Source organism: Corallococcus sp. RDP092CA (genome assembly GCF_041903675.1).
Lineage (GTDB): Bacteria > Myxococcota > Myxococcia > Myxococcales > Myxococcaceae > Corallococcus.
The window spans coordinates 1-56,107 of the sequence record NZ_JAYESI010000033.1; the positions used below are offsets into that span (position 1 = coordinate 1).

The 56,107-nt window shown below is 70.0% G+C and carries 51 protein-coding genes and 1 pseudogene; 12 read left to right on the top strand and 40 right to left on the bottom strand.

The window, feature by feature from the left end; genetic code table 11:
- Positions 1-190 precede the first annotated feature (190 nt).
- Entirely contained in the window at positions 191-556 is a 366-nt protein-coding gene (locus U8525_RS27835; RefSeq protein ID WP_374269696.1) for a hypothetical protein, read from the top strand.
- A gap of 68 nt (positions 557-624) precedes the next feature.
- On the opposite strand, the gene U8525_RS27840 is transcribed toward U8525_RS27835, so the two are convergent.
- Positions 625-1,839 carry a glycoside hydrolase family 19 protein gene (locus tag U8525_RS27840; protein ID WP_374269698.1) on the bottom strand — a complete coding sequence of 405 codons (1,215 nt, stop codon included), beginning with the start codon at positions 1,837-1,839 and terminating at the stop codon, positions 625-627.
- Positions 1,840-2,352: 513 nt separating this feature from the next.
- Between U8525_RS27840 and U8525_RS27845 the strand changes: the two genes are divergently transcribed.
- Positions 2,353-2,961, top strand: coding sequence for a hypothetical protein (locus tag U8525_RS27845; RefSeq protein WP_374269700.1), 609 nt, complete (start codon positions 2,353-2,355; stop codon positions 2,959-2,961).
- Between the two features lie 9 nt (positions 2,962-2,970).
- Here U8525_RS27845 and U8525_RS27850 read toward each other — a convergent pair whose 3' ends face one another.
- The 4 genes from U8525_RS27850 to U8525_RS27865 are packed head-to-tail and all read right to left on the bottom strand — an operon-like array spanning position 2,971 to position 8,448.
- Positions 2,971-3,717 carry a type 1 glutamine amidotransferase domain-containing protein gene (locus U8525_RS27850; RefSeq protein WP_374269702.1) on the bottom strand — a complete coding sequence of 249 codons (747 nt, stop codon included), beginning with the start codon at positions 3,715-3,717 and terminating at the stop codon, positions 2,971-2,973.
- Between the two features lie 42 nt (positions 3,718-3,759).
- A complete protein-coding gene (locus U8525_RS27855; protein WP_374269703.1) occupies positions 3,760-4,464 on the bottom strand; it encodes a response regulator transcription factor in 705 nt (234 codons plus the stop codon).
- On the bottom strand, positions 4,461-6,305 hold the full coding sequence (locus U8525_RS27860; RefSeq protein WP_374269705.1) for a sensor histidine kinase: 1,845 nt from the start codon (positions 6,303-6,305) through the stop codon (positions 4,461-4,463). The genes U8525_RS27855 and U8525_RS27860 overlap by 4 nt, the downstream gene beginning before the upstream one ends.
- Before the next feature lie 10 nt (positions 6,306-6,315).
- The gene (locus U8525_RS27865; protein WP_374269707.1) at positions 6,316-8,448 is read right to left on the bottom strand and encodes a von Willebrand factor type A domain-containing protein; all 2,133 of its coding nucleotides are present in this window, start codon (positions 8,446-8,448) and stop codon (positions 6,316-6,318) included.
- Between the two features lie 295 nt (positions 8,449-8,743).
- Between U8525_RS27865 and U8525_RS27870 the strand changes: the two genes are divergently transcribed.
- Positions 8,744-9,244, top strand: coding sequence for a 6-pyruvoyl tetrahydropterin synthase family protein (locus tag U8525_RS27870; RefSeq protein WP_374269709.1), 501 nt, complete (start codon positions 8,744-8,746; stop codon positions 9,242-9,244).
- Positions 9,237-9,938: an SDR family NAD(P)-dependent oxidoreductase gene (locus U8525_RS27875; protein ID WP_374269711.1), complete on the top strand. Its 702-nt coding sequence runs from the start codon at positions 9,237-9,239 to the stop codon at positions 9,936-9,938. Before U8525_RS27870 ends, U8525_RS27875 begins: the two co-directional genes overlap by 8 nt.
- Before the next feature lie 8 nt (positions 9,939-9,946).
- Here U8525_RS27875 and queD read toward each other — a convergent pair whose 3' ends face one another.
- Together queD and U8525_RS27885 are read right to left on the bottom strand one after the other, a co-directional pair.
- Positions 9,947-10,345: a 6-carboxytetrahydropterin synthase QueD gene (gene queD, locus U8525_RS27880; RefSeq protein WP_374269713.1), complete on the bottom strand. Its 399-nt coding sequence runs from the start codon at positions 10,343-10,345 to the stop codon at positions 9,947-9,949.
- A gap of 62 nt (positions 10,346-10,407) precedes the next feature.
- Positions 10,408-10,812, bottom strand: coding sequence for an SRPBCC domain-containing protein (locus tag U8525_RS27885; RefSeq protein ID WP_374269714.1), 405 nt, complete (start codon positions 10,810-10,812; stop codon positions 10,408-10,410).
- Between the two features lie 292 nt (positions 10,813-11,104).
- Between U8525_RS27885 and U8525_RS27890 the strand changes: the two genes are divergently transcribed.
- Positions 11,105-13,348, top strand: a complete 2,244-nt coding sequence (locus U8525_RS27890) for a YfhO family protein (RefSeq protein WP_374269716.1) — start codon at positions 11,105-11,107, stop codon at positions 13,346-13,348.
- A gap of 10 nt (positions 13,349-13,358) precedes the next feature.
- Here the strand turns inward: U8525_RS27890 and U8525_RS27895 are convergent, their stop codons facing one another.
- From U8525_RS27895 to U8525_RS27905, 3 genes and pseudogenes are all read right to left on the bottom strand, one after another.
- Positions 13,359-14,603, bottom strand: a complete 1,245-nt coding sequence (locus U8525_RS27895; protein WP_374269718.1) for a hypothetical protein — start codon at positions 14,601-14,603, stop codon at positions 13,359-13,361.
- A 24-nt stretch (positions 14,604-14,627) separates the two neighbouring features.
- Entirely contained in the window at positions 14,628-15,005 is a 378-nt protein-coding gene (locus tag U8525_RS27900; RefSeq protein ID WP_374269719.1) for a hypothetical protein, read from the bottom strand.
- A 120-nt stretch (positions 15,006-15,125) separates the two neighbouring features.
- Positions 15,126-15,849: pseudogene (locus tag U8525_RS27905) on the bottom strand (LysR family transcriptional regulator).
- A 94-nt stretch (positions 15,850-15,943) separates the two neighbouring features.
- Here U8525_RS27905 and U8525_RS27910 point away from each other — a divergent pair.
- Both U8525_RS27910 and U8525_RS27915 read left to right on the top strand, forming a co-directional pair.
- Positions 15,944-17,059 carry an aldo/keto reductase gene (locus U8525_RS27910; protein ID WP_374269721.1) on the top strand — a complete coding sequence of 372 codons (1,116 nt, stop codon included), beginning with the start codon at positions 15,944-15,946 and terminating at the stop codon, positions 17,057-17,059.
- A gap of 358 nt (positions 17,060-17,417) precedes the next feature.
- A complete protein-coding gene (locus tag U8525_RS27915; protein ID WP_374269723.1) occupies positions 17,418-20,021 on the top strand; it encodes a carboxypeptidase regulatory-like domain-containing protein in 2,604 nt (867 codons plus the stop codon).
- A gap of 5 nt (positions 20,022-20,026) precedes the next feature.
- Here the strand turns inward: U8525_RS27915 and U8525_RS27920 are convergent, their stop codons facing one another.
- The 10 genes from U8525_RS27920 to U8525_RS27965 all read right to left on the bottom strand — a co-directional run bounded on the left by U8525_RS27920 (position 20,027) and on the right by U8525_RS27965 (position 29,742).
- The gene (locus U8525_RS27920; RefSeq protein WP_374269725.1) at positions 20,027-20,725 is read right to left on the bottom strand and encodes a S8 family serine peptidase; all 699 of its coding nucleotides are present in this window, start codon (positions 20,723-20,725) and stop codon (positions 20,027-20,029) included.
- Positions 20,722-21,012 carry a hypothetical protein gene (locus tag U8525_RS27925; RefSeq protein WP_374269726.1) on the bottom strand — a complete coding sequence of 97 codons (291 nt, stop codon included), beginning with the start codon at positions 21,010-21,012 and terminating at the stop codon, positions 20,722-20,724. The genes U8525_RS27920 and U8525_RS27925 overlap by 4 nt, the downstream gene beginning before the upstream one ends.
- A gap of 18 nt (positions 21,013-21,030) precedes the next feature.
- Complete coding sequence (locus U8525_RS27930) at positions 21,031-22,815, bottom strand: ABC transporter ATP-binding protein (RefSeq protein ID WP_374269728.1); 1,785 nt, start codon at positions 22,813-22,815, stop codon at positions 21,031-21,033.
- A gap of 17 nt (positions 22,816-22,832) precedes the next feature.
- The gene (locus tag U8525_RS27935; RefSeq protein WP_374269729.1) at positions 22,833-25,817 is read right to left on the bottom strand and encodes a hypothetical protein; all 2,985 of its coding nucleotides are present in this window, start codon (positions 25,815-25,817) and stop codon (positions 22,833-22,835) included.
- Positions 25,818-25,868: 51 nt separating this feature from the next.
- Positions 25,869-26,087, bottom strand: coding sequence for a hypothetical protein (locus U8525_RS27940; protein ID WP_374269731.1), 219 nt, complete (start codon positions 26,085-26,087; stop codon positions 25,869-25,871).
- A 53-nt stretch (positions 26,088-26,140) separates the two neighbouring features.
- Positions 26,141-26,362, bottom strand: coding sequence for a hypothetical protein (locus U8525_RS27945; protein ID WP_374269733.1), 222 nt, complete (start codon positions 26,360-26,362; stop codon positions 26,141-26,143).
- 45 nt (positions 26,363-26,407) lie between these two features.
- Positions 26,408-26,629 (bottom strand): hypothetical protein, encoded by a 222-nt coding sequence (locus tag U8525_RS27950; protein WP_374269735.1) that lies wholly within the window; start codon positions 26,627-26,629, stop codon positions 26,408-26,410.
- Positions 26,630-26,982: 353 nt separating this feature from the next.
- A complete protein-coding gene (locus tag U8525_RS27955; RefSeq protein ID WP_374269737.1) occupies positions 26,983-27,294 on the bottom strand; it encodes a hypothetical protein in 312 nt (103 codons plus the stop codon).
- Positions 27,295-27,353: 59 nt separating this feature from the next.
- Positions 27,354-28,697, bottom strand: coding sequence for a hypothetical protein (locus tag U8525_RS27960; RefSeq protein ID WP_374269739.1), 1,344 nt, complete (start codon positions 28,695-28,697; stop codon positions 27,354-27,356).
- A gap of 274 nt (positions 28,698-28,971) precedes the next feature.
- Positions 28,972-29,742 (bottom strand): hypothetical protein, encoded by a 771-nt coding sequence (locus tag U8525_RS27965; protein ID WP_374269741.1) that lies wholly within the window; start codon positions 29,740-29,742, stop codon positions 28,972-28,974.
- A gap of 74 nt (positions 29,743-29,816) precedes the next feature.
- Here U8525_RS27965 and U8525_RS27970 point away from each other — a divergent pair, with 74 nt between their 5' ends.
- Positions 29,817-30,527 (top strand): hypothetical protein, encoded by a 711-nt coding sequence (locus U8525_RS27970; RefSeq protein ID WP_374269743.1) that lies wholly within the window; start codon positions 29,817-29,819, stop codon positions 30,525-30,527.
- 7 nt (positions 30,528-30,534) lie between these two features.
- Here the strand turns inward: U8525_RS27970 and U8525_RS27975 are convergent, their stop codons facing one another.
- The 11 genes from U8525_RS27975 to U8525_RS28025 all read right to left on the bottom strand — a co-directional run bounded on the left by U8525_RS27975 (position 30,535) and on the right by U8525_RS28025 (position 40,053).
- Positions 30,535-32,451 carry a tetratricopeptide repeat protein gene (locus U8525_RS27975; RefSeq protein WP_374269745.1) on the bottom strand — a complete coding sequence of 639 codons (1,917 nt, stop codon included), beginning with the start codon at positions 32,449-32,451 and terminating at the stop codon, positions 30,535-30,537.
- Positions 32,452-32,538: 87 nt separating this feature from the next.
- Positions 32,539-32,781, bottom strand: coding sequence for a hypothetical protein (locus U8525_RS27980; RefSeq protein ID WP_374269747.1), 243 nt, complete (start codon positions 32,779-32,781; stop codon positions 32,539-32,541).
- Between the two features lie 38 nt (positions 32,782-32,819).
- Complete coding sequence (locus tag U8525_RS27985; RefSeq protein ID WP_374269748.1) at positions 32,820-33,761, bottom strand: DUF808 domain-containing protein; 942 nt, start codon at positions 33,759-33,761, stop codon at positions 32,820-32,822.
- Between the two features lie 86 nt (positions 33,762-33,847).
- Positions 33,848-34,252 (bottom strand): DoxX family protein, encoded by a 405-nt coding sequence (locus tag U8525_RS27990; RefSeq protein ID WP_374269749.1) that lies wholly within the window; start codon positions 34,250-34,252, stop codon positions 33,848-33,850.
- A 227-nt stretch (positions 34,253-34,479) separates the two neighbouring features.
- A complete protein-coding gene (locus tag U8525_RS27995; RefSeq protein ID WP_374269750.1) occupies positions 34,480-35,379 on the bottom strand; it encodes an aspartyl/asparaginyl beta-hydroxylase domain-containing protein in 900 nt (299 codons plus the stop codon).
- Positions 35,380-35,420: 41 nt separating this feature from the next.
- Positions 35,421-35,849, bottom strand: a complete 429-nt coding sequence (locus U8525_RS28000; protein ID WP_374269751.1) for a DUF533 domain-containing protein — start codon at positions 35,847-35,849, stop codon at positions 35,421-35,423.
- A 254-nt stretch (positions 35,850-36,103) separates the two neighbouring features.
- Positions 36,104-36,691, bottom strand: coding sequence for an NIF family HAD-type phosphatase (locus tag U8525_RS28005; RefSeq protein WP_374269752.1), 588 nt, complete (start codon positions 36,689-36,691; stop codon positions 36,104-36,106).
- 58 nt (positions 36,692-36,749) lie between these two features.
- Positions 36,750-37,379, bottom strand: coding sequence for a hypothetical protein (locus U8525_RS28010; protein ID WP_374269753.1), 630 nt, complete (start codon positions 37,377-37,379; stop codon positions 36,750-36,752).
- A 68-nt stretch (positions 37,380-37,447) separates the two neighbouring features.
- Positions 37,448-38,221: a hypothetical protein gene (locus tag U8525_RS28015; RefSeq protein ID WP_374269754.1), complete on the bottom strand. Its 774-nt coding sequence runs from the start codon at positions 38,219-38,221 to the stop codon at positions 37,448-37,450.
- Positions 38,218-38,634: a hypothetical protein gene (locus tag U8525_RS28020; protein WP_374269755.1), complete on the bottom strand. Its 417-nt coding sequence runs from the start codon at positions 38,632-38,634 to the stop codon at positions 38,218-38,220. The genes U8525_RS28015 and U8525_RS28020 overlap by 4 nt, the downstream gene beginning before the upstream one ends.
- Positions 38,635-38,772: 138 nt before the next feature.
- Complete coding sequence (locus U8525_RS28025) at positions 38,773-40,053, bottom strand: styrene monooxygenase/indole monooxygenase family protein (protein WP_374269756.1); 1,281 nt, start codon at positions 40,051-40,053, stop codon at positions 38,773-38,775.
- A 187-nt stretch (positions 40,054-40,240) separates the two neighbouring features.
- Here U8525_RS28025 and U8525_RS28030 point away from each other — a divergent pair, with 187 nt between their 5' ends.
- The 3 genes from U8525_RS28030 to U8525_RS28040 all read left to right on the top strand — a co-directional run bounded on the left by U8525_RS28030 (position 40,241) and on the right by U8525_RS28040 (position 42,842).
- Complete coding sequence (locus tag U8525_RS28030) at positions 40,241-41,332, top strand: vWA domain-containing protein (protein ID WP_374269757.1); 1,092 nt, start codon at positions 40,241-40,243, stop codon at positions 41,330-41,332.
- A 40-nt stretch (positions 41,333-41,372) separates the two neighbouring features.
- Positions 41,373-41,690, top strand: a complete 318-nt coding sequence (locus U8525_RS28035) for a cysteine hydrolase (protein WP_374269798.1) — start codon at positions 41,373-41,375, stop codon at positions 41,688-41,690.
- 129 nt (positions 41,691-41,819) lie between these two features.
- Positions 41,820-42,842 (top strand): hypothetical protein, encoded by a 1,023-nt coding sequence (locus U8525_RS28040; protein ID WP_374269758.1) that lies wholly within the window; start codon positions 41,820-41,822, stop codon positions 42,840-42,842.
- An 85-nt stretch (positions 42,843-42,927) separates the two neighbouring features.
- Here U8525_RS28040 and U8525_RS28045 read toward each other — a convergent pair whose 3' ends face one another.
- Entirely contained in the window at positions 42,928-43,428 is a 501-nt protein-coding gene (locus U8525_RS28045) for a hypothetical protein (RefSeq protein ID WP_374269759.1), read from the bottom strand.
- Positions 43,429-43,681: 253 nt separating this feature from the next.
- Between U8525_RS28045 and U8525_RS28050 the strand changes: the two genes are divergently transcribed.
- Positions 43,682-44,650, top strand: coding sequence for a M91 family zinc metallopeptidase (locus U8525_RS28050; protein WP_374269760.1), 969 nt, complete (start codon positions 43,682-43,684; stop codon positions 44,648-44,650).
- 203 nt (positions 44,651-44,853) lie between these two features.
- On the opposite strand, the gene U8525_RS28055 is transcribed toward U8525_RS28050, so the two are convergent.
- From U8525_RS28055 to U8525_RS28090, 8 genes are all read right to left on the bottom strand, one after another.
- Positions 44,854-45,609, bottom strand: coding sequence for a DUF5953 family protein (locus tag U8525_RS28055; RefSeq protein ID WP_374269761.1), 756 nt, complete (start codon positions 45,607-45,609; stop codon positions 44,854-44,856).
- A complete protein-coding gene (locus U8525_RS28060) occupies positions 45,606-46,244 on the bottom strand; it encodes a DUF6310 domain-containing protein (RefSeq protein WP_374269762.1) in 639 nt (212 codons plus the stop codon). The genes U8525_RS28055 and U8525_RS28060 overlap by 4 nt, the downstream gene beginning before the upstream one ends.
- 907 nt (positions 46,245-47,151) lie before the next feature.
- Positions 47,152-50,862 (bottom strand): ATP-dependent RNA helicase HrpA, encoded by a 3,711-nt coding sequence (gene hrpA, locus U8525_RS28065; RefSeq protein ID WP_374269763.1) that lies wholly within the window; start codon positions 50,860-50,862, stop codon positions 47,152-47,154.
- Positions 50,863-51,363: 501 nt separating this feature from the next.
- A complete protein-coding gene (locus U8525_RS28070; RefSeq protein WP_374269764.1) occupies positions 51,364-51,678 on the bottom strand; it encodes a hypothetical protein in 315 nt (104 codons plus the stop codon).
- 203 nt (positions 51,679-51,881) lie between these two features.
- Positions 51,882-52,304: a hypothetical protein gene (locus U8525_RS28075; protein WP_374269765.1), complete on the bottom strand. Its 423-nt coding sequence runs from the start codon at positions 52,302-52,304 to the stop codon at positions 51,882-51,884.
- Between the two features lie 347 nt (positions 52,305-52,651).
- A complete protein-coding gene (locus U8525_RS28080; protein WP_374269766.1) occupies positions 52,652-53,122 on the bottom strand; it encodes an NUDIX hydrolase in 471 nt (156 codons plus the stop codon).
- A complete protein-coding gene (locus tag U8525_RS28085; RefSeq protein WP_374269767.1) occupies positions 53,119-54,321 on the bottom strand; it encodes a DUF2380 domain-containing protein in 1,203 nt (400 codons plus the stop codon). Before U8525_RS28085 ends, U8525_RS28080 begins: the two co-directional genes overlap by 4 nt.
- A gap of 313 nt (positions 54,322-54,634) precedes the next feature.
- The gene (locus U8525_RS28090) at positions 54,635-55,969 is read right to left on the bottom strand and encodes a hypothetical protein (RefSeq protein WP_374269768.1); all 1,335 of its coding nucleotides are present in this window, start codon (positions 55,967-55,969) and stop codon (positions 54,635-54,637) included.
- Positions 55,970-56,107 lie beyond the last annotated feature (138 nt).

Consider the following 56,107-nt stretch of genomic DNA (forward strand, 5'->3'; position numbering starts at 1 on the left):
ATGCTCGCGCATCCGCGCACCGTCCTCGTCATGGCCCCTCACTTCAACTGGCTCCTCGGCTTCTCCAACAGCAGCAGCGCTACGGATGATCAACCCTCCTCATGCTGCGATGAGGGGATCCCTCAGGCTATACGGAGCTCTACAAGGAAGGGACGCTCTTCCAGGGCACGCCCACCCAGGAGGGGGAGTCATGAAGACGAAGGTCCTGCTGGCTCCGAAGGAAGACATCCAGTTGCAGTCCCTGGTGTCCACGCGCCGGGCCGATGACACGTTCTTCGGCACCTACCTGGCGACGATGACCAGCCGGCGCATCTTCGCCGAGGACGCGGACGGCACGCTCCTCTTCAACTTCTACTTGAAAGACATTGCCCGCGCGGAGGTGCGCGAGAGCTTCTGGAAGGGAGACGGCGTCCGGCTCCTCCTCCAGGATGGCAATGACTTCGTCTTCAAGCTGATGAAGGACGCCATCTACGAGGACTCGGGCGCCGCCCGGCGGTGGGTGAGCACCATCAACCAGGTGTTGCTCATCTGGCGAAACCCGGCGGCCAGCCGTTAGGCCTTGCCGGACGGACGCAGGTGGCGCGAGGCGGAAGAAAGCGCCGCGCGCCACCCGCCTTCCAGCGTCTAGCACTCCAGGTTGGCGCCGGGGCTCACGCCGAGCAGGCCGCAGAAGTACTTGTACGCGTCCACGCGGCTCTTCACCTGCGCGGGGTTGCGGCCGTTGCACTCCAGCGAGCCGTTGATGGTGCGGATGGTCTCACCGAAGCCCGCGCCGTTCACGATGGCGTTGTGCGCCGTCATGGAGCCCGCGCCCGTCTGCGTGGTCCAGAACCAGAAGCCCGAGCGCCACGCGGCGTTCGCGTCCTGTGCCAGCAGGTCCGGGTTCGCCTGGAGCGGTAGCCCCAGCGCGTTGCCCGCAGCGCAGTAGTTGCCGTTCCACGACAGCTGCATGGGGCCGCGTCCGAAGTACCGCTTGCCGGGCGCGCAGCTGCACCCCGGAGGACCCCAGGACGTGTCGCAGTAGTCGCCCTTGTTGATCTCCTCGACGTAAACGAGCCCGCCCGTCTCGTGTGACACGTTGGCCAGGAAGGCGGCCACCTCGCGCTTGCGCGTGTCGGTGTCACCCGTGGTCGCCAGGCCCGGGAAGGTGTTCGCGGCGGCGATGAGCGCGTCGTAGGTGTAGAAGCCGTTGCGGCTGGGGAACATGGTGTTGAACGTGTCGCGGGTGAGGATGCCCGCGAAGCCCGTGCCGCCGCCTCCACCGCCGCCGGACACCAGGTCGAACGTCCAGCGCTGGTTGTCGCGGTCCGGATAGAAGGGGTACTGGACGATGAGCGTGCCGTTGTCCGGCGAGCCCCACGACAGGTCCATGGCCATGCCCGTGTGGCGCGGGTGGAAGCTGAACTGCACGCCGCCCCGGTTGATGAACTGGAACTGCTGGTTGGCGCCGTCCACGTAGGTCCACTGGTGGAGGACGGCGTTCTCCGCGGTGCTGACCTCCTTGATGTCCAGGGCCTTGCCGCTGTTGACGTTGATGATCTTGTAGAACCCGCCCGACGTGGGCGAGATGTGGAACTTCTGCGCGTTGGTGCCGTTGCAGTCCCACTGCTGCACCTTCGCGCCGTCGGCCGTGCTGGAGGACGCCACGTCGATGCACTTGTTCGTCCGCACCGAGCGGATGACGTAGTCGCCCTCCGTGATGGTGGACACGACGGCCGCGCTCTCCACCTGGCCCACGGCCCCTGGCGCGTCCTCTCCGGCCTCGGGCCCCGAACAGCCGGCCAGCGCGCCCACGACTCCCAGCAACGACAGACCGCGGATCATCCCCTTGTGGCTCATGACGTCTCCCGTAGATACCGCCAGCAGGTGAAGGAACTCCCAGGAGGTGAATCCGAACCTCCATGGTGACTTTGTTCTTTTGAAGAACAAAGTCGTGGGGCTTCATGCCATTGAGCATGGTATCCAGTCAATCCGGGGAGTGCACAGAGGCGTCAGTTGAACAGGAGGGAGAATGGCCTCGCGCGCGCGGGGGTGGCCCTGGCCAAGCTGCGGCGCCAGTTCGTCCCCCGTGTCACCCCGGAGGCCCCTCATGCCCAAGTCGATTGGCGGCTCCCCCTTCAAGGCGACGTCGCTGCCGAAGTCTCCGCCCGCCACCACCCCCCAGGCGCCGAACACCGTCTCCACGCCTTCCACGAGCACCGCGAGCACGAGCAAGAAGCGCCCGCTGGACGCCTCGGACGCGGCGGCGGCGTCGGCGCCGGACAAGCTGGCGAAGACTGACGTGAAGGACAACACGACGGAGGCCCGGCTGAAGCGGGCGAAGCTTCGCGAGGACCGTCGTCAGCGGACGCGGTGGGCTCGTCGAGCGGTCGCAGCGGCTTCGTGGGCACCGCGCAGGGCTTCCAGAGGCTGGATCCGAAGACGGCCGGCAAGCAGCGGGTGGAGACGCCCTTCGGCCCGGTGAACGCGAGCAAGTTCCCCACGTCCGACCCGGCCTTCAAGATCACCACGCAGGCGAAGAAGGACTACGGCAACAAGGCGGTGGGGCAAAAGTACTCGGACCTGGTGGGGGCGTTGAAGGCCGGGGGCAAGAGCGACAAGGACATCGCCACGGACCTGCTCGACAGCCTGGACGGCAAGGCCCCGCAGCACCTCACGGACGACAAGTCGAAGAACGCCGCCGCCAAGCTCCTGGCCATCATGAACGTGTCCGAGCCCATGCGCGTCGGGGGCTCCGGCAAGGCGGGGCGCGCGACGCTGCGCATGGTGCAGGCCGGGGAGATCAGCCTGGAGCAGGCCTTCACGGGGAAGACGCCCACGTTCCCCATGGCGGACAAGCCGGACTACATGCGCCGCGCGGTGAACTACGACGACAAGAAGATGCGCAAGCCGCCGGAGCCGCCGACGGAGTTCAGCAAGGTCGGCGGCTACATGTCCGACAGCAGCGACGACGAGTCCTGAGCCGCCGCCTCACAGGCGCTGTAGGAGGCGCTCCGTGAAGAGGTACGCGTCCCCCGGCCACCGCGCGGACACGTAGCGCCCGTCCTCCACCACGAAGGCGGGCGCGTGGTCCGTCGCGGTGCCGCGCTTGGACAGGACGCGGGGGCCGCGCTCGAAGTGGCTGGGGTCCGCGAGCGCGGCGACGACCTCCTCCTCCACGTAGGCGGGGTAGGTCCGGTAGTAGCGCCCCAGCTTCCACGCCGTCAGCAGGTACGCGGAGCGCTCCATGTACCTGGGCAGGCAGGTGGTGCGCGTGCCGTGGAGCACGCTCCTGCCGGTGGCGGGGTCCTTGGTGCGCGCCAGCACCAGCACGCCATGGCAGATGGCCGCCACGGGGCGCTGGAGCGCCCAGAACGCCGCCACCTTCGCCTGGAGCAGCCCGCTGCCCAGGTACTGCCGCATGCCCGGCGCGTGGCCTCCGGGTAGCAGGAGCGCGTCGAAGTCCGACGGCGTCACCGCGTCCCAGGTGAGGGGCTTCTGGAAGGCCTCCGTGAGCGTGAGGTCGCCATAGAAGCGCTTGGGCTCCGGATCCGCGCCCAGCTTCCCGAAGAGCACGCCGGTGAGCAGCAGCGGATCCGCCGCGGGCATGTGGCCCTTCTCCGTGGCGAACACGACGTCATGGCCCGCGTCGGTGAGCATGCGCCAGGGCACGGCCACCTCGGTGACGTCGAAGTCATGGTCGGGCAGCGGGACGAGGATGCGGCGGGCGGAGGCCATGCGGTCAGTCTTTCTTGGGGCCCTGGCGCTGACAAGCGGGCATCAGGAACCGCGCTCGACCTCCATACGGTAGCCCACTCCGCGCACGGTCTGGATGGAGAAGCGGGACGCGCTGGTCCACTTGAGCTTGCGCTTCAGGCTGGAGACGAAGTTGTCCACGGTGTGCGGGTCCACCACCACGTCCGTGCCCCAGACCGCGTCCAGGATCTCGTCGCGCTTGAGCGCCCGCTCGCGCTCCTTGAGGAAGAAGGCCAGCAGGTCGAACTCCTTGCGCGTCAGCTCCACCTCCATGCCTTCGGGCAGCTCCACCCGCCGCCGGTCCAGGTCCACGCTGTAGCCCGCGAAGCGCAGGACCTTCACGGGGGCCACGCCGCCGCGCCTCAGGTGGGCGCCCACTCGCGCGAGCAGCTCGCGCAGCCGGTAGGGCTTGCCCAGATAGTCCTGCGCGCCGGACTCGAAGCCGCGCACCACGTCCTCCTCCAGCGTGCGCGCGGTGAGCATCAGCACCGGCACGCCCACGCCTTCCTCTCGCAGCGAGCGGCAGAGCGCGTAGCCGTCTCCGTCCGGGAGCATCACGTCCAGGAGGATGAGCTGGAAGTCGCGGCGGGAGAGCTGCTCGCGCGCCTCCTTCACCGTGGCGGCCTCCTCCACGGCGTAGCCGCCCTGGTGCTCCAGGTTGTCGCGCAGCGCGAGCCGCAGGTTCGGGTCGTCCTCCACGACGAGGACGGTGGGGGCGGCGGGGGTCATGCGGTGCTCCGGGCCTCGGGCCGGTACTCGGGGAGGGTCAGCTCGAAGGTGGTGCCTTCAGGGCCGGAGGCCGCCACGCGCAGCGTGCCTCCGTGCAGCCGGGCGATCTTCCGGCACAGCGCGAGCCCCAGCCCGCTGCCGGGCACCTCGCGGCCGTCGCGGCCGGACAGCCGGTAGAACTCGCCGAAGACGCGCTCCCACTCGGCCTCCGGGATGCCGGTGCCGTTGTCCGTGAAGCGCACGCGCCCTCCGGGCAGCGTCTGGACCTGGAGCCGCACGGGGCTGCGCGTGTTGTACGCACAGGCATTGCGCGCCAGGTTCGTCAGCAGGAGCCGCAACAGCTGGGCGTCCGCGTTCAGCTCGCGCGCGTCCACGTCCGCGGTCAGCTCCACCGGCACCGGAGCGCTGGACTCCAGGTCCCGGCGCAGCTGGGAGACCAGCTCGTCCAGCCGCACCGGCGCGAGCCTCGGCACCCAGCGCCCCTTGTCGATGCGGTTGAAGGACAGCAGGTTCTCCACCAGGAAGCCCAGCCCGTCCGCCTCGCGGATGATGCGCGCGGGGTAGTCCTTCGCGTCCGCGCCCTCCGCCACCCGCCACTCCAGCGTCTCCGCGAGCAGGCGGATGGAGGCCAGCGGCGTGCGCAGCTCGTGCGACACCGTGGCCACGAAGTCGCTCTTGAGCTCCAGGAAGCGGTACTTGCGCTGCTGCGCCACGAAGGCCAGCGCCGCGATGATCAGCGCCAGCGCCGCGCACAGCGCCAGCATCAGCGTCTTGAGCCGGTAGCGGCCCTCCAGCGCCTCCTCGCCCCGCGCCCAGGCGGACGCCTCCACCGCCACGGGCAGCGACGCCAGCGACATCACGGGCGCATCCCCCGGCAGGGTCACGCGCCCGTCCGCCTCCAGCAGGCCGCGCTCGCGCATCTCGCGGGTGAGCCCCGCCAGCAGGCCGGGCAGGTCCAGCGCCAGCCCGCGCACGTCCGCGCCCTGGAGCGGCTCCAGGTACCAGCCGGGCCGGACCAGCACCGGCTCCAGCACGGCCTCCGGGAGGGGCAGCGGCGACGCGGTCAGCTCGCGAGCACGGGCCTCGAAGTCCTCCACCGGCACGCCCACGCGCAGGGAGAGCGCCGCCACCCTTCCGCGCAGGAAGTCGAAGTCCTCCGGCGTGAAGCGCGAGCGCTTGAGCAGCAGCAACCGCTGCAACCCCTCCAGCCGCCCTCCGCCCTGTCCATCCAGGAGCCCGTCGCGCACCAGGGCCCGCATCAGGTCCGGCATCACGTCGCCCCGCGCCGCCACGTCCTCCAGCACCACCAGCAGCGAGGGCAGGTCCCGCGTGGACGCGAGCACGAAGCGGGCGCGGTGCTGGAGCAGCGCCATCAACGACAGCAGCGTGGCCTTCCGGTCCTTCGCCTTCAGCGCCTGCTCCACCAGCGCCATCCGCGCCAGCCGCTCCTTCCACGGGCCCTCGTCCTCGTCCGCGACCTCCGTGCCCGCCCGCAGCCGCGCGTAGCGGTCCTTCGCGGGCGAGTCCCCGGCCGTGTCGAACAGCGCCAGCCGGGGCAGGACCTGCTCCCCCTGCTCCCGCAGGTACAGCCCCGGCGTGGCCACCAGCGGATCCTCCTTCGCCGCCGCCAGCGTGCCGCGCGCGCCCTCCAGGCCTTCGCGCAGCGCCTGCCCCAGCGAGGCGCGCGCGTACTGCTCCAGGGCCTCGCGCCGGGAGCGCAGCGAGGCCCGCGCATCCTCGCGCTCGGCGGCGAAGATGCGGTGGAGATACCCCAGGCCGACCCCGAGCCCGGCGAGGCCGAGCACGAGGGCGACGAGGGTGGGCAGCAGCCTGCGCGGCATCCGGAGGTTCCTACTTGAGGGTGGGGACGCGGTCGGCGTCCATGGTGCGCACCGGCGCGAAGGACTCGAAGCGGTCCTCGCGGCGGTCCAGCTTCTTCGCCAGCCGGATGAGCCCGCCCAGCTCCACCACGTCCGCACGGGCCTTCAGCGGCGTGCCCAGCTCCTCCCACAGCGACGCGAGCGCGTCGTAGGTGAGCGGGCGCGCCCAGTAGGAGCCGCGCAGCTTCTCCGCGAAGGCGGCGGCGACGTAGGACAGGCGGGTGGGGGACGCGGCCTGCTCATAGGCGGGACGCAGGAGCGTCACGGGCATCGCCTTCTCGATGAGGCGCGAGCTGCCGCCCTCCGGGGCCTTGTAGCGGATCCGCAGCGTGCCGAAGTTCGTCTGGGACGGGTCGCGCAGCTTCACCTCGTAGAGGGCGGTGACGGCGTGGCCCGCGCCCACTTCACCCGCGTCCACGCGGTCGTCGTTGAACTGCTGCCGCGTGAGCAGCCGGTTCTCGTAGCCGATGAGGCGGTAGCGGGACACCGTCTTGCGGTCGAACTCCACCTGGAGCTTCACGTCCTTGGCCACCACCTGGAGCGTGCCGGTGAGGTTCTGCACGAAGATGCGGCGGGCCTCCTCCAGCTTGTCCACGTAGGTGTAGTTGCCTTCGCCCACCTGGGCCAGCCGCTCCATCAGCGCGTCGTTGTAGTTGCCCATGCCGAAGCCCACGGTGGACAGGGTGATGCCCGCCGCCGCCTGCTCCTTCACGCGCTCCCAGATGCCGTCCGCCTGGGTGATGCCGTTGTTCGCCACGCCGTCCGAGCAGAGGATGACGCGGTTGATGCCGCCCTCGAGCATGTGGCTCGCGGCCAGCGAGTAGCCCAGCTCCATGCCCGCCTGCGCGTTGGTGGACCCCTCGGACTGGACGCTGTCGATGGCGCTCAGGATGGTGGCCCTCTGCGTGGCGTTGGTGGGGGCGAGCACCTGATGGGCGGTGGTGCCGTAGACGACGATGGACACCCAGTCCCGCTCATCCAGCGCGTCCACCAGCAGGCGCAGCGAGCGCTTCACCAGGCCCAGCCGGTTCTCCATGGCCATGGAGCCGGACACGTCGATGACGAAGACCAGGTGCCCTGGCTTTCGCGCCGCGCGGCGCACGTCGCGCGCCTTCACGCCGATGTGCACCACCTGGTAGCCCTTGCGGGCGGGGGAGGGGAAGCCCTCCACGTTCACGCTGAAGGGCGCGTCCGGGGCGTTGGCGTAGCCATAGTCGAAGGTGTTGACGAACTCCTCCACACGCACGGCCTGCTCGTCCGGAAGCGCGCCGCGCTCCAGGTAGGCGCGCGCCAGCGTGTACGACGCCGTGTCGGTGTCCACGGAGAAGGTGGAGAAGCGCTCCTCCTCGGTGTCCACCGTGGGGTTCACGCCGTAGCCCTTGAAGTACATGTCGAAGAAGCGCTGGTTCTTCGGGGCCACGGTCCGCTCCGGCGCGGGCTGGGGCGTGGGGACCGCCGAGGCCTGAGGCGCGCGGTACACCGGCTGCGGCGTGCCGTCCGCGACGAAGATGTGCATGTACGGCAGGGCCCAGGACGGGGCGCGCGCGCGGTCGTTGGTGCTGTTCGGGTCTCCGTCGCCGGACGGCGCCAGCTCCGCCAGGGACTCGAACTCGCGCTTCCCGCCGTTCTTGATCACCGGGCGCATCTCCGCGAGGCGCTTGACGAACTCCTGGTCGATGTTGACGCCCTGGCTCGTCGAGCCGACGTCGGTCGTTGGTGGGGCGCCAACGATGGTCGTCGCCGAGAGGCTCCCAGGGAGCAGCTCCACGTTCACGCGGATGGTGCGGTTGGGCAGCAACTGGAGCTCGGGGCGGGCGTAGACATGGAACGCCTCCAGTTCGAACCGCAGGGTGTACGTGCCCGCCGGAAGCTGGGGGATGCGGTAGTCTCCATTCGCGTCCGTGACGACCGTCTGTTCGCCCACCAGGCTCGGTGAGGTCGCGGTGACGACCACGTCCGGCAGGGGCTTCTTGGTTTCAATGTCAGTCACCGTGCCGACGATGACGCTCGTGGCGGCGGCGCCCGCGTCTGGCTGGGCCAGCACGGGCCCGGCGGGCATCATCAAGAGCAGCGGCAGGGTGCTTCTCAGGAGGGATTTCAGCATGGACCACCTCTCGCGCATCAGGGTGGAGCCATCATCCAGATGCGCCCCGCATCGAACCGCACGGAGGGCTCGTCTCCTCATCATCGTTTCATCATGGCGGGAAATCGCGCCGGGGGCGGGGTGTCTGCTTGGAGCGGCCGTCCAGGACCAGCGCAGCTGGCGCAGCGCCGCCGCTGGCCCACGGGGCGTGGCCCCGTGCATGGGCTCGTACGACCATCCGCTCTCGGATTTCCTCGCCTCGGGCTTCCTCTTCTAGTCCCGCCTTGGCCCTGGGTGGTATGCCCTGGGGCATCCCATGGCGCCGCGCACCACGACCCTCGAGCTGCACAAGGAAGAGATGAAGTTCTCCGCGGGGCACTTCACCATCTTCTCCGCCACGCACCGCGAGAACCTGCATGGGCACAACTTCTCCGTCTACGTCGCGCTGACGGGGGAGGTGGCCGACGACGGCCTGCTCTCGGACTACGGTCCGCTCAAGCAGGCCATCATCGCCCGCTGCAAGGCCTGGAACGAGACCTTCTTCCTGCCGGACCGCTCCCCGCACCTGCGGCTGGAGCGGGACGCGCAGGGCAACCACGTGGCGCACTTCAACGGCGAGGAGCTGCGCTTCCTCGCGCGCGACGTGACGGTGCTCCCCGTGGCCAACGTGTCGCTGGAGGAGCTGGCGCGCGTCTTCGGCGAGGGGCTGGTGGGCGACGGCAGCGGGATGGCGCGCGACCACATCACGCAGCTGGTGGTGAAGTGCGCTTCGGGCCCAGGCCAGTGGGCCTCCTGGGAGTGGAGGCGGGATGTCTGATCAGGTCCTCATCACCGGCGCCAGCCGGGGCATCGGCCGGGCGGCGGCGGCGCGCTTCCGCGAGGAGGGCTGGCGCGTCATCAACGTGTCGCGCGGCCCGTGCGGCGTGCCGGGCGTCGTCAACGTGCCGGTGGACCTGGCCGTGCCGGGCTGGGAGCCCGCGGTGGAGCAGGCGCTGCGCGACGGCGCCGGCCAGGGGCGCCTGTGCGTGGTGCACAACGCCGCCCTCTATGAGCACGACGACGCGCTGACCATGGACGCGGACCACCTGCGCCGCGTGCTGGAGGTCAACGTGGTGGCCCCGCTGGTGCTCAACCGCCTGGCGCGGCCGCTGCTCAGCCCTGGCTCGTCCCTGCTCTACGTGGCGTCCACGCTGGGGGAGAAGGCCGTGAAGGGCGTGGCGTCCTACGTGACGACCAAGCACGCGCTCATCGGGATGATGCGGGCCACCTGCCAGGACCTGGTGGGGACGCGGATCCACACCGCCGCCGTCTGCCCTGGCTTCACGGACACGGAGATGCTCCGCGAGCACATGGGCGCGGACCCCGCCGTCCGGGCGGGCGTGGCGGCGATGTCGACGTTCGGGCGGCTCATCGCGCCCGAGGAGATCGCCAACGTGCTCTACCTCTGCGCCACCACCCCGGTCCTGAATGGCGCGGTCATCCACGCCAACCTGGGCCAGGTAGAGCGCTGAGCGCTGATTCAGCCCTCCGCGGCGTAGACGGTGCACGAGGACGTGCAGGTCTCCGCCACGCGGATGCGCGCGACGGTGGCGCCGGGCACGTTCACGCGCTCGAAGAGCCACGCGGCCAGCAGCTCGCTCGTGGGGTTCTCCAGGCCCGGGACGTCGTTGAGCAGCCGGTGGTCCAGCTGGGCGTGCAGCGGCTGCCACGCGGCGTTCAGCTCCGCGAAGTCCACGATCCACCCGAACTGCGGGTGCACGGGGCCGCGGAGGGTGATCTCGATGCGGTAGCTGTGGCCGTGCACCCGCGAGCACTTGTGCCCTTCCGGAACGTGGGGCAGGCGGTGCGCGGCCTCGAAGGTGAACTCCTTCGAGATTTCGGTGACGAGGGTGGGCTTCTTCACGGTGACGGCCTCCATGCGGCGGCCTTGTATCCGCGTTCCCCCCCTGCGTCCACGGGTCGTCTCAGGGGGGCGGCCAGTCAGACGCCGAGTGCGGCTCCCAGCCGTGCGAGCACTCCCGGCCAGCCCGGCTTCATCCCCTCGAAGGCGCGGCGGCCCAGGGGCGAGTCCAGGTTGAAGCCTTCGTGGATGAGCGTGAGCCGCGTCCCCGTCCCCTCCGGCTGGAGGCGCCAGGCGAGGGTCGTGTCGAGCACGCCCGTGGCGAAGCGGTACTGGAGCAGCCGCTCCGGCTCCACCGCCAGCACCTCGCATGGCTGCTGGCCCCAGGGGCCCATGTCGAGCGTGAAGCGGTGCCCCACGACAGGCCGCACGTCGCCCGCAGCCCACCACTTCGCGTGGAGCGCCGGGTCCGTCAATGCCTTCCACACGGCGGAGGGCGGATGGGCATACACGTGGTCCAGCTGGATGACGGCGGGGGGATTCATTTGCGTGACTCCTCGTCGAGCACGTCCTCGAGCGCGGCGAGCCGCTGCTTCCAGTAGTGCGTGAAGGCCTTGAGCCAGTCCTCCACCTCCGCCAACGGGCGCGGATCCAGGTGGTAGTAGCGCTCGCGGCCGCGTGGCTCCTCGCGGACGAGCCGTGCCTTGCGCAGGACCTGGAGATGTTCCGAGACGGCGGGGCGACCCAGCCATGCCTCTGGACCGCGGGAAGTTCGACGCCGTGGCGGAGGCCTTCCAGATACTGACGTGAGGACATCCGTCCTACGATGCCGTCGGCATGACGACGCCGCGGACGCGAAGACGGGCAGGGCTTCCCACCGTCGTGGGGCTGCTGGCGCTGCTCGCCTTCGTCTATTGGCCGGTGCTGGGCGGGCAGCTGTTCGCGGGCCGGGATTTGTTCCGCATCTTCTTCCCGGACTCGGCCTTCCTGCTGGAGTCGCTGCGCGCGGGCGAAGTGCCCCTGTGGAACCCCTACCTGCGCCTGGGCCAGCCGTTCGCGGCGACCCTCTACTCGCAGGTGTACTACCCGCCCCGCTGGGCCGCGGTGCTGCTCACGGGCCCCATCGTGTCCATGACGGTGATGCAGTTGGGGCACGTCGTGCTCGCGGCGGTGGGCGTGTTCCTGCTGTGCCGGAGGCGGCGGACTTCCTGGGCCGCGGCCGTCGTCGCGGGCACCACGTTCGGGCTGTCGGTGCTGATGACGCGGCTGGGGACTCAGCAGAACGTCGTCGACGCCGCGGCCTGGAGCGGCTTCATCGTGGGCGCCGCGCTCGACCTCCAGCGCCGTCCGGGGCGTGGTCCCCTGGCGCGGCTGGCCGTGTACGGCGCGCTGTCCCTCTTCGCCGGCTCGCCGGAGACCACGCTCTGGCAGGGGCTGGTCGCGGTGCTGGCCGCGGGGGGCGCGCCACGGTGCGTGCCGGAGGCTCGCGCGCGCTCGGTGGCGCTCGTGACGGCGGGCTTCGCGCTGGCGGCGCTGCTCGCCGCGGTGGCGCTGCTGCCGACCGCCGAGTTCGCGCGGAACTCCCTCCGCGCGCAGGAGTCCTGGCGCTGGCCGCTCGTCTGGTCCATGTCGTGGCCCCAGGTGCTGTCCGCGATGTGGCCGCTCGCGGACTGGCCCCGGGACCACTACTGGGGCGAGGACCAGTGGTTCATCCTCAGCGTCTTCCTGGGGACGCTCCCCTGCGCGCTCGCGGCGCTGGGCGCCCTGCGTGGGCCCCGGCGCGCCCGACCCTTCGCGGTGGCGGCGCTGGTGCTCGTGGCGCTGAGCCTGGGACGGCACTTCGCCCCCGCGGCCTGGGTGCTGCTGCACGTGCCTCCGTTCTCCCTCTTCCGCTATCCGGTGAAGTACTTCGTGGGGGCCGCGTTCTGTGTGTCCGTGCTCTCCGCCTTCGGGGTGGATGCCCTGGGCCGGCTCGCGCGGCGCCTGCGTCCTTCTCGCCTGCGCGCGGCCGTGGCCCTGGTGGGCATGGTGGGCGCCATGGCTGTCCTGGGGCCCGTGGCCCGCCGTCTGTCCATGCGCGCCGCCGCCGAGGCGGGCGCCCCCTGGGTGCCCCTGTGTCTGGGGTTGGCCGCGCTCGTGGTGCTCTGGCCTCGCGGCGGCTTCGCGCGGCCCCGCCAGGTGCGACGGGGCGTCGCGCTGCTCGCGGTGCTGGAGGTGGCGGCGTCGCACGCGCTGCTGGGCCGGACGGGATACGCCCGCCTGGCGCCGCTGCTGCGGCCCTTCTCCCTGCGCGTCTTCCTGCCGCAGCCCTACCCGGGACGCATCAGCGTGGACATCCAGGGCCCCGAAGACCCCTCGCGCGGGGGCACCGGGAACACCGTCGAGCGCAGCCTCGAACAGCTCATCCCCAACCGCTTCGTCGAGGCGCGCCTGCCCGCCCTGGAGGGCTCGGGGGCACCCGAGCCCGTGTACTCGGAGGTCTTCCACGACGCGGGTCAACGCACCGTCTTCGACCTGGCGGGCGTCACCCATTATCTGCGCAACGGGCCACCGCCCTACGACGACCTGGAGCTGCTCCACACGGCGGACGACGGCACCACCCTGTCCCGCTCGCGCACGGCGCTGCCCCGCGCCTTCCTGGTGCAGCGCGCCCGCGTGGTGACGGACGCCCAGGCGCTCGCTGCGGTGATGGAGGATTCCCAGCCCTTCCGGCACACGGCCTTCCTCGCTTCGGGGGCGCCGCTGGAGCGGCCCTCGTGCACGGGGGCCGTGGAGTGGGTGCTCCAGGGCGCCCAGCATCAGGAGTTGAAGGTGGAGGCCTGCGACGAGAGCTACCTCGTCGTGTCCGACAGCCACTACCCCGGCTGGACCGCGACGGTGGACGGGCAGGAGGCCCCCATCCACCGGGCGGACCTGGCGCTGCGCGCCGTGCTGCTGCCGAGAGGCGCCCACACGGTCCGCTTCGACTACCGGCCGCTGAGCTTCCGCCTGGGCCTGGCCCTGTCCGCGCTCAGCGGGCTGGGGCTCGCGGCGGTGCTGCTCCGGCGTCCGCGGGCGCGCAAGACGCCCTCCGTCTCCTGACGCGGGCGGCCTACTTCGGGCGGCGCACGACGCGGAGGATCTTGCGCTGGAGGATCCGGTTGCGCGCCTCCTCGGTCAGGCGCGTGGACTTCACCTCCAGGTAGATGGAGGGATGATCCGAGTAGAACTTGCCCTCGGACTTCAGGTGCCGGGAGCCGCTGGCGCCCAGCAGGCCGTACATGCCGGGCCCCACCAGCTCCAGGTCCTCCGTGTCCGCCTGGTAGAGGCCCATGTAGTGGGCGTTGCCGGTGGAGTTCGAGTACTGCTGGTGGAAGCGCGGGATGGCCACCGTGCTCTTGTGGGGCAGCATGTACGTGGGTCGGGTCTCCGGCCGGCTGTCGACGAAGACGCCCCGGCTGCCCTGGGTCGTCTCCTGAAGGTCCATGTTGAAGTCGCCCACCATCACCTGGATGCCCTCGGCCGCGCAGAAGGCCTGCAAGGTATGGCGTTCCACCAGCCGCTCCTGGGCGTTGGAGCCCGTCAGCGACGCGCGCAGGTGCACCCCGGCCACCGTCAGCGAATGGCCATGCGAGTCTCCCAGCGTCACCTTGAGGATGTACTCGTCCTTGGCCTTCAGCTTCGCCTGGATGGACGCCGTGTCGCGCGTGACGGTGCTGGCCCGCAGGTAGAAGCCGTCGTCCCGCGTGGGGTCCAGCTGCCGGTCGATGTCCTCGCGCAGGTAGAGAGCGATCTCGTTGACGTGCCTGATGCCCCTGACCGTCGTGTCGTCAATCAGGTGCTTGCGGACGTAGGACATCCCCAGGCCGGAGACGTCGATGCGGTCCGGGAACGGCGAGCCCGTGGGGTTCTCCGACAGGAAGATGAAGACGGGGTAGTGCTTGTAGCCCCGCAGGTTCCGCTCGATGCGCTTCCTGCGCTTGTCGCTCCACCGCGAGGTGTCCACCCCCGGCCCGTTGCTCCGCACCCAGGCCTGGAGGTTGTCGTCATAGTCCTCGTCGCGGACGTGCATGTCGCGGATGAGGTCGCACTCCTGCTCCACGATGTCCGCCAGCTTCGCCGCGATGTCCGGCCCTGGCAGGAAGTCGCTGGGGGACATGCTGGCGACGAGCGGGTTCGCGAGGTCCTCGCCGTCCACCCTCATGCCGCTGTCGTCGAGCGACGCGCTCAGCCCCTTCACGCCCCGGGTGGTGTTGGCCTTGTAGAACTTCTTCGCGGCGTCGAAGGGGATGAACAGGATGGAGACCCGCATGAGGGTCGAGACGTCATGGCCCTCGTCGAACTCGCGCTTCGGCATGGCGGGCCCCGGACTGGGTGCGGGCTACTTCCAGGAGCAGCCCTTGATCTTCTTGCAGAACGCCTCGTTGGTGGCCTTCTCACAGGCGATGGCCACGCCGCCGCACATGTTGGCGCCAAACATGTAGGCACATCCAGGCTGGCTGCTGCAGTACATCTGGGAGAAGACGCCGCAGAAGTTCGCCTTGCCCGTGCAGCGGCCGGCGCCGCTGGACGCGGTGGCGTCCTTCTCCGGCGTGGCGGCGGTGCCCGCGTCCTTGTCTTCGACCCCGGCGTCCGCCTTCGCGGAGGGGGAGGGCTTGGGCTTCTTCGCCGTGTCCGCCGCGTGGGCGGGAGCGCCCAGGAGGGCCGCCGCCATCGTGAGCGCCATGAAGAGACCGACACGCTGTCCGTGCTGCGCCATGTTCCTGTCCTTTCGGTGTGCGACCGGCCCGTCTCCCGCCATAACAGTCCACGGGAAGCAGACCCAGCGGCGCGCAGCATGCCCGCCCGCCCGTGCGGGAGTCGAGCGGCCCGGCTCGCCTCAGCGGCGGGGGAGGAGCTCCCGCGCCAGCTCGATGAAGGCCCGCAGCGGACGCGAGGCCCGCGCCCGGTGGGGGTAGTACAGGAAGAGGCCGGGGACGCTCGGCGCCCAGTCCTCCAGCGCGGGCCGCAGCGCGCCAGAGCGCAGCGCCTCCGCCAGCCAGGTCCCGGGGATGTCGGGGCGTCCCGTGCCGTTCGAAGTACGTGGGCGTGCCCACGACGAGGAAGCGGAAGGACTGCGTCAGGCGCACCTGGACCATGTCCCGCTGCACGGACTCCGTGAGCCGGATGCCGGCGTCGTAGCCCTCCTTCACGATGTCCACGAACCAGTCCTGCACGGACACGTGCACCTGCACCCGCGGGTAGGCCGCGATGAAGCGCGGCAGCAGCGGCTCCATCATGAGGGGCACGGAGAACGCCGGCACCGACAGGCGCAGCGAGCCCGTCACCTGCGGCGCCTCCCCAGCGGCCAGGTGCTCGAGCGCCGCCAGCGCGGACTGGAGCCCAGGCGCCGCTTCGTCCAGCAGCCGCTGGCCCGCGTCGGTGAGGGACACGCTGCGCGTGGTGCGGGCGAGCAGCGGCTGCCCCAGCTTCTCCTCCAGCTGGCGCACCGCCTGGCTCACCGCGGACGAGGACACGCCCAGCTCCTTCGCGGCCTGCGTGAAGCTGCGCCGCCGGGCGACGGTGACGAACACGGTCAGGGCATTGAGGGGCGTCAGGGCCATTTCGAAGAAAGTCTAAACAGCCCCTGCAACTTTCGCGTCTTCATCTGGCGGCTCCCGGGCGGCACCTTCTGCGCATCCAACCGGGGAGCATTCCATGACGACGACCGCTCGAATCGATTCGCTGGCGCAGTACCACCTGCTGGGCCGCAGTGGGCTGCGGGTCAGCCCGCTGTGCCTGGGCACCATGACCTTCGGCACCGAGTGGGGCTGGGGCAGTCCCAAGGAGACCGCCTCCCGCATCCTCGCGCGCTACCTGGAGGTGGGCGGCAACTTCCTGGACACCGCGGATGGCTACACGGGCGGCTCCAGCGAGGCCATCATCGGGGACTACTTCGCGCAGGCCGGCGGCCGCGACCGCGCGGTCATCGCGACGAAGTTCACCGTCAACACGTCGCCCGGGGACCCGAACGCGGGCGGCAACGGTCGCAAGAACATCCGCCGCGCGCTGGAGGGGTCGCTGCGGCGGCTGAAGACGGACTACGTGGACCTGTACTGGCTGCACGCGTGGGATGGCCTGACGCCGGTGGAGGAGGTGATGGGCACGCTGGACGCGCTCGTGCGCGAGGGCAAGGTCCGCTACATCGGCCTGTCGGACGTGCCGGCCTGGTACTTCGCCCGCGCGCAGACGCTGGCGGAGCAGGAGGGCTGGGAGCGCGTCGTCGCGTTGCAGCTGGAGTACTCGCTGGTGGAGCGCAACATCGAGCGCGAGCACATCCCGGCGGCGCTGGCGCTGGGCGCGTCCATCACGCCCTGGAGCCCGCTGGCGTCGGGGTTGCTGTCCGGCAAGTACACCCGCGAGGGCACGCAGGCGAAGGGCGAGGGGCGGTTGCCGTCCATCCAGAGCGGGGGCAACCCCGGCTTCGAGAAGCTCTTCTCGGAGCGCAACTGGGCCATCGTGGAGGTGCTGCGCGAAGTGGCGACGAAGCTGGACCGGTCCCCGGCGCAGGTGGCGCTCGCGTGGGTGACGCGCCGGCCCGGCGTGACGTCCACCATCATCGGCGCGACGCGGCTGGAGCAACTGGAGGCGAACCTGCACGCGCTGGACGTCCAGCTCCCCGCGGACCTCGCCGCGCGGCTGGAGGAGGTCAGCCGCCCGGAGCTGGTCCACCCGTACCACTTCTTCGAGTCGGCCTTCTTCACCCAGGGCATGTTCACGGGCGGCACGACGGTCCACGCCGAGCCCTCGTGGTTCCGAGCCGTGACGCGGTAGCGGCGTCAGCCCTCCCGGGCTCCGCGCCTCGCTCATCAACGTGGGCGAGGCCCCCCGCCACGTGAGGAGCCCGCGACGGTCGAAGCCACTGGGGGCGGCGTCCGTGGGCCGCGTGTCGGCCATGAAGCGCGTGTGTCACGCGGCCACGGACGGCCTGGCGGACCCTGTGCGGCACCGGGCACCTGGAGCGCGGACGCATCCAGGACAGGCCCCTGTGGGGCCTGAAGCGCCGGGCTGTTTCATCGAACCCGACATGCGAAGGGGTGTGCGGAGCGGATGCCGGAGCAGGACGTGCGCGCCGCTTCGGGCGATACTGCCTGCCGGAGCCCTCACGGAGGCAGGGGCGAGGACGGCGGTCATGCGCAGGTGGCTCATCGGTGGCGTGTGGGTCCTGGTCGCGTGCGGCCTCGTGCTGCTCTGGGCCCTGCGTGCCGGAGGGCCGACCGCGCCGGAGGACAACGCGGACGTCACGCTCGCGCACGAGCGCCCCGCGGACCTCGCGTCCACCCCGGAGCACTCCGAGGGCAGCTCGCTCCCTGCGGCGCGGTCCCCGGACGAGGCGGATGGCGTCCTGGACGTGGAGGTGCTCGCGGAGGGGAAGCCTTCGGTCGGAACGACCGTGCGGCTCTATGCACGGGGGGCGCAGGCGTCCGCGTGGACGCTGAGGGCCTCCGGCCTCACGGAGCAGTCGGGACACGCCCGCCTCGCCTCGGGTCCAGGCCGCTATCTGGTGGCGGTGCGAGCCCCGGGGCGGGCTCCACTGCTTCGCGAGGCGGTCCGCCCGCTCGGCGAGTCACACACGGCCATGCGCATCGCCCTGGAGCCCGCGCAAACCCTCACGGGCCGCACGGTGGTGCGAGGCGCGAATGAACCGCTGCCCCTCGTGGAGGTCGTGCTCACGGCGCACTCCCGCGAGCTGGAGGTCTGGCAGCACGCGGACGCTCCCGACGACGAGCGCGTCTATGCCACGAGTGACGAGCGTGGGAACTTCCGCATCGACGGCCTCGCTCCGGGCGTCTACCTCGTGGAGGCCCGCGCCACCGGCTACGCGCGTGTGGTGCTGAGCCGCCTGCGCATCCCCATGGAAGGCCCGCTGACGCTGGCGCTCCGGCTGGCGAGCGTCATCGAGGGCTTCGTCGTGGACTCCAAGGGCCAGCCGGTCGCGGACGCGGAGGTGCGGGTGGGCGGCAATCCCTCTCAGGTGGTGACGACAGGCGCGCAGGGCGGCTTCTCCGTGGAGGTGGAGCCCGGCTCCCATCCCGTGTCCGCGCGGCGCGGCGAGGAGACCGGAGCGCTCGACCTGCCGGTCCTCTGCGCCGCGGGCGGCACCGTGCGCGACGTGCGCATCCGACTGGGACCGGGCGCGGCGCTGGAGGGCCGCGTCGTGGAGGAGCCCGAGGGCAGGCCGGTGGCCGGAGCGCGTGTCGACGTCAGGCCCTCCGGTGGGGACGGAGACGCCGGCGTCGGGCTGTCGGACGCCGAGGGACACTTCCTCGTGCGAGGGCTCGCTCCCGGCAGCTACGACGCGAAGGTCACGGCCTCGGGCCATACGCCAGCCATCCGCCGGGGCCTGACCGTCACCCAGGGCGAGAGCTTCCCCGTCGAGTTCAAGCTCTCAGGCACCGGCGCGGTGGAGGGCCAGGTGCGCGACAGGAATGGCGCGGCGGTGGTGGCGGCCCGGGTCGTGGCCATCAACGCCTGGGGCAACGGAACGGACGAGAACCGCGTCGAGGTCCGCACCGATGCCGACGGCCGCTATCGGCTTGAGGGGCTCGCCACGGGCCGCATCTCCATCTCCGCGCGCCATGAGGGCGCGACGATTGGCGCCCGCCGGATCGTCTCCGTGGAGGCGAACCGCACGGCCCAGGCGGACTTCACGTTGGAGGGAACGGGCACGCTCGAAGGCCGGGTGCGAGTGGCCCGGGGCTCGCTTGCGGACGTGACGCTGGAGGTGACGGCCATCGCGGAGGACCCGTCGCAACCCGGGGGGCATGAAGTCGTGGACGCGGAGGGCACCTTCCGGATGGTTCTTCCTTCGGACGACTACGCGCTCCTGCTCATGGAGCGTGGCCGCTTCAGCGCGGGACACCAGACGCGGGTGCGGGTGGATGCGGGGAGGACGACCCGGGTCGAGTTCACCTGGGAGGCGCAGCGCGACGCGAACGAATACCGGGGCGTCGTCCTGGAGCCGGACGGTTCGCCCTCTCCTCGTGCCGTCATCACCCTCACCGCGGTGGAGGGGGAGGGCACTCCCCTGACGATGACGCCCACGGATGAGGAGGGACGCTTCGCCATTCCCCTCTCCCGCGTGGGAGCCTCCGCGACGCGCCGTGTGCTGCTGAGCGCGCGTAACGGCGGACGCTCGAGCGAGGCTGTGTCCGTGACGGCCGACCAGGACGTGGTGGTGCGACTGCGGCCCGCGGCGTTCCTTCGCGGCCGTGTGGTGCGCAAGGGTGAACCCGTCCGGGGCTTCACCGTGTCGCTTCAGCTCCAGCAGGGCTTCCTTCCCCAGGGAGAGGTGCCTCTCGAGTTCTCCGGTGACCGCTTCGAATTGCGCGACGTCCCCCCCGAACCGGTGAAGCTGACGGCGCGCACGCTGGACGGCTCCATCGGGGAGGCGCTGGCGTCTCCCGGCGAGGGCGCGGTGCTCGAAGTGGACATCCCCCTGGCGAGGCCAGCCACCGTGCGGGGCCGCGTGGTGGGCGCGTCCACGAAGGCGCCCATCCCTGGCGCGTTTGTCGGCATCGAGGGCGAGCCGTTCAGCCCGGACAACCTCCCCAACGGGGAGGGCCACTTCTCCCTCATGGGGGTGCGCGCGGGTGAGCGCGTCCTCCTCATCCAGGGAGGCCCGTCCGAGGGGCGTCTGCGCCGGACCTTGAAGCTGAAGGAAGGCGACGTGCTGGACCTGGGGGACCTCGCCCTGGAGGCAACGCCGCCCACCCAGGCCACGCCCGCGCAGTAAGGCGCTCAGCCCCGCGTGCGCCGCCATCCCGGCGGAGGCCCGTCGCGCAGCACCTCGGCCACCGCCACCGCGCAGGCGAAGCTGGTCGTCATGGGCACCTGCATCCAGCGGCCCGCCATGTAGAGCTTCACCTCCCGCTCCTTCACGACGTGGTCCACCTTCACGTCCGCGCCCACGCGCTCCATGAGGGCGGGGTCTCCCACGGACGCCACCGACTCCAGCTGCGCGGGCAGGGTGGGCACGCCGCCCGCGGAGGACGCGATGATGGCGCCCCGTGCCGCCGCGCGCTCCACCAGCTCCCGCATGGAGGCCTCCAGCGCGCGGTGGGTCGTGCCCAGGCTCAGGTTGAGCACGTCCACGCCCACCTCATCGAGCATCCACCCCATCGCCTCCACCAGGCACAGCGAGTGTCCACGGATGTTCTGGTCGAGGACGCGGGCGACGTAGACCTCCACGTCCGGCCAGGGACGGACCTGGTCGTAGAGGATGCTCAGGATGCCCGTGCCGTGCCCGTGCGTGTCCTCCAGGTCCAGCGTGCCCGCGCCGGCCCGCCACGCCTCCAGCTCCTCCCGCTCATAGGCGCGCGCCTCCAGGACCTGCGCGTCCAGGTCGAGCGAGAACGAGGCCGCTCCCGCGAGATGCAGGTCGTGCTCGCGCAGGAAGGCCGCCTCCACGCCGCTGTCGATGATGCCCACCTTCTTCACGGGGAGGTGCCCCCCAGCCGCGAAGGGCTCCAGTGCTTCAGCTGCCGGAACACGTAGGCGCCCAGCGACACGGACTCCGTGCGGGGCGGGACCGCGTCCGGAACGGACACGGTCAGGTGCACGAGCGAACCCGCGAGCCCCATCCCCGCGCCGAGCACCACGACGAGCAGGAGCGTGAGCGTGCCAATCCGCCGCACGACGAAGAGTCCGGCGTGGTCGGGGTCCTCCAGCAGGGGCAGCCGCGAGGGCAGCGGCGGTGCGGAGGAACGTGGGGGTTCGTTTGTCATGGCCCTTTCCGTCCGCGCTCAGGCGGCGTCCGCCTCGCCCATGCCCGCGCGGAACAGCCGCTGGTACGGCGCACAGCGCGCGAGCAGCTCCGCGTGCGGCCCCTGGCCCACCAGCTGGCCTCCCGCGAGCATCCACACCTCGTCGGCCAGGGGCGCGTTGGCCAGCCGGTGCGTGATGAACAGCACCGTCTGACCGCGCTCCCGGGCCCGGGCGAGCAGCGCCCGCACGATGGCGGACTCCGTCTCCACGTCGAGCTGCGAGGTGGCCTCGTCCAACAGCAGCACCGGCGCGTCGCGGAGCACCGCGCGGGCCAGCGCCAGCCGCTGCCGCTGTCCGCCGGAGAGGCTCGCGCCCGCCTCGGCCACCGGCGTGTCGTAGCCCTGGGGCAGCGCGGCGAGCACGGACTCCAGCGCGCACAGCCGCACTGCCTGACGCAGGTCCTCCTCGCTCACGACGGGGAGCCCCAGGGTGAGGTTGTCGCGCACGGTGCCGTGGTACAGCTCCACGTCCTGCCACACCACCGCGAGCTGCCGGCGCAGGTCGGACAGCTCCAGCGCGCGCGCGTCCTGTCCGTCGTACAGCACACGCCCCCGGCCCGGCTCCTCCAGGCGCGTCAGCAGCCGCGCGAGCGTCGTCTTCCCGGAGCCGCTGGAGCCGACGATGGTCACCACCGAGCCGGGCCGGACGCGCGCGCTCACTTCGCGCAGCACGTCCTGCCCGGGCAGGTAGCCGAAGGACACGCCCTCCAGCTCCACCCCGCCCGAGAGCCGCCGCGTCGGCGGGGCTGGCGGCGTCAGGGAACGGGCCGGGTCCTGCTCCGGCGTCTCGTGCAGGTATTCGAAGAAGCGGCGCAGGTGGACGCCGCGCTGCTGAAGGCCGGTGACGAAGGCGATGGCCTCGATGACCGGCCCCCGCAGATACGCGGCATACGCCACGAAGGCCACGAAGCCGCCCAGCGTCAGCTTGCCCTGGAGGATGAGCCGCCAGCCCAGCCAGGTGAAGAGCGCCGTCTGCGCGGCCTCCACCGAGCGCTCGAACAGCCGCAGCAGGCCCTCCACTCCATGGGCCTTGAGGTGCGCCCGCAGCACGGACTGCATCAGCCCCGCCGCGCGCTGGTACACGAACGGCTCCAGCGCCAGCACCTTCGTCGTGCGGCTCTGCCGCAGCGTCTCCACCTGGAGCGCGTGGAGGGCGCCATGCACGCCCATCACCTCCTGCCACGCGAGGCCCATGGCGCGGCCGATGCCGAGCGGCACCGCCACCACGATGGGCAGCGTGGCCACCGCCGCCAGTGCCAGCTCCCAATGCAGCGACGCCAGGGTGAAGGGGATGACGATCAGGAAGGTGAGCTGCGAGAAGACGAGGCGGATGAGCCCCAGCACCAGCGCCATGCCCGCCTTCGCGTCATCGAAGCGGCTGGTGAGCTCGCCCACCTGGCGTCGGGAGAAGAAGCGGTCCGGCAGGTGCTGGAGGTGGTTGAAGAGGTAGAGCGCGGCGGAGCTCTCCAGCTTCACCGTGAGGTACGAGGAGTAATAGCCGAACAGCGCCTCCGCGAGCGCCGCCGCCACCGACGCGGCGAGGATGCTCAGCACCAGCACGTGCAGGAGCCCCAGGTCCCGCGGGGACGACACGTGGTCGAACAACAGCCGCGTGAGGAATGGAGGGATGAGCAGGAGCCCGGTGATGACCGGGCCCAGGAGCGCGCTCCTCGCGAGCGAGCCCCACGCCGGATGCAGCAGCCGCAGCAGCGCGACGAGGTGTCGCGCCGACTGCCGCAGCCCGGGGGCTCCTTCCGTCTGCATCGCGCCGCCCGCCTCCATCACAGGTGCGCGAGCACGCTCCGCGCCAGCGCGTCCGCCTCCTCGGGGATGGCGTGGACGCGCAGGCCGGTGTGCTGCTCCATCTTCCGCCGCGCCTCCTCCAGCACCTCGTCCCGGACGCCCAGGAACCACGTCTCCGTCCACCGGCTGCCCAGCAGCTTGCGTCCGCCCATCATCGCCAGGCCCACCACGGTGCAGGGCACGTCGTGCTCACGGGCGAGCAGCTCCAGGTACTCGCGCGTCGCGACCACGTCCTCCGGCCGGGTGTCCACCGACACGGTCAGCACCACCAGGCGCGGCAGGAACGTCTCGTAGATGTGCGTGGAGGCGTTGGCCCGGCGGTCCTGGCCCTGCGGCACGTAGAGCAGGCCGTTCTGCCCACCGGTGATGACCAGGTCGCAGTCCTTCGCCAGGTCCGCCATGAGGCGCCGCTCGAACGCCAGCCGCTGCGGGCCCTCCACGCGCAGCACGCGCGAGTAGCCCGTGTCCGAGCCCAGCAGGATGCCCGTGGGCTCCGTGGCGTGGTGGCGCACGCGCACGTGCTTCGCCAGCGCCTCGCGCAGGTAGACCTGCGTGGTGAACTTCCCCTGCACCGTGTCCGTGCCGAAGACGCCCAGCAGGTTGCGCGGCCCGTAGTCCTCCGGGCCCGGCTTCGCGAGCGCGTCCTGCTCTGGCACGGCCACGCGGAAGAAGAGGTTGGGGTCCGGCTCCAGCCCGTCGAAGAGGTCGTAATAGAGGATGTCGTCGTACAGCGACACCACGGGCAGCCGCCGGCGCGTGGCCACCTCCAGCAGCGCGCGGACGTGCGGGACCTCCGTCTCGAAGTTGAGCGAGCAGGTGAAGACCACCGCGTCGAAGTCATGGCGCGCGATGTCCGCCGGGTCGTTCACCACGGGCACGGACAGCGCCCCGGCCTGGATGTACGTGCCCGCGTCGCTGAGCGTCACCGTGTCATCGAAGACGACGCACGCCGGGGCCGGGCTGTGGTCGCGGAAGCGCAGGAGGGCGTAGCCCTCCTTGTTGTACTTGAAGACCGCGGTCCGCTTGCCCTGGAGCACCTCCATCACGTGCGCGCGCGTGTACATGTGGCGGCTGCGCAGCGTGGGGTGCTGCTGGAGGGGCAGGTGCTGGTCGCCCTCCCAGATCTCCCCCAGCTTCCGGTAGAGCACCTCCGGGTCGTACTTGGGATAGGTCCGGGTGTCGGGGGCGATGAGCAGCGGCACGCCGTAGTCCGGCATCTGGAAGACGTGCTCGCGCCCGGAGCCCTCCACGCGCAGCGCGTAGCGGCCCTGCGGGTGCAGGAGGAAGTACTGGAACGCGACGCGCAGGCCCGCGACCTCCAGCACCTCCGCGTCGAGCGTCAGCTCCCGGCGCGCTCCGGCGCTCACTCCCTCCAGGGACAGCCGGCGCAGGAGGAACGGCGGCTGCTCCTGCTCTCCGGCCTTGCTCACGTGGATGAGCACGCACTTGAAGGGGTCCACCGGGAAGGAGGTGAGCAGCTCTGGCGAGAAGTCCTTCAGCCGCGACACGACGTCCGCGTAACGCTGGAGGAACAGCGAGCGCGCCCGGTCCCGCTGCGTCGGATCCGGGATCATGAAGAGCAGGTCGCTGCCGCTGAAGACCTCGAAGCGGCGCCACGTCTCGCGCGTCTCCGCGTCCACCGGCTCCGGAAGCTGCGCCTCCACCAGCTTGATGAGCGCGTACATCCACGCGTTGCCCGGCGTCAGCCAGTGCTCGCTGTAGAAGTCGCGCCCCCACGTCGAATAGTAGAGCCGGGGCAGCGTCGGCGGCTCCGGCGGCGGCGTGGCGGCCTGGGGCTGCACCGACGTGGCGGGCTGCATGACGCCCTCCAGCCACTCGACGCCCTCGTGCCACCAGTGGCCGAACAGCTCCGTGTCGAACGCGAGCACGAACGTCTGCCCGTCCTGGACGAGCGCGCGGCGCGAGTCGAGCAGCTCCCAGAACTCGCGCACGTGCCGGGACACCTGCGCGCTGGCGGCGTCCACGTCGTAGAGGGCCTTCTGTCCCAGGTCGACCTTCTGGCCTGTCACCGCCTGGTACTTGAGGCCCGTCCACACGTGCCCCCGCTTGTTCGCGGGCACTGGCACGCCCAGCTCCTCGAAGTACTCCGGCCGCAGGTCGAAGCCCACGTCGCGGAAGAACTCGCGGTACACCGGGTGCGCGGGGAACGTGGACTCGGGCGACTTCCACAGGTACAGCCCGATGCGGTAGTCGTGGACCAGCACCTCCAGGTCCTCCTGGCGGAACACGCCGCTGGGGTCCTGGGGCTGGGACGCGCCAATGCCCGTCAGGCTGAGCGCGGTGCGGCGGATGCCATGGCGCGTGAGCACGCGCTCCAGCCCCGGCTGGAAGGCGCACTCAGGCAGCCAGAGGCCGTCCGGCTCGCGGCCGAAGAGGTCCTGGAAGGACTCCACGCCCCGCGCCACCAGCCGGTCCGCGACGGCGGGCTGGAAGAAGGGCAGGAAGTTGTGCTGCGGCGTGGAGGTCCACAGCTGCACGTTGGATGGCCGCGAGCGCCCCAGCGCGGCGAACACGTCCCGCAGGCTGTGCTCGCGCAGGAACGCGAGGCTGTCCTCCACGCGGCGCAGGTACATGCCCGCGGTGCGGTGGACCTTCGCGAGCGCCTCGTCCGACAGGGCTTGGGGGTACTTCTCGTAGCGGTTGTAGCGCTCCAGCCGCGAGGTGCGCTCCAGCTCGCGCGTGGCGATGCGCTTCAGCAGCTGGAGGTAGCCGGTGTAGCGCTCCTCGCAGCCGACGAGCTGCTCGAAGAGGCACGGGGTGAAGGACATCACCAGCGTGCCGGCGAAGCGCTGGGCGTCCCAGCGCTCCAGCATCCGGAACAGCGGGAGGTACGTCTCCGTCAGCGCTTCGAAGAGCCAGTTCTCCGGCTCGTCGAAGAGGGGCCCCTCGCCCAACACCTGCGGCATGTGGGTGTTGAGGATCAGGGTGAGGCGCGTGTTCATGAGGGGACCGCGAGCCGGGAGAGGCGGGGGAAGGTACGGCGGACCGCGGGGCTAGGCGCCGCCGCCGCAGTCCTCGGAGGGAGACGTCGCGCCGTCCTCGGAGCACAGCCGGTGGGCCGAGTTGAAGAGGTCCTGCCAGACCGTTCCCGGCCCCGATGCGACGAGCGTGTAGGTGGTGCTGGAGAAGTTCGACGTGGCGAAGCCCGTGACGTCCGGACCTCCATGAACCAGCTCCAGCAGCTCCGAGACATCCTTGCGCGTGAATCGCATCGGGGACCTCCGTGTGGCGGGTGGAACGGCAGGCGGAAGGCGCGGGCCGCGAGCTAGTAGCAGCCGAACGTGGAGCGGTCCTCGGCGGTGACGGAGCCGCCGTCCTCGCAGGTCCACTGGTACGTCCAGGAGTTCTGCCAGACGGCGCCGCCGCCAAAGGAGGGCACCATCGTCCAGGTGGAGCCGGCGAAGGTGGAGGTGCCGAAGCCCTGGACGTCCGGGCTGCCCTGCACCGCGTTCAACAGGTCACTGACGTTCTTGCGCGTGTAACGCATGGGAGTGCTCCGGGGGTGGCGTGGGGAAGACGGCGAAGCGGGGCGCTAGTAGCAGCCGACCTGGGACGCGTCCTCGTAGATGACCTGGCCGCCGTCCTCGCACATCCGGTGATTCGGGTTGTAGATGTCCTGGTAGATGTAGCCGCCCGCCGACGGGGTGATGTTGTACGTGGAGCCGCCAACGGTGGACGTCCAGAAGCCCGTCACGTCGGGGTTGCCCTGCACGGTGTCGAGCAGCTCGGAGATGTTCTTGCGCGTGTACCGCATGGTGGGGACTCCAGGGGGTGGGGGGAGATCGACGGAGCCCTGAATCCTAGGAAGGGGCAGAGGAGCGGGCAAGGCGAGGGAGGAAGGGTCCCCCGGAAATGTCAGGAATCACGTGCGATTTCCTGTTTCACGGTGTCACGGGGACCCCGGTGCCTCCTGGTTTCGGCCCCGGAGGGTCGAGAGCTGCTTGTAGATGTGCCCGGGCTGCTCCAACTGAAACGCGTTCGCGACCCGGGGCTCGCATGCGAGCGATTCCTCTTCCTCAACGTCACGTTCATGTCACAGCCGATCAGCTCGACGTCGCGCCCCAGCCGCCCATGCGCCGCGAGCGAGCGGACGGCGTACCCGAGCCCTCAGCCAACGTCGACGATGCGCAGCGGCGGCTTCACGCCGGACTCACGCAGCGCTTGCAACAGGGGCAGCAGCACACAGCGGATGCGGTCTGCTTGAAGGAACTCCTCGCTCAGCCGTTGCAGCTCGATGTGGGAGCGCAGCTGGGCCAGGCCGCAGGCCTCGAAGTCGAGCGTGTCGTTGGACGCGGGGAGCCGCTGCCCGTTCGCCATCAGCCGCGCCACCACCGCGGACCGGGACACCGGCCGGGGCTTCAGCGTCGCGACGTCGTAGTCGACGATGGGGTCTGAGATTTCGAGCAGGTCGGAGGACATTCCAGCGCGTGTGCGCCGGAGTGTACCGCAACGCCGGGGCGCCCCGGCGTCGTCCCTGTCTACTCGCGTGCTCCGGTCAGTCCCGGCGGGCAGCTGAAGGTGGCCGGCACGGACCACAGCTGGCCCTCGCCGGTGGTGGCGATGGCGGTGAAGAAGATGCGATTGCCCACGCGGGTGAACGCGTTCGGGAAGGTGACGTCCGCCAGCCGCCCCTGTGTCGCCGCGGTGCCCCGGGTGAAATAGGGGAAGGCGGGGCCCAGCGGATCCGGCGCGCCGCCGAACAGGACCTGGCCCGTGCCGGTGGCGAACACCGGGTAGCGGTACCCGTACTCCACATTGCCGTTGTCGAGGAGCTGACGGGTCCCCGCCGCCGTTCCATTCGTCGCCCAGAGCGAGATGGCCGTGGGCACGGGCGCATCGCTTCCGATGGCCACGGAGAAGTAGATGTCGCCGCCGGAGACCACGGCCATCGGCACGGAGGGATAGGTGTACTCGTAGGACCCGTAGGGGTTGGGCAGGGTGGTGATCCCCGTCTTGCCACCGCCCGCCAGCGAGAGCCGGTCGATGCGCAGCCGCTTCGTCACCGGGCTGTCCATGGACGTCAGATAGACAGACGTGCCCAGCGTTCCGAGCAGCCTCACCCGCTTGCCGAAGGCGTCCAGGCGAACGGTTCCCGCGGCGGTGCCATTCGTCTTCCACACCTCGGAGTTGGGGCCGTCCTCCAGGATGAACAACGGCTGCTCACCCGGGCCGCTCACACCCGTGATGCCGGCGCGCCCCGCGTCCAGTCGCTTGACGGAGGTGGTCCCGGCCGCCGTGCCGTCGGTGCGCCACAGCGTGGTGCCCGTGTCCTCGGAGATGAAGAAGAGCAACGCGTCGCCGACCTTCAAGGTGTCGTAGGCGAGCCCCGGGGTGCTGGTGAAGTCCCGCACCCGCAGCGTGCCGGCGGCCGTCCCGTCGGACCGCCACAGCTCCGGCCCGACCCTGTCTCCCGGGAGCGGCACCCAGCGGAAGAACACCAGGCGGCCATCGACCTCCGTGGCATTGCTCATCAGGGAGTCTTCCGCGCCGGGGGTGAGGTCCTTGACCAGCCGGGTCCCTCCCGCCGTCCCGTCACTGCTCCACAGCTCGAAGCCGTTGGCGTCGGTGCGCACCTGGAAGAAGAGCTTGTTGCCCACCGCGACGAGGCGCTGCGGCTGATAGACGCCGGGCGGCCCCGGAAACGACTTCACCGGGACGGTGCCCGCCGCCGTGCCGTTGCTGCGCCACAGGACCGAGCCGGCCTCGATGGTGGAAGTGACGAAGTAGAGCGTCCCCTGGACGTCGGTGAGCTCCCCCATGAAGTCCACCTGTCCCGGGGGCTGGAGGGGGTCGCCACCGGGGTCGCCACCCCAGGAGGGCACGCCTGGGCGGTCACCTCTCGGGCGTCGTCCGCCACCGTGGCCACGGGAAGGGTCTCCGCCGGTGAAGGCCCACCCGACAGCGCATCCCCTTGCAATCCCCCACAGCCCACCCCTGCCAGCCCGAAGCACAGCAAGGCGCTCCAATTCCTTACATGCATGGCATCTCCTCCCGGTCCACCGCGCTCGGAGGGTGGGACGCGTGGCCCTGTTTTCCAAGGGGGACCGTGAAGAGAGGGGATTGTTTCCAGACGTTAGGTTTGGGGGGCCGGGGGCTCTACGCGTCGTCGGGCTGCCCGATGAGGTAGGTGATGGCCATTCCCCGCGCGCGATGGACGCCGGCGTGCCACGTGTATCCATTCGCGTCGAGCCCCGCCGTGAGCTTCTCCAGGTCCTCCGGCGCGTAGGTCCGCAGCGACGACACCACGCCATCCCAGAGGAGGAGCAGCGGAATGACGGGCACCAGGTAGGTGAGCAGCCATCGCCACCAGCGCCTGGGGCGGATGAGCGGGGTGAAGCCCCACACCAGGGGGACGATGAGCAGCACCTGGAAGAGGATGTAGGGCAGCGAGCGCTGCGTCAGCTCGAAGGCGGCGAAGGGGACCTGTCGCGCGACGGTGTCCTCGAGGAGGGCGCGGACCTGCGCCGGGCGCAGGTGGTGCAATGCTTCGAAGACGGTCCGCACGCCCTTCAGCTCCTCGGGGACGCGCGTGGCGTCGACGGGGGTGTCGCGGTAGCTCGCGCCTGGAGGCAGCTCCAGCCCTGGCGTGGGGTGGAGGTCGGTGAGCAGGACCTCGGCCTCGCTGTTCTGCTTCCGCAGCACCGGGAGCAGGGTGCGCCACGGGCCGCCCGTGCCGGAGCACAGGTCGACAAGCTGGTTCGTGCCGGCCATGTGCAGCAGCGCCGCCAGCTGCGTCGCCATGCCGTCATAGGGCCGCGACTTGTCGAGGACGACGTGCAGGTAGTCGACCTCTCCCCTGCGCAACACCGTGGGCAGCCACGGTTGATCAAGGAACTCGAAGAGGTGAATGCGCGGGAGGAAGGGCATTGCCCGGAGGATAGCGCCTCCCCGCTGTCATGGCCCACGCTGTAGGATGGGCAGCCCACGGGGGAGACCCATCCATGCCCATCAAGGTCGGCTTCTGGAACTGCAACATGGCAGTGAATCCCTACTGGGAAGACCGGACCCTCAAGGTGAAGTTCGCCGCGATGAAGCAGGCCCTGTCGCAGTTCGCGCTGCGGTGCAACCCCGGCTCCCTGTCCATCTTCGCGGCGCCTGAATATGCCTTCGTGGGGCGCGGCAAGGGCCGTGCGCTCCCCGCCGAGCCGCTCCCCGTCACGGTGGTGAGCCAGTTCTTCACCGAGATGGAGAAGCTGTCGGCCGCCTATCCGCGGATCCTCATCGTGCCCGGCTCCATCGTCATCGAGAACCAGAAGAAGGTGCAGAACCGGGTCATCGGCTACTACGGCGGTGAGTCCGTCATCTTCGTTGGGAAGTATGAAGGCGTGGGTGAGGTCGGGAACCCGCCCGTGGGCGGCTACACCTTCGTGCCGGGAAACGGCGGTTTTGTCGCGACCGTCGCGTCCATGAGCATCTTCACGCAGATCTGCCGTGACGCGACGCAGACCACGACCCCCGATCCCGAGGTGGACATCCACCTGACCATCGGCCAGGGCGTCGGGCTCGGAACGATCGTCAAGCGGAAGCCCAACGTCGCGCGCATCGTGGCCGACCCCGGCGGCTACGCGGTGGTTGGCGACAATGGCAGTGTCGATCCCGACGCGACGGACGACTCCCTGGGCATCACGACCTACTATTACACCGTCGGCTAGCGGTGCCTCACCGCGCCAGGCGTTCGCGGACCCGGCTGATCAGCTCCGGTGATGCGTGGGCCGCGGCCAGCTCCTGGAGCAGGGAGCTCGCTTCGGCTCGGGCTCCCTCTTCCGCCAGGACCACCGCGAGCTGCGCCTTCGGCTCCGCCCATCCAGGGAGCAGCTCCAGGCAGGCGCGGAGGTCGTCGCGCGCGGTGGCGAGGGAGCGCTGGCGCAGCCGGCAGAGGGCCCGGTTGTAGCGGAGCGCCGCGACCTCGCCCGCGCTGCGTGTGCGGGCCACGCCCTCGGAATAGACAGCCACGGCTTCCTCGTCCCGGCCCAGGTCCGACAGCAGGGCGCCCAGGTCGAGCCGCACGTCACTCCGCGAGCCATCCCAGTGAAGGCTCCGGCGCAGCAGCGCGCTCGCCTCCTCGCGCCGGCCCTGGCCCAGGAAGACCTTCGCGCAGTCCCGCGCGGCCACCGCGAGGTGGGGGAACAGGTCGTGCGTGGACTCCGGCGGACGTCCTTCCTCCACCCACGCCGCCCAGGAGGCTCGCTCCGCCTCACCCAGGTGCATGCTAGACCCCGCGAGCAGCGCGCGGGCCTCCTCCTGCCGCCCCAGCTCCAGCAGGCTGCCCAGCCGGTGGGCGATGCTGACGGGGTCCCCGGGCATGGCCTCCTGCGCGGCCTCCGCGCAGCGCAGGGCTTCGGCCGCGTCTCCGCTGCGTCGATGGACCGCGGCCAGGTTGGCCCAGGCGCGGGGCTCGGGCTTCGATGCCCGGGTCGCCTGCTCGTAGCAGGCTCGCGCCTGGGACATGTCGCCCAGGACGTAGGCGACGACGCCCTGCTGGAACCGGCGCGCGCCGGAGTCCGGCTGCTGTTCGCAGGCGAGCTCCAGGAGCCGCCGGGCGTCCTGCTCGCGCCCCTGCTGGATGAGCAGCCCCGTGGTCACCGTCTCCAGCTCCTTGTCGGAGAGCTTCGTGAGCAGGGCGGGCACCTCCTCCCAGCGCCCCGCCCCCAGCGCCGTGCCGAGCTGCGCCAGTGCATCCTGCCTCACGCGGGTCACCGTGGTGACGTCCACGCCCAGCTGGGCCAGCGTCGCGCCCCAGTCCACGACGCCCTGCACGTCGAGCATCATCACCACGTGCGACAGGCGCGTGAGCACCTCCAGCATCGGGACCTGCGCCTGCTCGGGAATCGCCAGGCCGCCCACGACGTGGGTCGCGCCCTGGGCCGCGATTTCCTCCATGGGAACGCTGGGGCCCACGAGGGCCCGCCAGCGCGGCGCACCGGGTGGGGTCGTCCAGGAGGCGATGAGCAGGTTCGGATGCTCCCTGGAGGCCGTGAGGAAGAGGGGCCCCCGTTCGAGCTTCCGGGGCAGGGGTGTCGCGAGCAGGTCGCGCGCCGTCGCTCCCGGCAGCGGCCGGTCCGCGGGGCGCTCCGGTGACAGCACGAAGACCGACTCCGGCTTCAATCCCAGACGCTCCGCCATCCACGCCGAGGGCAGCAGCCCCTCGCCGTCGTTGCAGATCACCAGCGCTTCAATCTCCATCCCGGGCGAGAAGTCGCGCGTCCATTCCGTCCCTGCGTCCCGGAGCGGCAGCAGGCACAGCACGCCCTGGTTCTCCCCGGTGCGGAGCACCACGCCACAGGGCGCCACCACGTGGAGGGGGTTGGTGCGGAGGACACGTGCGGGCGGTTCGGGAGGCGCGCCGGTGGGAACCTCGAAGGGAACGGCCGCCGCGCCGCGCCGCTTCGCTGGCTCACGGGACGCGAGGTCCAGCCCCCTGCGTGAGGCCTCTGCCTGCAACCGCGCGACGGCCTCGGGTGTCAGCGAGCTCCGCTCCTTCCAGAGGGTGAAGAGGCGCTCGTCCTCCACGCCGCTGTAGTCCACCTGGACCGGTCGGTCGGAGAAGAGCCGCTTGAGAAAGTCACCCACACCCATGTCTGGTCCCCTGCGTGGAGCGCTGACCGCGCGGCCAGGGAGCATACCCATTCCCTCCGGGAGGGCGGGCTCCCCGGCCGCGTCAGCTCACGGGTGGCAGCTCAGGTCATACGGGGTGGTGGAGGCGGTGTTCACCCCGCACCACAGCGACTTGCTGGACGTATTCCCCCACGTGTCCTTGGCGGTGACCGAGAACGGCAGCTCCGTCTGGATGGAGGTGGTGCCGGGGATGTTCCACTGCACGCTCCAGGGCGCCTGGGTCAGCGTGACGCTGAAGGTGGGAATGATGAGTCCTCCCCCCTCTGCTGGACTCGTGAAGACATCCAGCATCCGTGGTTGCAACTCCGCCCCCGGCGCGGGGGACCTGGCTACTGCTTCGCGCCCCGGCCCTTGAGCAGCTTCTGGCCCAGGGTGAAGAGCACCACCAGCACGGCGCCGGCGCCCAGGCCCACCGCGGCGTTGAGCAGCATGGGGGCGAGCCCGCCCAGGATGCTGCCCACGCCGGGCACCGCCGAGGCCCACCTGGCGAAGGACTCCTCCGCGTGGTGCAGGCTGGAGACGCCGTGCACGAGGATGCCGCCGCCCACCAGGAACATGGCCGCCGTCCCGGCCACGGAGAGGAACTTCATCAGCCACGGCGCCGCGCGGAGGATGCCGGCGCCCAGCGTGCGCGCGAACCCGCCCGTCTTGCGGCTGAGGTACAGGCCCGCGTCGTCCAGCTTCACGATGCCCGCCACGATTCCGTACACGCCGGCGGTCATGATGAGCGCGATGCCCACCATCACCGTGACGCGGGTGGTGAAGTCCGCCGTCGCCACGGTGCCCAGCGTGATGGCGATGATCTCCGCGGAGAGGATGAAGTCCGTGCGCACCGCGCCCTTGATCTTGTCCTTCTCCAGGGCGACCCGGTCCACGTTCGGGTCCTCCAGCGCCTTGCGGAGCTCGGCGTGGTGCGCCTCGTCCTCTTCCTTGCCGTGCAGGAACTTGTGCGCGAGCTTCTCGAAGCCCTCGAAGCAGAGGAAGGCGCCGCCCACCATCAGGAGCGGGGTCACCAGCCAGGGCGCCAGCGCGCTGATGGCCAGCGCGGCCGGCACCAGGATGGCCTTGTTGACCAGCGACCCCTTCGCCACCGCCCACACCACGGGCAGCTCGCGGTCCGCGTTCACGCCCGTGACCTGCTCCGCGTTGAGCGCCAGGTCGTCGCCCAGCACCCCCGCGGTCTTCTTCGCCGCCACCTTGGTCAGGATGGAGACGTCATCCAGGATGGTCGCGATGTCGTCGATGAGCGCAATCAGGCTGCTGCCTGCCATGGCTGTCTTCCGGTCTGGGGGTGGGGACGTCACCCTGTTGCCAGCGCGGATTAGCACAGCGGCCGGTCCAGGGCACGGCCCGGCGCTCACACGCGGGGTGTGCGCCGGCGGGCGGCGTCCACGCTCCAGATGCCGGAGCCGTGGGCGGAGATGTAGAAGAAGGCGAAGCAGTAGAGCGCCGCGAGCTCGCCCTTGTTCAGGAGGGGGTTGAGGTTGCCCCCGTTGGGGAGCACGTGCCCCATGAAGAAGGCGAACGCCATCGTGCCGCTCGAGATGAACGCCGCGGGCCCGGCGAACAGCCCGAGCGCCACGAGCAGGCCGCCCAGGAACTCGATGGTCCCCGCGCCGTAGACGATGAACGGCGGCGCCCCGGCGGGCATCCCGCCGAACAGGCCGAAGAGCTTCTGCATGCCGTGCTGCATGAACATCAGCCCCGCGGCGATGCGGAGCAGGGCGTAGATGCGTTCGGCGTGGGGCCGCAGGAATCCCATGGTGTTCTCCGAGCGTGTGCCGGGGGATGGAAGGTCCCGGCACGCGCCCGTGAACCATAACGGCGGGCCCGTGTCCACGCCGCGCACGGGCCCGGGGCGCTCACTTCGTGTTCAGGGCACGGCCTCATGCACGATGGTGGCCTTGTCCACCGCGCCCGTCATCCCGGAGTGCGCGCGCCATCCGTGTCGCGGGAGCGGTGCCGCTCATGCCGTGGCTCCGGCGGGGCTCACATGCGCCAGAAGCGGCGCACCTGGGCGTCCGTGCGTTCCTGCTCCTCGAAGCGGACGAGGAGGGGCTCGGACATGGCTTCCGGCACGCGCAGCTGGGCGAGCAGCGCGCGGACCTCGAACTTGCGCGTGAGGCCGAGCAGGGCCTCGCGCTCGGGGACGGTGAGGCCGGGGTGCCAGCAGTCCGCGATGAGCACCACGCGGCGCTCGGTGCCCCGGTTCCAGGTCTCGTGCTCGAAGGAGTCGTGGAAGGTGAGCACGCGGCCCGGCTCCCAGTGACGGCGCTCGGTGCCCACGCGGATGCCGCAGCCCTCCGGCACCCGGAGCCCCAGGTGCAGCCGCATCCGGAAGCCATCCCACGAGCAGTGCGGCGTCAGCGTGGTCCCGGGCGCGTGCGAGGAGAAGAGCACGTCCGCCAGCGGGAAGTCGGTGCACTCGCCGTCCAGCGACCGCACCGCGGCGGCCGTCTCCTCCATGGCGAGCTGGGGCCAGAAGAGGCGGTCGGTGCGCTCGCCGCCGAAGTAGATGGGGTGCACGGTCCAGCGGCCCGTGCCGACGATGCCGGAGTCGTAGTGCAGCAGGTCCGCGTGCTCCAGCCGCTCCAGGTCGCGCGTCACCGCGGTCAGGCAGCCCTCCAGCGCCTTCGCGGCCGGAGGCGGCGGGTCGCGCCACGGACGTTCATCCAGGCCGGGGAAGGGCGGGAAGATGGTGGGGGACTGCTCGGGCCGGGCGGGAGGCGCGGGCACCTGGCCCGCGAGCATGCGCAGGTAGTGCTTCAGCCGGTCCAGCTCCGGCCCCGCGCCCAGGACCGCGTCGAAGTAACCGCCCTGTCGGGCCAGGTCGACGATGCGCTGGCGCACCTGCGCGGTGAGCTCCTCGGGTGACGTCTGCGCGACCATGGGGCCTCCTGGGCGGTGCGGGGACACGGCGTCCTTCAGCCTCAGAGCAGCTTCGCCATGATCTCCTTCTCGCGCTGCTCGAGCTTGATCGAGTCGAGCGTCCAGCCGATCAGCTCGTCGGCGAGCGACGTGTCGATGCCGAAGGTCTTGGCGGCGTCCTTCACGGCCGCGCGCTCCTCGGTCGCGATCTCCCCGTCCGCGCACGCCACCTCGACGAGCATGCGCAGCACGGAGGCCCGCAGCTCGCGGTTCTCGATCTTGCGGACGATGTCCGCGAGGTCGCCGGGCTTCTGGAACTCCTTCTCGATGAGGGTGGCGATCCGCTCCTCCCGGGGAGACAGGCCCAGCCCCCGCACCACGTCATCGAGCTGCTGGCGCTCGTCCTCGGTGACCCGGCCATCGCTCGCCGCCACGTTGGCCATGGCCTGGATGAACGCCAGGAGCTGCTCCTCGGGATACTCGCGCGTCATATCGTCTCCAGAGCGGGCGGCACGCAGCGGGCCGGGCTCCTGAACAGAGGTGGGACAGGGCTGCTGGGAGACCCAGGTTAACGGGCGCCCGCGCGGAGCGAAAACGGATTCCACCACCGCGCCACCCGGCGGTCCGCGGGGACGGGGGCGCGTCCTCGCACGGGGTTCTGCCTTTCGGATATCGTCGCGCGGTCCACCCTCCGCTCCGAGGCGAGGGCCCGCCTGTCCTCTCCCGTAGTTGATGGAACGGAGCGTCAGCCCTGGCGGAGCTGCTTCCGCCAGTTTCGTTTCTCGATGCACCGGACGTTGTCCACGTCCGCGAGCGTGACCAGGTACCGGGACAGGTCGAGCAGCTCCGTGTCGTGCTCCTGTCCTTCGTACTCCTGGACGTAGATGGCGTTGCCGTGGTTGTGGACGCACTTGGCCGGCGTGTCGTCGACAATCAACACGCGCTCCAGCCGGTAGCCCCGCCGCTTCAGCTTGCGCAGCTTCTTGACCCAGTCGTAGTGCAGGCCCGGATCGAGGAACCCGTCCCGCTGAACGCCGGCCCGGTCGAGCGCGTATGTGCACCGGCTCCGCCCCCAGACGAAGTCCAGCGCCAGCTCCGAAGGAACAATGCGCTTCACGATCTCCGCGACGTACCGGTCGTCCCCGGCGGACCAGATGGCGAGCCGGAAGCGAGCAGCGCACTCTCGCAGGAAGGGCTCCAGCCGCGGGCGCACATGGACGAAGTAGCCGAGGACCTGGAAGTCCGCCTCCCGGGCCAGGGGCTTCTCGCTCGCGTGGACCAGGGTCTCATCCAGGTCCAGGATCAACAGGATGCTGTCCGTGGGTGTCTTCACGGGTAGGCCTCCGTCGAGGTGCCGACGTCCGGCTCCCTCCCCTCATGACGGCGCGGCGTCACTGCACGCCGGGCGCGCGGAACACCTGTCCGTTGCGGCCCTCCAGCACGAGGCTGGCCTCGTCGGAGCTTCCCACACGCAGCTCCACGCGAGGCTGTCCGCGCCGGTCCACCAGGAGCAGGCCGGGCGAACCCTCCTCGTCCGCGCCCAGGATGGCGCGGGGCCGTCCCGTGACGTCCGCCAGCTCCAGCCGCGACGAGCCATCCACTTGAAGCCCCACGGAGAACAGCTCCGCGCCTCCGGACTTGGACAGCGTCAGGCGCGGCGCCTCGTCCGAGAACACCATCAGCTCCGCCAGCGACTCACCTTCCGCCGTGGAGAAGCGCAGCCGGGGCGAGTCGTCCTGGCCCACGCCCAGCAGCGCCCGAGGGCGGCCCTCGCTGTCGTTCAACACCAGCGCCGCGCCGCCGTGGAGGTCCGCTTCCAGGCTGGCCCGCGTGCGGCCTCGGGCGTCCTTGAGCACCAGCCGGGAGGCCACCAGCTCCCCCGAGTGCGGCGGCGGAGCTTCGTCACGCAGGGCCGCGGTTCCCAGCCCCGCTCCGGCCAGCACGAAGGCCGCGAGGGTGAAGCCCTGCCACCGTCGAAGCCGCGCCTCCAGCCGCTCCATGCGCGCGTCCAGTGAGTCCATCCCGGCGTCGCCTCCTGTCCCACCCTGGCGGGACAGCGGGAGGCTAGCAGAGGCAGGTGGGGCCGTGCTCAGCGGGGCAGGAAGAGGAGCAGGAGCGTGGGCACGGCGGCGACGAGGAGGCCCGCGCCCAGTGCGAGCACCATCTGGAGGAAGAACAGGTCCTCCAGCGTCTCCTCCAACACGCCCTCCAGCCGGTCGATGGCCAGCAGCTCCAGCTCCCGCACCGCGGAAGGCATGTCCGGCGACGTCAGCACCGCGCGAAGGGCAATGAGTCCCAGCACCCGGCGGGACTGGTCCATGAGGAAGCCCTCCAGCCAGCCTGCGCGGGACGCCGCGGAGTCGCGCACCTCCTCGGGCTCGTGCATGCGCTCCGCCACCGACTGCTCGATGGCCCGGGTGAGCCCCTCGCGGTCAAGCGTGCTGGCCCCGCGCAGCCGCTGGGCGACCTTCAGCGTCGCGGGCTTGAGGATGGCGTACGCATAGCCCATCAACCCGCGCGCGCGGACCTCGCTCGCGAGCCGCGAGCTGACCCCGTGGAGCATCCACACGTAGCCCCCGGCCACGGCCAGGGACAGCGGCGTGAGGACGAAGCCCAGGACGCTCAGCCAGGAGGGCGCCGGGGCCGCGCCGGTCCATCGCGGCGCGAGCACGAAGACGCCGGCCAGCACCAGGCCGAAACATCCGAAGAGGAAGAAGCCCTTCAGCGCGCCCTTCACGCCGGAGCCCAGCAGCGCGGGCACCAGGGCGACGATGCTTCGCAAGCCCGCGCGGATGATGCTGCCCATGGACGCACGCGGAGGCGCCGCGCCCGGGGCTGTCTGCTCCAAGGCCGCGTGGGTCATGGCGAGCGCTCCACGGCCGCGACGCCCACCTCCGCGCGGGCCCACCGGTCCACCTGCTCGGCGGAAGGCGGGGATGCCGGCGCGTCGGCCTTCAGCTCGCGCCGGCGCCGCCACCACATCAGGAGCGCGGCGGCGCCGAAGAGCATGGCGCCCATGGCCAATCGGGGGAGCAGCCACGGAATGGGAGCGGACCGGGAGCGCTGGCGCTCCTTCCACCACGCCGTGCCTGTGCCGATCAGCGCGAGCACTCCCGGAATGGCGGCCACGCGCCACAGGCGCCCGCTGTCAGGGCCCGGTACGAGCGCCAGGAGCCCCAGGAACACCGTCGTGAGCCACAGCAGGATGCGTCCCAGCCGAGAGTCCGTCAGCCCCACCAGCGCGGCCGTGACCGGCTCGGAGCCCTCACCCCTCATGTTGCGTCCCCATGGGGACGTCATCCTAGAGGGAGAGGGCGTGCGCCCTCAAACCCGCCCGAGGGCTCCAGCCGCGTCACTCCCATGACCCAGACGCGCCCCGCTGACATTGGGAGTGGGTGTCGGGTGCGAAGCACGTCACGCACTCGAAGCTGTCGAACTCGATGAGCCTGGCGGCGTCGACGCGGCGGCTGCCCGCTGGATGAAGGCCTCCGTCTCCTCGGGGCTGACAATCCATGGCCAGAAGCGCTGTGGCTCTCCGAAGTTGTCGAAGAACGTGTCGGCCAGGGACGGCACCTTCGAGGCGGCTCCCAGGTAGTCCAGCACGTGCGGCGGGGGCGGCTGGAGCAGCATGTTGGTGAACGCGGTGATGTATTGACCTTCCGTCCTCCAGAACTGCTCGAAGCTCTGCTCCATCCAAGCCGCGGTGAAGGGCTGGTCGCCGTGCGCGAGGATGGCCCGCGTCATCGCGTGGGCCTGCTTGGACGCGCTGTTGAGCCCCTGGCCCGCGATGGGGTCGTTGAGCATGACGACATCCCCCATCCCCATCACCTGCCGCCCTGACGGCAGCCGGCCCACCGGCTTGCGCACCGTGGGCGTGAACGCGCCCGTGAGCCAGGAGGACTCGTCCACGATGGATGCGCCCTCCAGCCGCTCCGCCACCCAGGGAGAGAAGTCCCGCAGCACCTGCTTCATCCGCTCCATCGCCTCGCGCGCGGTGCTCACGCCTCCGAAGCGGTCCAGTCCCTGGCCGGGGATGGCCTCCAGCAGGAGGCAGCTCTGCGGGCCCCGGATGCGGTCGAAGTACGGCATGGCGAAGTACTCGCCGTGGCCCGCGGTCAGGATGAACTTGAGCGCGGGATAGGGCGTCTCGTACAGCGGCTTCATGCCGGTGACAATCATTGCCGCGAGGTGCCGCTGCGGCTGTGTGTGGATGCTGCGCTCGGCGTCCCGCTCGAACAGCCGGGTGAAGCTGTTGCGCCCCGTCGTCACGACCACCAGGTCATGGTCCGGCGCGAGCTTCTCCAATGCCTCCACGTCCACGTCGCGCACCACCACCGTGCCGCCGCGGCGCTCGAGCTCCGCGAGCCAGCGCGAGTACTTCGCCCGCAGGTCCAGCGACTTGCCCGGGTGGAGCATGCGTCCCTGGACGCGCAGCACCCGCTGACCCGGCGCCGCGCAGACGTCCAGGTCTCCGCCCCGGGCGTACTCCCCCGGGCCCTGCCAGAAGTCGAGCCCCAGCTCCTGCTCGTACTGGTATGCCCGGCCGAAGAGGTAGGTGGTCGCGGCCAGCCGGGCGTTGAAGAGCTGCTCGGGCGTGCGGTCCGAATAGACGGTGACGGCGTAGCCCTGCTCCAGCAGGCCGAAGCCGAGCTGTAGCCCCGCCTGGCCCGCGCCGATGATGCCGATGTTCCTCATGGTCCCCCCTGGGTGATGTCCGGGCGTCACGCCCTGCCCCGGCAGTACGGCCCCGGAGCGCTGTCCTGGCTACGTACCCCGGTATGACACCGCCGGGAAACCGGCGCCCCGGAGCCGCCGGCCATGTCAGACCCCGCGAGTACTGTTCTTCCTGTCGCAGCGAGAAACACGCGAGGGGGAGCACGCCATGACCATGTCTGTGATTGATAACCGCGTCGAGGTCGTCTTCAGCTTTGACACCACGGGCAGCATGTATCCGTGTCTTGCGCAGGTGCGGAAGAAGCTGGGGGCCGCGGTGGCCCGGCTGACCAGGGAGATCCCGGGGATCCGCATCGGCATCATCGCGCACGGCGACTACTGTGACGCGAAGTCCACCTACGTGACCAAGACGTTGGATCTCACGGACGACGCCAAGGCCATCACCCGCTTCGTGGAGAAGGTGGGGAAGACGGGCGGCGGTGACGCGCCGGAGTGCTACGAGTTGGTGCTGCACGAGGCGCGAAGCCTGTCCTGGACGGAGGGCTACACGAGGGCGTTGGTGCTCATTGGCGACGACGTGCCGCACCCGCCCCAGCACAACCCGAAGAAGCTGGACTGGCGCAAGGAGGTGGCGGCGCTGGGGGAGCAGGGCGTGTCGGTGTACGGCGTCCAGGCGCTGAACCGCCGCCACGCGACGTCCTTCTATAAAGAGCTGGCGGAGAAGTCGGGCGGCTTCCACCTGAGCCTGGATCAGTTCTCGCACGTCACCGACATGCTGCTGGCCGTTTGCTACAAGCAGTCCTCGGACGCGCGGCTGCAGTCGTATGAAGCGGAGGTGTCTCGCGAGGGCCGCATGAACCGCGGCCTCAACGCGATGTTCAACACGATGCTCAAGCGGACCGCGTCCACGCTCTTCGGTGAGACGGACCTGCGGGCGGTGCCTCCGGGGCGCTTCCAGGTGCTGGAGGTGGAGGCGGACTGCGCCATCAAGGAGTTCGTCACGGAGAACGGCCTGGGCTTCAAGGCGGGGCGCGGCTTCTACGAGTTCACCAAGACGGAGACCATCCAGGGCCGCAAGGAGGTGGTGCTGATGGACCGCAAGTCCGGCGACCTCTACAGCGGCGAGCGCGCGCGGGAGATGCTCGGCCTGCCGCCCGGAGAGACGGTGCGCATCCGGCCCGCGAGCCTGGAGAAGTACGTCGTCTTCGTCCAGAGCACCTCCGCCAACCGCAAGCTCAAGGGCGGCACGAGGTTCCTCTATGAAGTAGAGGACTGGGACGGCGCGCTCGCCGCGGCCTGAGCCGGGGTTGGCTTGAAGGGCAGCTGGGGCCGCGCAGATCATCGACGCGCTGGCGCCGCAGAAGGGCGACATCGTGATTGAAGGCAAGCGCGGCCTGGACACCTTCGCCAGCACCAGCCTGGACTTCATCCTGCGCAGCAAGGGCATCAAGACGGTGGTGATGGGCGGCTTCCTCACCAACTGCTGTGCCGAGTCGACCATGCGCACCGCGTACGAGCACGGCTACGACGTCATCACCCTCACTGACTGCGCCGCCGCCACCTCGGCGGAGGAGCACCGGAACGCGCTCAAGTACGACTTCCCCATGTCCTCGCGCCCCATGCTGTCTTCGGAGGTGATGGGCCTGCTCGGGGCGTAGGTAGGGCCGGGCGCATGGGGGGCGGGCTCCGGGCCCGTCCCTTCCGCGTCCTCCGAGGCGGCGGCCCCCTTGCGAACGTGCGCGGGACACCACTAGAACCGCGCCGCTGATTTCCGGAGGGGGTTTTACGTGTTTCGAAAGAATGTCCTCGGCGCGGTGTTCGCGCTGGGGCTGCTGACGGCGATGGGGGCCCAGGCCGAGGTGCTGTTCGCCCAGGCCAACTTCCTGCTCAACAAGAACCAGCTCTCCGCGGTGAACTACCGCGGCAAGGGCGCGGCCATCCCCGTGGGGGCGAAGGTCGCGGTCCTCGAGCGGGACAAGGATGAAGTGCGCTGCAAGGTGGTGGACTCCGGCCTCGAGTTCCGGTTCGTGACGCACCGGAGCCTGGGCAAGCCCGTCAACATGCTGTTCGCCGGCTTCTTCGCCGAGCAGGACCCCGCCCCGCGCATCGCCGCGCTGACGCCCGAGGAGCAGAAGCAGGTGCGCGCCGGAGAGCTGGCCCGGGGCATGTCGCGCGAGGCCGTGCTGCTGGCGGTGGGCCCGCCGCCGCCGCACCGGACGCCGTCGCTCCAGGCCAACCGCTGGACGTACTGGAGCTCGAAGTTCTCCACGTTCGAGGTGGAGTTCGGTCCGGAGGGCAAGGTGGTGCGCGTGGGCGACGAGCCCGCGGCCGCGCCGGCTCCGGTGGAGAAGACCTACTACCACGCGACCGCGAACTTCCACTTCGAGGACGGCACCGTGTCCTGGGTGAACTACCTCAAGGGCCCCATCATCCCGTTCAACGCGAAGGTGGAGGTGCTGGACAAGGGCTCGTCCTCCGTGAAGTTCAAGGTCTTGGACTCCGGCGCGGAGCTCGAGTTCGAGAACGACTCGCGCTCGGGTTCGGACACCTGGAAGCTGTTCCAGGCCGCGTTCGCGCTGGAGGACCAGGCCGCCAGGATGGAGGCGCTGTCGCCGGAGGACCGGCGGCGGGTCTCCGCATCCGAGGTGGAGCTCGGCATGAGCCGCGAGGCCGTGCGCATGGCGTGGGGCCCGCCGCCGCCGCACGAGACGCCGTCGTTCCACTCCAGCACCTGGACCTACTGGAAGTCGAAGGCGACCAAGGTGCGCGTGAAGTTCGACAAGGACGACAAGGTCGCCGCCATCGAGTAGCGCGGCGACACCCTGAAGGAAGAAAGGCGTGACGGCTCATCGCCGCCACGCCTTTTTTCTTCATCGCGTCAGGCTGGGCGGCGGACTACTCCAGGGTGGGGGCCTGGCTCATGCCGACCGTCGGGTCCTGCACCGGCCCGTGGGCCAGGTCCAGCACGCTGGTCGCGGCGCCACCCACCGCGCCCAGGGCGCCGCCCACCGCACCCGCGGCGCCCTGCACGCCCTCGGCGACACCCTGCACGCCCTGGGCAACGCCCTGCACGCCCTGCGTGATGCCCTGCACCAACTGCGCGATGCTGCTCAGCACCGAGGCGGCGCCCTCCAGCAGCTTGCCCAGCTCCGCGGCCTTGCCACCGATGCCGCCGACGTCGAAGCCGTCCTGCTTCAGGGCCGCCAGCGGGTTGGAGGACTTCCCGTCCACCTTCCCGGCGGGGGAGGAGGTCGCGGCGCCCGGAAGGCCCGGCGTGGTGGGCTTGGCGGCGGCGGACTGCGAGGTGGGGGTGGTGGGCTTGGAGGCGGGGGACGTCGGGCTCTGGATGGAGGGGGTGGGGCGGGCGGCGGGGCTGCTGACGGAGCGGATGGCCATGACGGGACTCTTTTCTGGAAGGGGAGTGAGTGTGGCTTTCAGCGACGAGGACACCCATAGCAGCGGGCATGCCAACGCCCTGGCTCCGGTCGCGCCTGCGCAAGTCGTTGATCTTGCTTGGGCCGCGTGAAGCGCCGCGCTCGCGCATGGCCGTGCTTCTGGTGACTGCCGTTGGTGGCTGATGTCTTCCGTCATCAGGTGGGCTCCGGGGCCTCTGCGGTAGGCTTCGCTCCATTCCCAGGAGAGCCTCCCCATGACGTCCAAGCTGAAGCTGCCGTCCTTGAAGATGCCCACCGCGGGCGCGTCGCAGGCGCCGTCCACGTCCAGGTCCCCGGCGAAGGCGCAGCCGGACGACTGGTTCATGAAGAAGCCGCTGGGGGAGCCGAAGCCGGTGAGCCAGCCGCCCGAGGAGAAGAAGCTCACCGATGGCATCCGCCGCGACCTCTTGAGCCCGGGCCTGCCGGTGCGCACGGAGGAGGTGGCGCTCCAGGACAACCGCAAGGTGCGCATCACCACGGTGGGGCAGCTCAAGATTGGTGAGACGGACAAGCAGCCGGGCTTCACCCTGGCGGCGCTCCGGGACCTGAAGAAGATCTCCAGCACGGAGACGGGCCGCATGGAGCTGAATGGCATCAACCGTCACTCGGGGCTCAACGGCACCACCGAGAAGCACGTGCAGATCTGGAAGAAGGACGAGAGCGGCACCACCGACAAGGCGGGGGAGAGCAAGGCCTTCGGCATCAAGGAGGGCGCCAAGGTGGAGTACAGCCCGCAGGACGGCATCCCCGACCCGAAGCACGCCTCACACAAGGAGAAGTACGGCGCGTGGGGCACGCCCCAGAACAAGCCGTCGGACTCCACGCTCCTCCATGAGCTGCACCACGCGCGCGAGTACGTGGATGGCACCATCGACACGAAGACGACGGTGAAGCGCGGCAACAAGCAGGACCTGTCGCTGAGCGAGATGAGCGCGGCGGGCCTGGACGGCTTCAAGGACAGCGCGTTCATCGAGGGCAAGGGCAAGCTGTCCCGCCCGTCGGAGAACACCTATCGTCACGAGCAGGGGCTGCCGCAGCGGACCTTCTACGCGGACAAGGCGGAGGTGAAGAACAGCGGCGTCGACCGCCTGCTCAAGGGCTCCGTCAACCTGGATCCGAAGCTGTCCAAGGAGGACGCGGCGAAGCTGGAGGCCTACAAGCAGAAGACGTCCCTCGACGAGTAGCGCCTGCGCTTCGGGCGCTCGTCATCCGGAGCGGGGGAGGTCATTTCATGAATCTCCCCCCTTGCTGTGTCTTGCGCTCGCGGCGTCTCCCGGGATGTCGAGCCGGAGTGACCGCCGCGGCGGGGGCGGTTGAGCTCCGGTCGATGGCACCGTTACGGGTTTCGCCCGGCTCCGTGGCGTGCCCGTACACGGAGCGGGTGAGGTCAAGGCGCCGCGCGTCCGCCTATCTCCGGGAAGCGCTCATAGGCACGCTTGAGCGCATCCAAGTGGGCGGGGTTGTCCAGGTCGAGCGGCGCGTCGGTGAGCTGCACGAGCCATCCGTCCGATGCCGTGCGCCGCGCCCGTGAAAGCAGCTCGGCATCACGGAGCGGATCCGGGAACCCGATGGATCGTGCGGCAGCGGCGGACCAGTAGTTCAGCCACCCGAGGTAATAGGGAATCTCTGGCGAGCGGATGTGCTCGAGGAGCTTCAAGGCGGGCAACCCCCGGCGTGGGGATGGCGGCCCTTCCAGCGTGGGGGCGGTCTGATACGCGATGTCCACCGCAGCCCCGTCCGGCGTCGCATGCCCCCAGAACGCACGCATCCCCTCCGCAACACGCTCCAGGATCTCCGCCGCTGCCGTGACAACGGTGGTGTCTAGCGGCAGCTTCGCATGGACATCAAGCAATGACTGGCCGCCCGGCGCCTGGCTTGCTGGGGTTGTCAACCCGCTAATCATCACAGGAAAGCTCTCATCGCTATTGCATAGGAAAGGGAACTTCCCCCGTGCCGCAGCCTCGGAAAGCCATGCGTCGCGCTGAGGCAACATTGCAAGTTGTCGCTTCTCATTCACTTCCCACCGGAGGCGCAAGCCGGGCATCGCTTGCTCCATGCCATGGACTGCTACGAGCGTGCGGCGATCGTCCCCCACGAGTGAAGGGGCGTAGATGGCCAGAACGAGGCGCTCTTTAGTGGTCATCGTTGACATCCCGTGACGACGATCTTGAGGGACGAATCAAGAGCGAACAGCGCATCTTTGTGTGCTTGGGTGCTCACACCAATAACGAAGTCGTAGCCACAGGCTTGCGCCACCCGGCGCTCATTCCGCAATTGCTCAATTTCTTTCTCAATCTCGTGCTGTCGAACAAATTCATTGTATGTGTCGAACTGGTGGGTCTTGATTTCCCACAGTACCCGCACGCCGACTTGCAGCGCATCGAAGCGGACGCCGCCAACGAGCACGTCCATTCCAGGATAACGGTTGGGCGGGAACGTGTCGGCGCACTCATTGTGCGGGTCGTCCTCGCCCGCGTGGGGGACTGGAACAGGTTCGCAACTGGCGCGGCCCGTCCGGGCCACGGGCACAGGAGGTACTGGGGGCTTCCTGTTCTGCCCCGCCGGCTCGGGCTTCAGCTTGGGTGGGCGTTGCACTTCCGCTTCCTGGGAGGCCACCTTCGTTCCTCGTGAGGTCCCTGCTTCCTCGGGGTAGGCGTGGCGGAGTTCGTATGCATCCATCGCTTCTTTGATGGCGACGCCGACCACCACCACGCCGAGCACGATCACGGCTCCCACGGCAATCTCCGGAGCCGCCAGCACGCAGAACCCGATTCCCACGGCAGCGGCGTCAGCGGAGGCGACCGCGCATCTTCCCGTGGTGTCGTGGAACTCGATGCGGTCATGGTCAAGGGCTCGATAGCACCTCTCCACCAGAACCGGCCAAGGCTGAGACGCCTCGCGGACCACGCACCGCCCTTCGTCAATCCAAGGCAGTTGCGCAGCCCGTTCAAGGTTGGTGAGTCTCCGGCTCCGCGCTCTGCCTGTACCGGGCGACGGTGTCGACGCGGCGCATGCCGAAAGGAAGAGTAGGAGCGTGATGCAAGCGCGGAAGCGCATGGCGATATTCTCGCAGCAGAAGTGAGGGCTTCAGCGCTACGTGCTCGGAGTCTAGCAGCGCACGACAGCACCGTGTGTGCTCGGCGTTCTCCGGCTCAACCTGCCGCGTCCCGAGAGGACGTCGAACCGCTTTCAGCGATCCAGCGAATCTCCTGCCCTGCGGCTCCTTGAGGAACATGGGCAAGCGAAAACCCATTGATCTGAAGGGCTTGCTGGGCCGTCAACGTGTGCCCGAAGGCGAGACTTGAGCCCACGGACAAGGCGATAGGAAATCACAGGCAGGACGCGCTGTTGCCGACATGGAGACAGACTTGATCCTCGACGTTTGAAAGGCATCCCTGTACCTCGACATCTATGAGTCCAATCGCCTGAGCTTCCTCATGATGTCGCCGGGGACAGCACCTGTCGCCCCCGCACTTCCGCGAAGGGGGTGAGCCGGTGCGGCTCCACGCGGGTGGGAGGCGTGATGTGCGTCACCAGGACGCCCGCGCCCGACAAGGCATCCTTTCGCCTGGGCCTTGGGCCAGGATGGAGACCGCGCCCAGGTCCGGAGGAGCGTCCGGCAGCGCCCGTGGCCGGCGGTGGGTAGTCGGGCGGCAGCACCTCGATGACGCCCAGCCACTCGCAGCTAGCGCAGCGCCGAGAGGGCTGCGCCGACCTTCGCCACCGTCACCGACACGGGCGTCGTCACCTCTGGAGCGAAGATGGCCACGCGGAGCTCCTCGAAGGCCCATCGCAGCTCTTGCGCCGCCTCCGGGTCACGCACGGTGGCTCGCCTGGCGAGGAAGGTCTCCCACAGGGGAGTGAACGGCGCGGCCTTCCCTGCGTCCTTGCCGGGGTTCGCCACCGCACGCGCCAGCCGTGCCTGGGCCGCGCGGAGATAGCGCGGGTAGTTCAGCAGGCGCGTGAAGGGGACCCACTCGATGAGCTTCGCCGGGAACAGGTGCCCGAGCTGCGAGCGGATGTCCCGCACGGCCGCCGCGCCGCTCGGCCCCTTGGATGCTGCCTTGAGTGCGGCGAGCGTCTCAGCGAGCTCCGCGGAGGTGGCAACGACGACGTTCGCCCAGTCCCGGGCCGTCTGCTCGATGCGCTGTGAGCCGTCCTGGACCAGCGCCTCGAAGGCCGCCTTCGTGCGGGGCAGCGGCGCACCTGGTGCGAGCTTGAACGCATCGTCGACGCTGCGCGCGAGGACGAGCGCCCGGAAGGCGTCGGCCTGGCCCCGCGCGGGCGGCGCGCCGTCCAGGGACGGGAAGGGCAGCGGCATGCGCGCGGCGCTGACGGCCACGTGTCCGCGCGCGGCGAGCATCAGGAGCCGGCGGATCCCCGTGCGCGTGGCCGCGTCGGCGGCGGCGGCTGTCTCGAGCAGCACCAGGTCCACGGCCGCGCCCCGGTCGACGAGCGCGGGATAGCTGCGGACCTCGAGTCCGCCGACCCGCCGGGTAACAAAGGGGGGAAGCTCGCCGAAGGTCCAGGCGGTCAGCCCCTTGCGCTCCCAGTCCGAAGTCGGTGCCGCGCTACGCAGCGCTGTCCGTGCACGTCCCCCGTGCTGATCGAGCAGCGCGTCGGCGTCGCGGCTCTTCGCGAGCTCCTTTCCCCGCTCGTCGAGCACCCGGAGCGTGACGCGCAGGTACGGCGGCACGGCATCCGCCCGGAAGGACTCCTCGGGCACGTCCACGCCGCACAGCCGGGACACCGCGCGCGCGAGCGCCGGAATCAGCGGCCCGCGGAAGGGCACCAGCTCCTTTTCGAGACGGTCGACCAGCTCCGGCACCGGCCCCAACTGCTTGCGCTGGGCGCGGGGGAGCTGTTCGAGCAGGGTGGTGAGCTTCTCCCGCTGCCACCCGGGGATGGTCCAGTCGAGCTCACCCGGGACCAGTTGGGCGAGCAGCAGCAGCGGCACGCTCACGGTGATGCCGTCGTCCTCGGCGGAGGGGTCGAAGGTGTACGTCACCGGCACGGACGCGCCGTGCAGGGTGATGGCATCCGGGTAGTGCGCCGGGGACAGGCCCGGGTCATGCGAGAGGGCATCCTCCATCGTGAGGACGAGCACGTCGGGGTCGGCCGCCTCGGCCTTGCGGCGCCAGGCCTCGAAGCCCGCTCCGTCCGTCACGTTCGCCGGGACGCGCTGTTCGAAGAACGTCAGCAGCGCCTCGCTGTCGAGCAGCTCGCTGCGCCGGGCCTTGTCCCGCAGGCGCGCCACGCGCTCGAGCACCTGGCGGTTCTTCTCCTGGAACGCTCCCCGGGTGCGGTACTCGCCGCGCACCAGGGCATGTTCGAGGAACATCAGCCGTGCCCGGTCGGGATCCATGTGGGCCAGGGCCACGGGGCGCTCCTTGAAGACCTGGAGCCCGAAGAGGGTCGCGCTCTCCTTCACGACGGCGCGCGCGGACTTCTCCGACCAGTGCGGTTCGGAGTAGCTGCGCTTGAGCAGGTGCGGAGCCGCCGCCGCGAGCCACTCCGGGTCGAGCTTCGCCACGGTGCGCGCGAACAGCTGGGACGTCTCCACGAGCTCGAACGCCATCGCCCAGGCTGGGGGCTTCTTCGCGAGCGCCGAGGAGGGATGGACCGTGAAGCGCGTCTGCTTCGCGCCCGTGTAGTGGCGCTGCTCCGGATTCCACTGGCCGATGCGGGACAGGAGCCCGGTGAGCAGCGCCTGGTGCAGGACGTCCCCGCGTGCCGGGGCGCCCCGGCCCTTGCGCGGCAGGCGCAGCTCGCGGACGGTCTCCTCGAGCTGGCGCTGGACGTCCCGCCACTCGCGCACCCGCAGGAAGGACAGGAAGTTGTCCCGGCACACGCGCCGCAGATGGGATGTCCCCCGGACCTCGGCCTCGCGCACGAACGCCCAGAGCTTGAGGAGGCCGGTGAAGTCCGAGTGCTCGTCACGGAAGCGCGAGTGCGACGCGTCCGCCTTCTGCGCGAGCTCCCGTGGCCGCTCGCGCGGGTCCTGGAGGTTGAGCGCCGCGGCGACGATGAGCACCTCGTCCAGGCACCCGTACTCGGCGCCGGCGAGGATCATCCGCGCGATGCGCGGGTCCACCGGGAAGCGCGCGAGCTGGTGGCCGAGCGGCGTCAAGGTGCGCTCCTTGCCTTCGATGGCCCCGAGCTCCTCGAGAACCCGCCAGCCCTCGGCGATGGCCTTCGGCTGGGGCGGGTCGAGGAAGGGGAAGTCCTCGACGTCGCCGAGGCCGAGGGACTTCATCCGCAGGATGACCCCCGCGAGCCCGGTGCGCTTGATCTCCGGGTCGGTGAAGGCGGGCCGCGTGGTGAAGCTCACCTCGTCGTAGAGGCGCACGCAGATGCCCTCGCGCACGCGGCCGCAGCGCCCCTTGCGCTGGTCGGCGCTGGCCTGGGAGACCGGCTCGATGTGCAGTCGCGTGGTGCCCGAGCGTGGGTCGTAGCGCGACAGGCGCGCCACCCCCGTGTCCACGACGTACACGATCCCCGGGATGGTGACCGACGTCTCCGCGACGTTGGTGGCGAGGATGACGCGGCGCTGGGGGATGGTGGCGAAGACGCGCGACTGCTCGGAGGCCGACAGGCGCGCATACAGGGGTTGCACCACCGTGCCGCGAAGCTCGCGCGCGTTCAGGGCATTCTCGGCCTCGCGGATCTCCCGCTCCCCGGGGAGGAACACGAGGACGTCCCCGTCCGGGTCGAGCGAGAGCACATTCGCCACCGAATCGGCGACGGCGTCGGCGAGCTCGGCGTCCTCGGGGGGCGGCTCGTAGAGCACGTCCACCGGAAAGGTTCGGCCCTCCACCTGGATGACGGGAGCGCCCCCGAAGAACTGCGAGAAGCGCTCGGTCTCGATGGTGGCCGAGCTCACCACCACCTTGAGGTCGGGGCGCCTGGGGAGGATGCGCTTGAGCCACCCGAGCAGGAAGTCGATGGTGAGGCTGCGCTCGTGGGCCTCGTCGAGCACGATCGTGTCATAGCGGCTCAGGAGCGGGTCGCTGTGGATCTGCGCGAGCAGGACGCCGTCGGTCATGAACTTCACGGCCGTCCGCTTGGACGAGCGGTCCTCGAAGCGAATCTGGTAGCCGACGTCCGTGCCCAGCTCCGTGCCGAGCTCGCGAGCCACGCGCGCCGCCACGCTCGTCGCGGCGATGCGCCGGGGCTGGGTGACGCCAATCTGGCGAGGGCGGCCGCGCCCCATGGCGAGCAGGAGCTTCGGCAGCTGCGTCGTCTTCCCCGAGCCGGTGGCCCCCGCGACGATGACCACCTGATGGGCGGTGATGGCCGCGGTGATGTCCTCCACCCGGCTCGAGATGGGGAGCTCGGGAGGGAAGCGCAGGGTGGGGAGGCCGCCGGGGGCTGGGACGGGGGAGTCGCCGGACATGGCGGCATGGAGTAGCACTGAAGCGCACGCCGCGCCCCTGACGAATCGTGTGGGCGCCTGCTCGGCGGGCGTTCGTGGAGGGATCCTCCCTTCGCGCCAATGAAGCCAGGAGGCCAAGGAGAAGCCCAGCGAGCCGGTGGGATGATTGCTGGGCTTCTGAATGGGGCGGCGGGAATCGCACCCACTGCTTGGATCCTCTGCGAGAGCGAGCCAACGTAACCGCCCGCCGTCGGGCGGTTACCCTCATCGAGGATGTGCCCGCGCATGTGGAGCGGCAGGTGCACCTGCACCCGTCGGTCGGTTACGAGCCAACCCTGCACCTACCGCCATTGCACGGCGAGCTTCAGTGCCGGTGGTGCCTTCGAGGAGGGCCCAGATGAGGTATCCCCTCATTTGCGATTTTCCCGCGGAGCTTGCTCGCTCATCCATCCGTGCATTCTCCGAGGGGACTCTTCAAAGGAGGGGATACCTCAGGGGCTCATCGGTAGAGCGGTTTCTGACTCAAAAGTCACGGGGGTCACTCCACTCGAAGTCTTCTGAAGTCAGTCGCTCTGCGGACATTAACGATTCATCCATCCGGTCGATGATGTCTTGAAGAGCTTCAAGTTCCGTCCGGCCAAGTCCTGCGGTCCACCCGGGATCCCCGGATTTGTTTTTCACGAACACATTGGGTAACGCCAGGAAATCGCCCGAGCCACGCTCCAGAACCTTGACTCTGTATATTGTGCTGGGGATGCGGAGGTCCCGCAGTTCGTAAATATTGGCGACCCTGGAAATGCTTGCTCTGCCGTGCAAGTTTATGGCCTTCCAGTCCATCTTGCGAACCTCCTAACGAAGACCGAATGAGATGATTGTGCCATCACGAAGACCGAATGAGATGATTGTACCATCTGGTGCAAGGTCAATGTATCGACCGTTCTTGACGTAGCGGGTTACGCCGGGAGTGAAGCCATCGACAGGAAACCGCTGTGCGCCGAATAGATTCCGGGAGAACGCATTGGCCATTCTCAGATACTGCGTCATATTTTTTGCTCCCCCCATAGCTGCTCCGTGTTGATCAAAGTGATCCTCAAGTGATTCTGCCGGAGAAGAATAGCTCCCTTGGTTTCACCTGCCAGTGTCATTCGGCCCAGGCTGCAACTGGGGCCGCGAATTCCTGCCCCGATATTGCTTCCCGCCCCATCATTCCCAAAGTGCTCCCAGAGAAATGCCGGAATGGGGGCCTGGAGGAAGCTATCATTCAGCCAGGTGCCCGCGAAACAGCCGACGCCGAACGCGAACATTCCCGCGCCAGTCCCCCAATCCATGGAAAGTCTTATGGCTGCCGTCACAACCACAACGGGAGTGGCGGCAGCCACCTTGCCATGAGGGGCGTGCCGCTGAAGGTCGTCCAGGAGTTGATGGGGCACGCCACCATCGAGATGCCCATGCGGCACGCGCATCTCAGCCCCGAAGTGAAGCAGGACGCGGAGAGGCTCCTGGACGGCCCCGTGCTGGAGAGGGGCAATAGGGGGGCAATGGCAGGAAGCTAGAAAGACAAAAGGCCCGTAACCCCTGAGGATTACGAGCCTTCTTGAAGTGCCGAAGGCGGGATTCGAAACCGCAGGCAGGGAGATAGAAAACCTCAAGCAGGACGCGCAGTTACCCGCTATCTCCCTGATCTTGCTCGGACTCAACATCCCGTCTCGTCCCAAGCTGTCCCCTGGTGTGCCCCCTCGAACCACGCTGGAGGGGCACACTGGGGGCACACGCCAAATCCCTCACTGGCTGGCAGAGCCGCAGCTTCCGGTCAGGCTTCCTCGTCGGGAAGCAGTGTCCGAAGAAGCTCGTCGTCGGGTCCGAGCGGACGCCAGCCCGGGTGTGGCGGATTGGAGAAGAGTAGATCGCCGGCCCGGTCAACGCGTTGCTGGTGGGTATCTGGAGTGAACGAGGACCAACCGGCGAGAGCGCGTGCGACCTTGAAACGGTTCGAGTCATCCATCGTGGCCGGCCAGCCCTCAGGGAGATGCTCGCTCAGTTCGCGCACGAACTGTCCGCGGACCAAACGCGCGACCCGGTGGGCACGCTCCGCTTCGGCGACAAGTCCACTGAACACCTGCACTCCAGCAACGTCCTCCGGACCGAGTTCCTTGGCCAGTGCTACCAGCGATGCTCTGGGACGCGCCTCCGCGAAGGCCGTGAGCGAGTCGTAACCACGTTCCCGGACGCGCTCATACAAACGAGCCTTCCAGTTTCCTTGCCACGAACGTCCGTCGGTCATCGGCTACTCCCCTTGGTGAACATCACCGGGATCTCATAGACCTTCATCCGCGCCGCGACGATGTCCAGGACCTCATTGCGCGTCAACACTCGTCCGATCCTACCTTCGACCCTACGCAACTCTCCCATGATCATGCGGTTCCACTCACCGGGCCACGTGCGGCCCAGACGCCAGTCCCCCCCGCCGTGAATGGCCTCGTGGTGGGCCTGTTCCAGCCGGACGCAGAACTGGTCAATGTCCATGTCGCCCTTGAAGCCGCGCCGCTCGAACCACTCGCGGTGCTCCTTCGGCAGCACATGGTGTTTCGGGCCGTCCGACATGCCCGCCCCGGCCCTGCCCGTCACCTGCATGCCGCGCACCTCGGGGCCGTCCCCTAGCGCTTCGCGCACGCCCTCGGGCAGGTCCTGATGCGCCTGGGCCATCATGACCTGTCCGCCGTGAATGAGGACGGCCGCGCCGACGGCTGGCACGGAGATGACGCCCGCTTGCACGAGCCTTCGCATCATCTCCACCCACTCGGCGGAGACCACCAGCCGAGAGCCCACCATCACTCCACCCGAACTCATCACGAGGCCCACGCCGAGCGCAGCGGGGCCCGAGGGCGGCAGCCGTGGCAGCGACATCTTCAACGTGGAGATCATGGCGACCATCTCCAACGCCTGCGTCGCCGCGATGATCTGCCCGCCGAGCTTCATCGTCGAGCGGGTCTCTCGATGGAGCGCGTCGAACTCACGGGTCAGCTTCCCCATCAACTCGGGCATCGCGAGGGTCGCGGCCTCGACCCGCTCCGGGTCCAGGGAAGCGAGGTCCGTCAGCGTGGGCTCCATGAGTCCCTGCACGCGATGCAGGTCCGTGAAGAGCTTCTCGACGCTGCACATCGGGCAGTTGCGGAGAATGGCGTCCGCGAGGTGGAGGAAGTCCACCCAGGTGGCCAGGAGGAGGGTCCCGAACTGGGCCGCCTGGAGCCTGGGCCCCGCCATGCGAAGGAGGCCCAGCTCCATGTCCGTGTCACCGACTTCCGAGGCTGCCTCTGTCAACACGGTGGCACTCCCGAGCGCGCCATGCAGCCACGTCACCTGCTTGGAACCCTGGTCGAGGTAGCGCGTGAAGACGCCGGTGAGGCTGAAGCCCCAAAGGTCCGGAGGACGGGCCGCCAGTTGGGTGAATGCGGCCTCGACGCCACGCAGGGAGCCCGTCACCTCGTCCGTGGCGTCCAGGACCGCCTGACGCGCTGATGCAGCGCTCCGGGCACCGCCCCCGACAGCACTGGCACCCACGGCGGTCGCGTCGTCCCGTGGCCCCTGGCGACGCAACATCCGTTGGAACACCTCGGGTCCCGAGAGGGAGGACGGCGGGGAGCCCCAGGCGCGCGGGGCCCCATCGATCGGAGCCTCCACCCACGCGGGCGCGGGAGCCGCACGCGGCGCGTAGCTCAAGCTCCGACGACTCCCAGGCGCGTGCGGCACGGAGGCGCATCCCGTGGCCAGCAGCGCTACGGCCAGCAACAGGGCGTCAGCGCGCATTGTCCACCCCCAGGCCCACCGAGGCGAAAGCCCCCGGCCGCAGCGTCCCTTCCGGCGTGGGGAACAGCAGCGTGCCGCCCGTCCCCAGCGCGTAGAGTTTCCCACCCAGGAATCGCCAGCGGACCTCGGCGGCCCCCAGGTAGCGCGCTCCGGGCTGTCCCATGCCCACGCCCAGCCCCTTCACCGCCACTTCCAGGCTGCGCGCGAAGAGCTGCACCGCCACGCGTCCATCCACGTCGAAACGGCCCCACGAGAAGGCCTCCACTCCCAGCGACAGCTTCAGGTGCTTGGAGAGGCCGCCATAGCGGACCGCGTCCCAACCCACCTCCGCCTCGCCATAGGCCGAGTACCCATCCGGGAAGGGTGCCTCCGCCAGCGGCACCCCCTCCGGCCCTGCGGCCTGGAAGCGCGCCAGTTCGTAGTCCGGGCCGAAGAAGCCCTGTCGGAAGCCGCCGTGCTGTCGGCGCACCTCCAAGCGCAGCCGCATGTCCAGCGTGGGCGTCAGCGCATCCGCGCCCGCGCCCACCACCGCTCCCCATGCGCCGCCCTCACCTGGCCGTCCGCCCCAACCGGCAATCAGGTGGGCCTCGAAGCCCGGCCGTACCACCACCACGGCAGTACCGTCCAGGTGCGCCAGCGTCACCGACGGCGCGCGACCTCCGGCCCGTCCCCAGTCATGCACGGCGGAGAGCGACAGCGTGTAGCGGCCCGGCTCGCGGGGCTGGCCGAAGAGGACGTGCTGCACGTCCAGCGCGACTTCCGCCCCCATGAGGCGCGCGCCCAGCACGTCCGAGGCGAAGGCTTGCATGTAGAGAGGGCCCAACGTCCCGGTGAGGAAGCCTCCGGCCGGGTGGTAGTCGGGATTGCTTCGGTTGGAGTAGCGCCGCACGAGGTGCCCCGACAGCAGGCTGTAGGACTCCAGCCCGCCGAACCAGACGCCCACCGGCGCGTTGTCCGAGCCCAGCTTGAGGCCGCGCACCACCTGCCCGAAGTCCGAGAGGCTGTCCCAGTCCTCCCGCCGCACGAGGCCCGTGTCTTCCCCTCCACCCCACAACCGCAGCCGCACCGGGGCGCCCAGGTTGAGGCCGAACTCCGCGCCTCCGTCGAGAATGAGCGTCGGCTCTACTTGGAGGAAGCCCTCGTTCGAGCCGATGCCCGCGCGCGGCAGCAGGGCCCACGTCGTCGCGTCCAGCCGCAATAGCGAGCGCCACGCGGTTGCCTGCGGGCGCCGCTCCTCCTCCACGGGCGGCACCTCCGGGACGTCCTCCGCCCACGCGGCGACCGGCAACAACAACCACAGCCATACCGCCCAACGTCTCGTCATTCGCATACACGCCTCCCAGCAATGCCCCCAGCGAGGGGAGCAAAGGACACACGTCTGACGTTCAGCTCGGCTTGGGGCCGGCCGCGCGTCATGGATTGGGGTTGAAGGGAATGGGTGCTGGCCGCCTCGGGCCAGCGG

Coding starts and splice junctions, on each gene's coding strand:
- U8525_RS27835 (WP_374269696.1), top strand. CDS start 191: ATGAAGACGAAGGTCCTGCTGGCTCCGAAGGAAGACATCCAGTTGCAG.
- U8525_RS27840 (WP_374269698.1), bottom strand. CDS start 1,839: ATGAGCCACAAGGGGATGATCCGCGGTCTGTCGTTGCTGGGAGTCGTG.
- U8525_RS27850 (WP_374269702.1), bottom strand. CDS start 3,717: ATGGCCTCCGCCCGCCGCATCCTCGTCCCGCTGCCCGACCATGACTTC.
- U8525_RS27855 (WP_374269703.1), bottom strand. CDS start 4,464: ATGACCCCCGCCGCCCCCACCGTCCTCGTCGTGGAGGACGACCCGAAC.
- U8525_RS27860 (WP_374269705.1), bottom strand. CDS start 6,305: ATGCCGCGCAGGCTGCTGCCCACCCTCGTCGCCCTCGTGCTCGGCCTC.
- U8525_RS27865 (WP_374269707.1), bottom strand. CDS start 8,448: ATGCTGAAATCCCTCCTGAGAAGCACCCTGCCGCTGCTCTTGATGATG.
- U8525_RS27870 (WP_374269709.1), top strand. CDS start 8,744: ATGGCGCCGCGCACCACGACCCTCGAGCTGCACAAGGAAGAGATGAAG.
- U8525_RS27875 (WP_374269711.1), top strand. CDS start 9,237: ATGTCTGATCAGGTCCTCATCACCGGCGCCAGCCGGGGCATCGGCCGG.
- queD (WP_374269713.1), bottom strand. CDS start 10,345: ATGGAGGCCGTCACCGTGAAGAAGCCCACCCTCGTCACCGAAATCTCG.
- U8525_RS27885 (WP_374269714.1), bottom strand. CDS start 10,812: ATGAATCCCCCCGCCGTCATCCAGCTGGACCACGTGTATGCCCATCCG.
- U8525_RS27890 (WP_374269716.1), top strand. CDS start 11,105: ATGACGACGCCGCGGACGCGAAGACGGGCAGGGCTTCCCACCGTCGTG.
- U8525_RS27895 (WP_374269718.1), bottom strand. CDS start 14,603: ATGCCGAAGCGCGAGTTCGACGAGGGCCATGACGTCTCGACCCTCATG.
- U8525_RS27900 (WP_374269719.1), bottom strand. CDS start 15,005: ATGGCGCAGCACGGACAGCGTGTCGGTCTCTTCATGGCGCTCACGATG.
- U8525_RS27910 (WP_374269721.1), top strand. CDS start 15,944: ATGACGACGACCGCTCGAATCGATTCGCTGGCGCAGTACCACCTGCTG.
- U8525_RS27915 (WP_374269723.1), top strand. CDS start 17,418: ATGCGCAGGTGGCTCATCGGTGGCGTGTGGGTCCTGGTCGCGTGCGGC.
- U8525_RS27925 (WP_374269726.1), bottom strand. CDS start 21,012: ATGACAAACGAACCCCCACGTTCCTCCGCACCGCCGCTGCCCTCGCGG.
- U8525_RS27930 (WP_374269728.1), bottom strand. CDS start 22,815: ATGCAGACGGAAGGAGCCCCCGGGCTGCGGCAGTCGGCGCGACACCTC.
- U8525_RS27935 (WP_374269729.1), bottom strand. CDS start 25,817: ATGAACACGCGCCTCACCCTGATCCTCAACACCCACATGCCGCAGGTG.
- U8525_RS27940 (WP_374269731.1), bottom strand. CDS start 26,087: ATGCGATTCACGCGCAAGGATGTCTCGGAGCTGCTGGAGCTGGTTCAT.
- U8525_RS27945 (WP_374269733.1), bottom strand. CDS start 26,362: ATGCGTTACACGCGCAAGAACGTCAGTGACCTGTTGAACGCGGTGCAG.
- U8525_RS27950 (WP_374269735.1), bottom strand. CDS start 26,629: ATGCGGTACACGCGCAAGAACATCTCCGAGCTGCTCGACACCGTGCAG.
- U8525_RS27955 (WP_374269737.1), bottom strand. CDS start 27,294: ATGTCCTCCGACCTGCTCGAAATCTCAGACCCCATCGTCGACTACGAC.
- U8525_RS27965 (WP_374269741.1), bottom strand. CDS start 29,742: ATGCCCTTCCTCCCGCGCATTCACCTCTTCGAGTTCCTTGATCAACCG.
- U8525_RS27970 (WP_374269743.1), top strand. CDS start 29,817: ATGCCCATCAAGGTCGGCTTCTGGAACTGCAACATGGCAGTGAATCCC.
- U8525_RS27975 (WP_374269745.1), bottom strand. CDS start 32,451: ATGGGTGTGGGTGACTTTCTCAAGCGGCTCTTCTCCGACCGACCGGTC.
- U8525_RS27980 (WP_374269747.1), bottom strand. CDS start 32,781: ATGCTGGATGTCTTCACGAGTCCAGCAGAGGGGGGAGGACTCATCATT.
- U8525_RS27985 (WP_374269748.1), bottom strand. CDS start 33,761: ATGGCAGGCAGCAGCCTGATTGCGCTCATCGACGACATCGCGACCATC.
- U8525_RS27990 (WP_374269749.1), bottom strand. CDS start 34,252: ATGGGATTCCTGCGGCCCCACGCCGAACGCATCTACGCCCTGCTCCGC.
- U8525_RS27995 (WP_374269750.1), bottom strand. CDS start 35,379: ATGGTCGCGCAGACGTCACCCGAGGAGCTCACCGCGCAGGTGCGCCAG.
- U8525_RS28000 (WP_374269751.1), bottom strand. CDS start 35,849: ATGACGCGCGAGTATCCCGAGGAGCAGCTCCTGGCGTTCATCCAGGCC.
- U8525_RS28010 (WP_374269753.1), bottom strand. CDS start 37,379: ATGGACTCACTGGACGCGCGCATGGAGCGGCTGGAGGCGCGGCTTCGA.
- U8525_RS28015 (WP_374269754.1), bottom strand. CDS start 38,221: ATGACCCACGCGGCCTTGGAGCAGACAGCCCCGGGCGCGGCGCCTCCG.
- U8525_RS28020 (WP_374269755.1), bottom strand. CDS start 38,634: ATGAGGGGTGAGGGCTCCGAGCCGGTCACGGCCGCGCTGGTGGGGCTG.
- U8525_RS28025 (WP_374269756.1), bottom strand. CDS start 40,053: ATGAGGAACATCGGCATCATCGGCGCGGGCCAGGCGGGGCTACAGCTC.
- U8525_RS28030 (WP_374269757.1), top strand. CDS start 40,241: ATGACCATGTCTGTGATTGATAACCGCGTCGAGGTCGTCTTCAGCTTT.
- U8525_RS28045 (WP_374269759.1), bottom strand. CDS start 43,428: ATGGCCATCCGCTCCGTCAGCAGCCCCGCCGCCCGCCCCACCCCCTCC.
- U8525_RS28050 (WP_374269760.1), top strand. CDS start 43,682: ATGACGTCCAAGCTGAAGCTGCCGTCCTTGAAGATGCCCACCGCGGGC.
- U8525_RS28055 (WP_374269761.1), bottom strand. CDS start 45,609: ATGACCACTAAAGAGCGCCTCGTTCTGGCCATCTACGCCCCTTCACTC.
- hrpA (WP_374269763.1), bottom strand. CDS start 50,862: ATGTCCGGCGACTCCCCCGTCCCAGCCCCCGGCGGCCTCCCCACCCTG.
- U8525_RS28070 (WP_374269764.1), bottom strand. CDS start 51,678: ATGGACTGGAAGGCCATAAACTTGCACGGCAGAGCAAGCATTTCCAGG.
- U8525_RS28075 (WP_374269765.1), bottom strand. CDS start 52,304: ATGCGCGTGCCGCATGGGCATCTCGATGGTGGCGTGCCCCATCAACTC.
- U8525_RS28080 (WP_374269766.1), bottom strand. CDS start 53,122: ATGACCGACGGACGTTCGTGGCAAGGAAACTGGAAGGCTCGTTTGTAT.
- U8525_RS28090 (WP_374269768.1), bottom strand. CDS start 55,969: ATGACGAGACGTTGGGCGGTATGGCTGTGGTTGTTGTTGCCGGTCGCC.